The sequence below is a fragment of the Stenotrophomonas maltophilia group sp. Smal13 genome (assembly GCF_030236855.1).
Lineage (GTDB): Bacteria > Pseudomonadota > Gammaproteobacteria > Xanthomonadales > Xanthomonadaceae > Stenotrophomonas > Stenotrophomonas maltophilia_A.
On sequence record NZ_JASJSQ010000001.1, the window covers coordinates 54,757 to 97,500 of the forward strand.

Sequence of the window (42,744 nt, forward strand, 5' to 3'; positions counted from 1 at the left end):
AGGCATCGGGGCCGATCGCGTTTTCCACCGCCGGCACCAGCAGGGTCAGGCGCACCGGCAGGCCGCGCGCCATCACCAGGCCTGCCAGGGCCAGTGCATGCGCGGCACCGCCCATGTCCTTCTTCATGTTGCGCATGCCGTCGGCCGGTTTGATGTCCAGGCCGCCGGTATCGAAGCACACGCCCTTGCCGACCAGCACCAGTGCCGGATCGGTGTCCTTGCCCCAGCGCAGCACGACCAGGCGCGGTGCGCGGTGCGAGGCGCGGCCGACGGCATGGATGGCCGGGAAGTTCTGCTTCAGCAGTTCATCGCCGGTGATCGCCTCGACCTGCGCACCGTGCGCATCGGCCAGCGCGCGCGCGGCGTCTTCCAGCTGCTGCGGACCCATGTCTTCGGTCGGGGTGTTGACCCAGTCGCGCACGCGCAGGCTGGCGGCGATCAGGTCGGCCACTTCGCCGGTCGGCTCAGCCACCAGGCGTGCCGGTGCACGGTGGCGCTTGCGGTAGCGATCGAAGCGGTAGCTGCCCAGGCCCCAGCCCAGCTGCAGCAGCGCCTGTTCGGCGGCCGGCAGTTCGCTGGCCAGCTGCCACACGCTGCCTTCCGGCAGCGCGTGCGGGGCATGCGAATAGCTGTAGGCATCGGCGCGATCACCCACGCCGATCACCGCACCGGCCAGGCCATCGGCGCCGGGCAGCAATACCGTGGTGAAGGCACCGGCGGTGAAGCCCTGCGACGCCAGCCATGCCTGGGTGGCGGCCGGCTGGCCGTCCTTCCAGGACGCGAACTGCTCGCGGTCCAGCACGTACAGCGGCAGTGCTGCGGCGGTGTCGGCAGTGAAACCAGTGATCTCGCTCATGCGTCAGGTACTCCGGGGTGCGGCAGCGTCGAGGTTGGCATCCAACCAGTCGGCCAGGCCGGTGAGGGTGTCGAACTGCAGGTCCGGCTGCAGCTGCGGATGGGTCCAGGTGGCTGCTTCGCGGTTGATCCAGCAGCCGCGAAGGCCGGCGGCGATCGCCCCGGCCACGTCCATTTCGGCGTGGTCGCCGACGTGCAGTACCTGCGCCGGCGCAACACCCAGGCGGGCGCAGGCGGCGTGGAAGATGCTCGCCTCCGGCTTGGCCGCGCCGTGTTCGCGCGCGCCCAGCTGGAAGGCGAAATGATGGGCCAGGCCGATCCGCTCCAGATCGGCATTGCCGTTGCTCAGCGCCGCCACCGGCACCCTCGCGGCAATCCGCGCCAGTGCGTCGATCGCATCGGGGTAGCACTCGACTTGGTTGCGCGCGGCGAAGAACACGTCATACGCCGGCTCCAGCAGATCCAGGCTGGCACCACTGGTGTGCAGCGCTTCGTGCAGGGTCAGCCGGCGCAGTGCGCTCAGGTCGTGATGGAGGTGCGGATGGGCGTGGTACAGGCGCTCGCGCAGTTCGCGCATCGCCGCCACCGGATACATCTCGGCCGTGGCGGGGCTGTGCTCACGCATCCACTCGTGCAGGACCAGGTCGATGCGGGCGCCGATCGGAGCGAACGGCCACAGCGTGTCGTCAAGGTCGAGGGTGATGGCTTGGACGGGGAAATTCACCCCGCCATTCTACCCCTGCCCGCGCGGGCTTTCATTCCAGCAGACGCGCCCAGCCCTGCATGCCGTCCAGCCGTGCCAGCACCAGCTTGATGCAGACCAGCAGCGGCACCGCCAGCAGCAGCCCGATCATGCCCCAGGCCCAGCCGAACACCATCAGCGCAAGGATCAGCACCAGTGGCGACAGTTTCATGCGACGGCCCAGCACGATCGGGGTCACCATCTGCCCTTCCAGGGTGTGCAGGCCCAGGTAGGCGGCGGCTGGCAGCAGGGCCTGCAGCGGGTCGCGGAATTCCACGAAGCCCATCAGCAGCATCAATGCCACGCCGATCAGCGGGCCCACGTAGGGGGCGAAATTCAGCAGTGCAGCCACCGTGCCCCACAGCAACGCTTCCTGCAGGCCGATGCCGAGCAGCATCAGTACGCCGGCGAACACCAGCCCGACCAGGGTGTTGATCACGCTGATGGTCAGCACATAGCGCGACACCTCGCGCTCGATCGAACGCAGGATGTCACTGGTGAAGCGCTGCTGCTGACGGTTCGGGAACAGGGCGATCGCCGCGCGTTGCAGGCTCTGCCCGTAGATCATGAAGAACAGGGTCAGCAGCACCACCGCCAGCACCGAGGCGGCCAGCCGCGGCGCACGGGTCAACATGCGGTACGGGTCATCGAGCTGGGCGCGGATCACCTGCACCTTGCGGTTGCTGTCGCCACCGGCAACACGGGCGAAGTTCTCCGCAGCCTGGTTGGCCTGCTGCACCGGCTTGGTCAGGTCCTGCACCTGGCGGGCGATCTTGCGCAGCTGCTGCGGTGCTTCCTGTGCCCATTCCATTGCCGGGCCGATCAACTGCACCGCCAGCGAACCGGTCACGCCCAGGCCCGCGCCGAGGATCAGCAGAGCGCCCAGCGCACGCGGAATCCACAGCTTCTGCAGCAGGCGCAGGATCGGATTGCCGACCAGTGCGAAGAACATCGCCAGCAGCACCGGCAGGATGATGTCCTGTGCCGCCCACAGTGTGTAGCCCACCGCCAGGGTCGCCAGCACCACCAGCGACATCGGTCCGCGCGGACGCGACGGTGGCGGCAACGGGGCGTCGGGCTGTTCGGGGCCGGCCGGTGACGGGGACAGGAGGGACTCGCTCATCGACGCACCAACCGGGAAGGGGAGCGCATTATCCGCCGGCCGCGATCGGCGCGGCGGATTCCATGGATCAACGTTCGGACAGCTCGGTGGCCGCTTCGGCCGGACGCGGTCCGCGCGGGTCTGGTTCCGGCTCTGGCTCCGGCACGGAGCGTGGAGCCGGTGCCGGCCGTGGCTCGGCAGCGGAGGCCGCCGCCTGTGCCTGTTCGCTGGCTTCGTCGGCTTCCTCAGCCGCGTCGTCGGCAGTGGCTGCGGCCTGCGCCGCCATCGCCGTGGCGAACGCCGCCTGTGCACTGGCGAACAGGTTCGAGACCGAACCCACCATCTGCAGCCAGCGGGCACCGTTGACCTTGCCCGGCACTTCCAGCTTGCCGGCGATGAAGCCACCGGCCAGGCCGACCACCACGATGCGCAGCGGCGACCAGCCCTTTCGCCAGACGTCGCTGAGCGTGGACCAGTGGTCGTGGGTTTCGCCCAGGCGCACGGTCACCACTTGTTCGCAGCGTTTCACACGCCGTTGCAGCGCGCCGAACTTCATGGCTTGCCCTCGGGCAGCTGCACTTCGGCATCGGGATCGTCTTCGCTGGGTTCGTCGAACAGGCCCAGGCGTGACAGCTGGCGCCGGGTAGCGTGCATGCCGGTGTGGTGGAAGAAGTAGGACACCCGCCAGATCGCATAACCGGTGACGGCCAGGCTCAGCAGCGAGGTGATCAGCAGCGCCTGCAGCCAGCTCAGGCCCCAGCTCTGCAGCAGAGCGATGAGGGTGGCGGCCATCAGCAGCCAGGCCGAGGCACCGAACACGATCGCCACGCCGGCCCAGGCCAGCGCGCGACCGAATGCACTACGCGCCAGCGCGAAGTCGGCCGAGGCCAACCGGCGCAGCGAGCGCAGCGTGTGCTTGGCAGAATCGGCAGCGGCACGACCGGCCGCGCCGACCTGGCGGATGCTCTCATCCAGCGGCGGGGTAGCCGCCGGATCAGGCGCTTGCGCGTTGTCTTCGCTCACGCCGCGGCTTACTTGTCGCTGCTGCCGCGGGCCAGCTTGGCGATGATCCAGCCGGCAGCGAAGGCGACACCGAACGAGGCCAGCGGACGTTCACGGATCAGCTCAGCGGCGCTGTCGATCAGGTCCTTGCCCTTGTCCATCAGTGCGTCGACCTGTTCCTTGGCGGCTGCACCACCAAACTCGGCGGCGGCCAGGCCGGACAGCGCGCTGTCGGACAGTTCAGCCTTGACGTTGGCCTTGCCGATGCGCAGTTCGTCGCCGGCTGCGCCGGTTGCACCCTTGATCGCACCGCCGGCGGCCGACGCGGCCTGCTTCAGATGGGAACCGGCTTCACCCAGGTGTTCCTTCAGGTTCTCGGTATTGGTGGGGCTCATCGAATCACTCCTGTTGCGATGGGGGAACGGGAGTCGGCGGTGCCGACCTGGACTGACAGCAATAGCATTGCCGGGGTATAGGGGGTGTTACGGCAGGGCGATCAGCGCATCACGAGCTGGCCCTGCTGCTGGCCATTGTTGCGCAGCACGCGTATCACCAGGGTCGGCGGGCGCTGCTGGAAGTTGGCGCGCCAGCTGGCCAGGTCGGCGAATTCGCCCACGGTGGCATCGGTGATGATGTCGCCCTGCTGCAGGCCGTTGGTGGCCGCGCGGCTGCCGCGCTTGACCTCGCTGACCAGCACGCCACCGACACCGGACTGGCGCAGCGACTCGGGCAGGTCGACGAAGGTGGCCCCGGTCAGGCGCGGGTCCAGGCTCTCACCGCTGACCGCGCGCGCCTGTTCCTTCAAGGTTGCCTTGATCTGCAGCGGCTTGCCCTCGCGGCGCACGTCCAGCGTCAGCGCGCTGCCGACCGCCGCCAGGCCTTCCACGTTGTGCAGGGCTTCGGCGCTGTCCACGCGCTGGCCGTTGGCCGAGACCACCACGTCGCCCGGCTTCAGGCCGGCGGTCGCAGCGGCCGAACCGGCCAGCACGCGGGTGATCAGCGCACCACGGCTTTCGCCCAGGCCCAGCCCCTGCGCGATCTGCGCGGTCAGGTTCTGGCTCTCCACGCCCAGCGTGCCGCGCACCACTACGCCGTGCTTGACCAGCTGGTCGACCACGCTGCGCGCCAGGTTGGAGGGGATCGCCAGGCCCAGGCCGATGTTGCCGGCCATGCTGCCCTGCGGGTTGAAGCTGGCGGTATTGATGCCGACCAGCTGGCCCTGCAGGTCGACCAGTGCGCCACCGGAGTTGCCCGGGTTGATCGACGCATCGGTCTGGATGAAGTTCTGGTAGCCCAGCCCGCGGATGCCGCTGCGGCCCACCGCCGAGACGATCCCGGAGGTGACCGTCTGGCTGAAGCCGAACGGGTTGCCGATGGCCACCACGAAGTCACCGACCCGAAGCTGGTCGCTGTTGCCGAGCTTGATGTCGGTCAGGTTCTGCGCCGGGATGCGGATCAGCGCGATGTCGGTATCGCGGTCCGAACCGAGGAACTCGGCCTTGACCGTGCGCCCGTCGGCCAGTGTCACCTGCACGTCATCGGCGTTGTCGATGACGTGGTGGTTGGTCAGCACCAGGCCCTCCTTGGCGTCGATGATCACGCCCGAGCCCAGCGATTCGTTGATGCGTTCCTGCGGGATGTCCGGGAACAGGCGGCGGAAGAACGGGTCGTTGAAGAAGGGGTTGCGCACGCGCACCACCTGCTTGGTGTTGACGCTGACCACGGCCGGCATCGCCTTCTCCAGCATCGGTGCCAGCGACGGCACCGCCTGTCCGGCCACCGAGGCCGGCAATGCCGCCGTGGTCGGCAGTACCGCAGGCAGCGGCGCGGCGTCGGCACGGTTGTCCAGGTGGGCATTGATGCCGGTGGCAACGAAGCCACCGAAGGCGGCGGCGATTGCGAGCGTGAGCAGGGTGGGAAGCGGTCGCATGGGAGTCGGTTCGCTGGCGTGGGTGGGGGCCGTTCGGCTCTACGGTAAAACAAGCTGAATGAGTGTGTCGCGATCTGGATAAATGCGCCATGAAAACCGGGCGCCCGGAACGCGGGTCGGCGTCGCCATCTGTGGGGCGGTGGCGACAACGTCGGGCGTGCTTCGCAATGTGCCGACGTCTGCCGAAGCGCGTGTGGATACAGGCTGATACTTGCGCAGTTCTGCGCATCCTGGTGCCGCGATGCGCCATATCGCATGCCTTTCGCAGCACTCTGGCAGGTGCGCGCAGGCAGCACCTGCCGCTACCCGCACCGTGCGGCGCAGCACTGAAAAAAAGGGGTTTCCTGTCAACCCACTGTGCTCGAGAGGGTGCTGGGCTACACCATTACCGTCGCAGCAGATGCGATTGCGGGCGCACGCCCCGTTCCACGATCGTCAATGTCGGTATAGCATCGCCCCGTTTTGATACTTAAGGCCCGCAGGAGGGCAACATGAGCAACGGTAATGGTGTGTCGGTCGTGACCGACGCCGTCGAGAACGTCAAAGAAGCCGCCACCAACGTTGGCGAGACCATCGCCCACGCCGCCGAAGACGCCGTGAAGTCGGTCAAGAAGACCGTCAAGAGCGCCACCAAGGCTGCCGGCACCCGCGTTGCCAAGGCCAAGAAGGCCGTGGCCAAGGTCGAGAAGACCGTTGCCAAGAAGGCCGAGAAGGCTGCCAAGTCGGTCGGCAAGACTGTTGCCAACGCCAAGAAGAAGCTGGAAGCCGCCAAGAAGAACGCCAAGGCCGAAGCCGTTGCCCTGAAGAAGGAAGTGGCCAAGAAGAAGGCGGCTGCAGGCAAGGCCGTGACCAAGAAGGCCGCCGCTGCCAAGAAGACCACCAAGGCTGCCACCAAGGCTGCTGGCAAGAAGGTCGCTACCGTGAAGAAGGCTGCCACCAAGAAGGCCGCCGTCGCGAAGAAGACCGTTGCCAAGAAGACCGCGGCCGCCAAGAAGGTTGTCGGCAAGAAGGTCGCCACCGCCAAGAAGGCCGTGGCCAAGAAGACCGTCGCCGCCAAGAAGGTCGCTGGCAAGAAGGCCGTGGCTGCGAAGAAGGTTGTCGGCAAGAAGGTTGCCGCTACCAAGAAGGTCGCCACCAGGAAGACCGCGGCCGCCAAGAAGGTTGTCGGCAAGAAGAGCGCTGCTGCCAAGAAGGTTGTCGGCAAGAAGACCGCCGTTGCCAAGAAGGCGGTGGGCAAGAAGGTTGCCGCCACCCGCAAGACGGTCGCCAAGAAGGCTGCGCCGCTGAAGAAGGTCGCCGCCAAGAAGGCTCCGGCCAAGAAGGCCGTGCGCAAGGTCGCCAAGCGCAAGTAATCGCGCCGTGACCGAAGGCCCTGCCACCCAACGGGTGGTGGGGCCTTTCGCGTTTCTGGGGCACGGTCTGGGGCAAGATGCAGGTTCTTCCTGCAGGAGCCCCGGGCATGCGTGGTATCGACTTCAGTTCCTGGCAGGGCGTGCTGTCCACGTTGGCCGGCCTGGTCCTGATCACCCTGCTGGGCGTGGGCATCCGCCTGCTGGTGATGCAGACCCTGCAACAGCGCCGCGAGCGCGAGAACCGGCAGATCAACGAACGGCTGCGCACGCTGATGGCGGCCTACAAGACCCTGGGCGGGTCGTTCACTGGCGAACTGGGTGTGGATCCCAGCCATCGCCGCGACCTGCGCCAGCGCGAAAATGCCGAAGGCATCGCCGAACCCCGCTCGGATCGCGCGCGCCGCATCCGCGATGCGGTTGAAGCGGCACTGTCGGACATCCTGTTGCTGGGCACCGACGAGCAGGTGCGGCTGGCCGCGCGTGCGGCCAACGAACTGGCACAGGGGCGGCCGGTGCACCTCCACGAACTGGTGGTCTCGCTGCGCGACTTCGTGCGCGAAGCGCTGGATCTGGCCCCCATCCCGACCGACCTGCAGATACCGCCGCAGGGGCCGACCCGGCCCGCTGCCAGTGGCGGTGGCAAGGGCCGCAACGATGGCGATGCCAAGGGCGGTCGTGCGGGTGGTGGTGGTGGTGGCGGAATGGGGGCCGGCATGGGCGGTGTGGGCCTCGGCGCCGGCGCCGCACTGGGCGCCGGCCATGCGTCTGCCAGCGATGACACGGACGCGCGCTGAGCACGTCCGCCGGATTCAGCGCGTCAGCTCGTAGAGCGGCACGAACCCACCGTAGATCATCCGCGCGCCGTCGAACGGCATCGGATTCGTCGCCGGATCAAACCGCGGGTCTTCCATCATCTTCTTCATGCCGGCGTCGCGGGTCGGCTTGTCTGGCCATTCGATCCAGGAAAACACCACCGTCTCATCCGGCGTGGCTTTCACCGCGCCGAAGAAGTCGGTGGTCTTGCCGTGCGGTACGTCGTCACCCCAGCACTCGACCACGCGCAGCGCGCCGTATTCGATGAAAACGGGATCCCCTGTGCGTGCATGGGCGAGGAACTTCTCCTTGTTGGCGGTGGGCACCGCCAGGACGAAACCATCGATGTAGCTCATTGCCTGCCTCCGGATGGACCGTGCCGCATGCACGGCCTTCAAGTACCCGACGAACCAGGGCGCCGTGGATCGACATCCTGTGTGCGCCCGTTCAGCCCGGCCCACCGGGCAGCGGCGCCAGCACCGTCTCCGGTGGCTGCTGGCCGGCCAGGTGGCGCACGAAGTAGTCCCACATGCGGTGCGTGTAGGTGGCGTCGTTGCGGAACAGTTCGTGGTCCTGCCGGGCCAGGTACAGCAGGTCGTAGCTGCGCTGGGCCTTGTTCAGGGCGGCGGCCAGCTGCAGGGTCAGCGCCGGCGGCGCGTTCTCGTCCAGTTCGCCATAGACCAGCATCAGATGCCCACGCAGGTTGCCGGCCAACGCTGCATTGTCGAGTCCGGCAAAGGGCGCCGGCACGCCATCGGCCAGGGGTGTTGGCGGCAGCACGCCACCGAACAGCCGGTCCATGCCGTGCAATGCACCGCCGTACATGCCCTGGAAATTGTGGCTGCCGGCCGAGGCCACGCCCACCTTGTAGAACGCCGGATAGCGCAGCAGGGCGCGCGCTGCACTGTAACCACCGAACGAATGCCCGTAGATGCCGACCCGCTGCAGGTCGATGCCCCGGTAGCGTTCGCCCAGCTGGCGCAGCGCAGCCACATGGTCATCCAGCTGCACATCTGCCCCGTGCAGGAAGCTGCTGTCATGGAACGCCTTGTCGCGGCCACCGGTGCCGCGCGCGTCGATGCTGACCACCACGAAGCCCAGTTCGGTCAGGCTGGCGCGTGACACCGGATTCAAGGCGGACACCGCCTCGGCGTAGGTCACCGGCGCATTGCTGACGAAGGAGCCACCGTACATCGCGTCGATCACCGGAAAGCGGCCGTCATCGCGATAGTCGCGGGGCATGTAGACGGTGGCGAAGATCGGCGTTCGCCCATCGGCGGCCAGCAGCCGCTCGCGCCGTGGGGGGCGCCAGCCGGCAGCAACGATCGCGCTGTTATCGGCTGTTTCCAGCACCATCACTTCACGGCCGTCATCGCTGGCCCGCAGCACGGTGCGTGGTGGCTGGTCGAGACGGGAAACGGTATCCACCAGATAGCCACCGCCAGGCGACAGCGCCTGGGGGGCGCGCCCGCCGAACAACGCGCCGGTGCCGGCATCGGCCAGATGGTCGTTGCCATCGGCGGCCAGGCGCTGGACCGGTCCACCCTGCAGCGATACCCGGTACAGGCCGCGCACGTAGGGGTCGCCACCGTGGACGCCGCCGGCGCTGAAGTACGCCCAGCCACCTGCCGCATCTACGCCCAGCAGGTCACGCACCGCCCATTGGCCGCCGGTGAGCTGGCGCAGCACTTTGCCGTCGGACAGGCGCACCCGGTACAGATGGCCCCAGCCATCGCGCTGCGAGAACCATACAGCCGCGTCCTGGCCGGGCAGGATGGCCACCGCTGGCCGGTTGTAGGAATACACGTTGAGCTGCAGGCGGGTGTCGCTGGCTTCTTCCAGAACCGTGCGCAACGCACCGTTGTTGGCATCGATCTCCAGCAGACGCAGCCTGCGCGGTGCGCCGAAGTGCGCGATCACGGCATACAACCGGTCGCCGTCCCAGCCGAGTACGCCGGCTTCGCTGAGGGTGTTCCAGCCTTCCGGCAAGGCGATGTCATGCTGCTGGCCATTGCGGGTGTCGACCACATACACGCTGTCGCGCACCTGCCGGGTGTCACCCAGCACCCCCAGCTTCACCGTATGCACGCGCGGCCGCGCGCTGTTGGCCGGGCTGCTTTCCAGATAGGGGTAGTCCTGCAGCGCGCGTTCGTCGTAGCGGATGCCGGCCACGTAGCGGCCGTCCGGTGACCAGCCGACCGCGAACGGCCGCGTCGGCATCCGGCCCTGACGGCGGGGAATGCCGCGCAGGGTGAAGTCCGGCAGCACGCCATAGCCATGATTGGATTCACCGCCGCTGGTCAGCGCTCGTGCTGCCGTTCCGGGCGAGTGCAGCCACAGGTTGTGATCGCGTACCTGCAGCCAGGCATCACCGCCGGGCGATGGCAGTGCATCGGTCGCTGGCGCTGCATCCTGCGAACGCACGCACTGCAGGCGTGGCCATTGACAGCTGATCGCCGCCTCGCCGTTGAACTGCAGGCGCAGGCCTTCATCCAGTACCTGCACGCTGCTCAAGCGCAGGCGTGGTCCTCTGGCACCGAGAGGTACAACCGCAGCGTCCAGCGCATCGGGTTCGAACAGGATCTGGCGTGTGGCCTGGACTGGATCGACCAGTACCGCCTGGCGCCGGCCCTGCGTGGTTTCGCGTTCGTACCAGAAGCGCCCATCGGCCAGCCAGTGGGGCAGCACCGAAGCATTGCGCAGCGCACCGCGAAGGTGACTGTCATGCACGCGTTCGGCGCGCTGGTAGTCAGCGGCCTGCAGTGCGTGCGCAGCGTGGGTCGGAAACAGGGCCGCGCATGCCAGGAGCGCGGCGCGAACAGGCATCAGCGGCGGATCGGAAACGTACAAGGCAACCTCCTGTTGCAATCGACGACGAATCACAAATGCACGCGCGCCGCGCGCGTATGCCAGAGACAGCCTGAATCAAGGCAAAAAATTCAGCAATGCGAAGACCGCTGTTTTCAGGGAGCGTTGTGGCGAATAACGGAGAATTTACATTCCCGATGCGATGGCGCCCTGGCGCTGCTGCACACCATAAGAAAGTAAAGGTGTACCCCCATGAAGAATTCGCTGATTGCTCTGGCCCTGGCCGCTGCCCTGCCGTTCACCGCCTCGGCTGCTGAGAACCTGTCGTACAACTACGCCGAAGCCGACTACGCCAAGACCGACATCGACGCGTTCAAGGCCGACGGCTGGGGCGTGAAGGGTTCGTACGGCTTCCTGCCGAACTTCCACGCTTTCGGTGAGTACAGCCGCCAGGAAATCGACCACACCAACATCAAGCTGGACCAGTGGAAGATCGGCGCCGGCTACAACGTTGAAATCGCCCCGACCACCGACTTCGTTGCCCGCGTTGCTTACCAGAAGCGCGACCAGAAGCACGGCCTGGACTTCAATGGCTACAGCGCTGAAGCCGGTATCCGCACCGCCTTCGGTGCCCACGCCGAAGTCTACGGCATGGTCGGCTACGAAGATTTCTCGAAGAAGCACGGCATCAATCCGGAAGGCCAGTGGTACGGCCGCCTGGGTGGTCAGGTCAAGCTGAACCAGAACTGGGGCCTGAACGGCGAGCTGAAGATGAACCGCGACGGCGACAAGGAATACACCGTCGGCCCGCGCTTCAGCTGGTAATTGCTTCTTCGGCGCGCCTGCGCGCCGAAGATGCCTCGACAGGCCCGGCCCATGCCGGGCCTGTTGCGTTTCCGGCTGGGCAAACGCTACCTGACCGTGTCGCGGCGGAAGGGCGGCATTGCAACGAATTGGATTCCGCAGGCGTCGGCTGCGCCCTAGGGTGAGTGGCCTGTTCTGCAGGAATGCAACGATGCCCACGTTTCCGTCGCCCCGCGATTCTCCCTGCCGCCTGTTGCTGCTGGATCCACACCCGCTGTTGCGGCATGGCGTGCAGGAAGTCCTGGCCCGGCAGGCGGGCCTGCAGGTGGATGGAAGCTACGGCCGCAGCGGTGATCTGCTGCAGCGCCTGCAGCAGCAGGCGGCCGCGATCGATCTGCTGCTGGTCGACGCCTTGCCGATCGGTGACAGCGGCGAAGGCCTGGAACTGCTGCGGCACCTATCACGCCACTGGCCGGCAGTGCCAATCCTGGTGCTGTCCGCACACTGCAACGCGGGTGTCGTGTCCTTGGCCCTGCAGGCCGGTGCGCGCGGATTCCTGTCCAAGGCCTGCGCGCCGCAGATGCTGCTGCGGGCAGTGAGCGTGGTTGCCCGTGGCGGGCGCTTCGTGCCGCCGGAGCTGCGTGCACAGTTGAACCAGTCCCGTCGGCAGCGCCAGCAGTCCATGCGTTCACCACGGTTGAGTACCCGCGAGCGCACCGTCCTGCAGTGGGTGCTGCGCGGTTGCAGCACCGGCGAGATGGCACGCCGCAGTGGGCGTGCAGCCAGCACCATCAGCACGCAGAAGCGAGCGGCGTACCGCAAGCTGGGCATCCGCAACGATGGCGAGCTGTTCCGCTTCCGCCATCTGATCGACGCTGATTGAGGTGGCGTTACTCGCCCTGGTACTGCTTTTCTTCCACCAGGGCCGAACCGGCCACGCGGTTGATCTCGTTCTTCACCTGCACGCGCTCGCCATTGGTGCCATAGACACCACGCGCCAACTGGATGAAGGCATCGTCGAACACCTGGGCCGCTTCCTTGTCGCGCAGCTGGTCCTGGATGTCCCACATGCGCTCGTTGATCGCCTTCAGCTGCTGCTTCAGCACGGCCAGCGCCGGCTGAGCCTGCAGCTGCAGCTGCAGCAACGGCAGCAGGCCGTCCAGCTCGGTGCGCACGTTGCTCAGCTTGGCGGCATCGTCGATGCGCTCGGCCTTGATCTCGAGAATGGTGATCTTGTCGATCAGCTCGCCGATCGATACCGGAGTCAGGATGGCGTCCACGCGGTTGGTTCCTGGAAACAGGGCGCCATGATACCGCGCTGCTGGCATGTGGCCCCGGTCCGCGGTATTTACGCCGAATTTGCGCCACGGGCCCGGCAGCACCCTCGATCCGTTACGGCCACCGCCTCGACACTGCGGTCCCGGCGGCGTGACCGCCTTCGACGAGGAACACAGTGCAGTGAACAGCAAGGGGATGATGGCGGCAGTGGTGGCCGCCCTGGCAGGGCTGCTCGGCATCGGCACCGCCCAGGCGCAGGTGCAGGTGAGTGGCAGTGCCGCATTGACCAGCGATTACGTGTGGCGCGGCAGCTCGCAGAGCGACGGCGACCCGGCGGTGCAGGCCGGCGCGAAGGTCTCGATCCCATCGGGCTGGTACGCCAGCGTGTGGGGGTCCAACGTATCGTTCAAGCCGGACAACGGCGCGCGCAGCGAGTTTGACCTGGTGGCCGGTTGGAGTGGTGCACTGGCACCGGACTGGGCACTGGATGCCAACCTGACCCGCTACGTGTACCCGGGCACCGGCCGCGCGCTGGACTGGACCGAGCTCAATACCACCGTGACCTGGAAGCAGCGCGCCTGGCTGCAGCTGGCGCATTCCAACGACGCGCTGGCGGGCGGCCATCGCGGCACCTACGCCCAGCTGGGTGTGCGGGTGCCGTTGCACGAGCGGTTCCGCCTCGAAGCGGCGGTGGGCCAGTATTGGCTGGCCACCGCACAGGGGCCTGATTACCTGCATGGCCAGCTCAGTGCCATCGCCTCGCTGCCCCCGGCATGGGAACTGCGCGCCACCGTGCATGACACCGACAACGCAGCGAAGCGGCTGTTTCCGGGCAATGCCGGCGGACGCTGGGAGCTGGCGCTGCAGGGCAGCTTCTAGTCAGTCACCGAAGCCTGGCGCGCGCGCAGCGCGCCGGGCAGCCACAGCAGCAGGGCCAGCATGGCCACCGCAGCACCGGCCACGCAGACGCCGGTCCAGCCGAAGCGCTGGTAGACCTGCGCCGACAGCAGCGAACCCAGCGAACCGCCGATGAAGTAGCCGGTCATGTAGCCGGCATTGAGGCGGTTGCGCGCTGCCGGTTGCAGTGCGTAGATCAGGTTCTGGTTACTCACGTGCAGCAGCTGCGCGGCCAGGTCCAGCACCACCACGCCGGCCAGCAGCGCCAGCAGCGAGTGTGCCGACAGCCCCAACGGCAGCCACGACAGCAGCAACAGCATCAGTGCGATGGCAGTGGCACGCCCGGTCTGGCCGCGGTCGGACATGCGCCCGGCCAGGCCCGCAGCCAGCGTGCCGGCGGCACCGACCAGCCCGAACAGGCCGATGGTGGCATCGCTGTAGGCGTAGGGCGGTTGTGCCAGCAGGAACGCCAGCGGCGTCCAGAAGATCGCGAACATGGCGAAGCTGCAGGCGCCCAGCAGGGTGCGCTGGCGCAGCACCGGCTCCTGCACGAACAGCACGCCGATCGAGCGCAGCAATGCGAAATAGCCGAGGCCGGCGCTGTGGTGGAATCGCGGCAGGCCGCGCTGCAGCGCCAGCGCGGTCAGCACCAGGGTGCCGGCGGCGATCGCATACACCAGGCGCCAGTCGCCCAGGCTGGAAAGCAGGCCGGCCACGGTGCGCGCCAGCAGGATGCCCAGCAGCAGGCCACTCATCAATGTGCCGACCACGCGGCCACGATGTTCCGGCGCGGCCAGCGTGGCCGCAAACGGCACCAGTACCTGCGCCACCACCGAGAACAGGCCGGTGATCGCGGTGCCGACCAGCAACCAGGCCAGCGATGGTGCACAGGCACTGATCACCAGCCCGCCTGCCGACAACAGGCTCATCACCACGATCAGGCGGCGGCGTTCGAACAGGTCTCCCAGCGGCACCAGCAGGATCAGTCCGGCGGCATAGCTCAGCTGTGCGGCAGTGACCACCATGCCGACCTGGCCGAACGGCACACCGAAGGCATCGGCGATGGTGTGCAGCAGCGGCTGCGCATAGTAGTTGCTGGCCACGGCCACGCCGGTAGCCACCGACATCAGCAGCACCTGCCAGCGGTGCAGAGGGGGAAGGGACGGACTCACGCGGTGTTCCAGGAAGCGGGGGAGCACAGTGTCCGCCTGCTGCAGTCATGATGGAAATGAATCATCATCATCCCTGTCATCTGGAAATGAGATGGTTGCGTGAATCTCAAGCAGCTCGAGTTCGCCGTCGCCCTGGCCGAGGAGGGCAACTTCACCCGCGCCGCCGAGCGCTGCCACGTGGTGCAGTCCGCGCTCAGTCACCAGATCGCCCATCTTGAGCAGGAACTGGGCACAACGCTGTTCGAGCGCCTGCCGCGGCAGGTGCGGGCCACCGCCGCCGGCGAGGCGCTGCTGGTGCATGCACGCCAGGTGCTGGCCAGCCTGCGCCACCTGCGCGCCGACGTGGCCGCCGTCACTGGCGAGGTGCGTGGCCTGCTGGCGATCGGGCAGATCTCCTCGCTGACCGGCATCGATGTGGTGGCGATGCTGGCGGCCTTCCAGCAGGCGCACCCGCAGGTGGAGTTCCAGCTGCGGGTCGACAAGAGCGAGGACCTGATCGCGCAGGTGCAGTCGCGAGAGCTGGACGTGGCGCTGGTCGGATTGGCGCCGTCGGCAGGGCTGGACGGGGTCTGCCACCAGATGCTGCAGGAAGAAGACCTGGTGGCGGTGCTGGCGCCGTCACACCGCTTGGCCCGCCGCAAGCGGCTGCCATTGACCGAACTGCAGGACGAGGCGCTGGTCGACTTTCCGCGCGGCACCGGTGCGCGACGGCAGACCGACGATGCCTTCGCTGCCGCTGGCCTGCCGCACACGGTGCGCTTCGAGGTCAATCTGATGGAACTGATCGAGCGCTTCGTCCGCCATGGGCTGGCGGTTGGCATCGTGCCAGCGTTGATCGCCGACGGGTTCCAGGGGGTGGTACAGATTCCGCTGCAGCCGACCCCGACCCGCCGCGTGCACCTGGTCTGGCAGCGACTGCCGACACCGGCGGCGCGGGCGTTCGTCGAGGCCGTGCTCAGCCGCGCAGGCGCAGGCTCAGGCCCTTGAGGAAATTGCGCAGCATCTGGTCCAGGCAGCGCCGGTAGTTGGTGTGCCCGGGCTGGCGGAACAAGGCGCCCACTTCCGACTTGGAGACGTTGAAGCCGGCGCTGGCGAAGATCTCCATCAGATCGACGTCGCGCAGCTGGAAGGCGACGCGCAGCTTCTTCAGCACCAGGTTGTTGTCGATGCGGGTTTCCACCGCACGCTGCGGCTGGCTCTCATCGCGACCGCGCAGGTGCACGATCAGGCCGTCGAGGAAGTGCGCCAGCGCGCTGTCGCTCATCGCTTCGAAACCGGCTTCGTCCTCGCGGCGCAGCCAGGCTTTCACCTGTTCCGGATCCACGGCGAAGGCCGGGTTGGCCATCTGGCACAGGGTCACCACGTGGTGGTCGCCCAGGTCCAGGGAGTAGCGCACGCTGCGCAGGACATCGTTGTTGATCATGGGCCCAATTGTACCGGTCACCCCGACAGGTGGGGCCGGATCTGGCCGATCAGGCAACGCAACCCCCGGCCGACGGTGCCAGAATGGGGGTCTGGTTTTTCCCCCTGGAGTTGCCTGATGACCCGCACTGTCCTGATTACCGGCGCCACGTCCGGCTTCGGCGCCGCCGCCGTCCACCGCTTCGCCCAGGCGGGCTGGAAGGTGATCGCCACCGGCCGCCGCGCTGAACGCCTGCAGCCGCTGGTCGAGCGCTACGGCAAGGACGTGGTGCATGCCGCCGCCTTCGACATCCGCGATCCGGTGGCGATGGAAGCGGCGCTGCTGGCACTGCCGCCGGCGTTTGGCGAGATCGATCTGCTGGTCAACAACGCCGGCCTGGCGCAGGGCACCGCGCCGGCACAGAGCGCCAAGCTGTCGGACTGGACCACGATGATCGACACCAACATCACCGCGCTGGTGACGCTGACCCACCGCCTGCTGCCGCAGCTGGTGGAGCGCAAGGGCGCAATCATCAACATTTCGTCGGTGGCCGGTGTCTACCCGTACCCGGGCGGCAATGCCTACGGTGGCACCAAGGCTTTCGTCAGCCAGTTCTCGCTCGGCCTGCGTTCGGACCTGCACGGCACCGGCGTGCGCGTGACCACGATCGAGCCGGGCATGGCCGAAACCGAGTTCACCGTGGTGCGTACCCATGGCGACCAGGCAGCGTCGGACAAGCTCTACACCGGCGCCAACCCGATGACCGCCGAAGACATCGCCGAACAGATTTTCTGGGTGGCCACGCTGCCGCCGCACCTGAACATCAATCGCCTGGAACTGATGCCGGTCAGCCAGTCCTTCGCCGGTTTCCAGGTCGCCCGCGAAGGCTGACGGTCATTTGTAGAGTCGAGCCATGCTCGACTGCTTTGAACGGCAGTCGAGCAAGCTCGACTCTACACAGACAAAAAAAAGCCGGGCTGTGCCCGGCTTTTTCATTCACTTCGGCAGGCTCACTGCGCCTTGATCGCCATCGCCTGCAGGCCGGTGCCATCCAGCTTCTGCTTGGCTTCAGACAGTTCACCTGCACTGCCATACGGCCCCATGCGCACGCGGTACACGGTCTTGCCGTTGATCTGCGCCGATTCCACGCGTGCCGCCAGGCCCATCATCGCCAGCTTGGCCTTGGTCGCTTCGGCATCGCCGGAGGCACCGAACGCACCTGCCTGCAGGATGTAGCGGGCATTGTCGGCGGCAGCCGGTGCCGCAGCGGCCGGGGTAGTGGCCGCGGTCGGCGCGGTTTCCGCACGCGCTGCCGGAGTGGCGGCGGTGCTGGTCGACGCCGTCGGCGTGCTGGCCGGAGGCGTTGCCGCAGCCGGTCGTTCGCTCAGCGGTGCCGGCAGCGGACGGCTGGTGGCGGTCACCGGCGCGGTGCTGGCCACGCTGGCGGTTGCCGTCGGTGCGGGCGCGGTAGCCGCTGGCGGCGGAACCGGCTTGCCTTCCAGTGCCGCCTGCGCGCGCTGCGCTTCAGCCTTGGCCCGGCGCTGGTCTTCAGCACGCGCGCTGGCAGCCAGCTCGGCGTCGGACATTTCAACTTCCTTGCCCGGCAGCAGGGTGTAGAAGTCGTACTGGGTGGCGGCCGGCTTTTCCGGTTCGGCCGGCTTCGGCGTGGCCGGCTGCGCGGCCGGCTGGGTGCCGACATCGCTGTCGGCATCAGCGACCGGGGCAGGCTGCGCGTTCGGGTTCGGCTGCGGACCGGCGCGCAGGAAGCCATCGCCTTCGCCCTTGAACAGGTTCGGCGCCGCCAGGAACACCACGGCCGCAATCGCCACGCCAGCGACCAGCCACACCCATCCGGGTGTGCCCTGGCTGCTGCTGTTGCGTCGTGCCTGGTTTTTGCCGCGTCGTGCTGCCATGTGTACTGCGTCTCCTGATGCTTACATTTTTTCCGGGGCGCTGACGCCCAGGAGTTCGAGGCCGTTGGCCAGCACCTGGCGCGCGGCGCAGGCCAGGGTCAGCTTGGCGTTGCGATCCGCAGCGTCTTCCACCAGCACCGGCGTCCCGTGATACCACGTGTGGAACGCGTGCGCCAATTCACGCAGGTACTGCGCCACCAGATGCGGTTCCAGCGCCACGCCGGCCGCCTCCACCACTTCCGGGTACCGCGAGATCTCGTTCATCAGCAGCAGCGAGGCGTCGTCGGCCAGGCGTCCGAGGTTGGCCAGGCCATTGCCCTGTTCGTACACCAGGCCCTTCTCCTGTGCCTGGCGCAGCAGGCTGCAGACGCGGGCGTGCGCGTACTGCACGTAGAACACCGGGTTGTCGTTGCTCTGCTGGCGGGCCAGGTCGATGTCGAAGGTCAGCTGCGAATCGGGCTTGCGCGCGATCAGGAACCAGCGGGTGGCATCGCGGCCGGCCTCCTCGATCAGGTCGCGCAGGGTGAAGTAGCTGCCGGCACGCTTGGACAGCTTCACTTCCTCGCCGCCACGCATGACGGTGACCATCTGGTGCAGCACGTACTCCGGCCAGCCCTGCGGGATGCCCACTTCCATCGCCTGCAGGCCGGCGCGCACGCGTGCCAGCGAACCATGGTGATCGGCGCCGAGCTCGGTGATCGCGCGCTCGTAGCCGCGCTGCCACTTGGACAGGTGGTAGGCCACGTCCGGCACGAAGTAGGTGAAGGTGCCGTCGGACTTGCGCATCACGCGGTCCTTGTCGTCACCGAAGTCGGTGCTGCGCAGCCACAGCGCGCCACCTTCTTCATAGGTATGACCCGAGGCCTGCAGCTTGGCGACCGCTTCGGCGACTTTGCCGTCGGCGTACAGCGAGCTTTCCAGGAAATAGATGTCGAAGTCGACGCCGAACGCGGCCAGGTCCAGATTCTGCTCGTTGCGCAGGTAGGCCACAGCGAAGCGGCGGATCGCCTGCATGTCGTCCGGGTCCTTGGCACCGACCACGGTGCTGCCTTCCAGATCGACGCTGGCGCCGGCCATGTAGGCGCGGGCGACGTCGGCGATGTATTCACCGCGGTAGCCACCTTCCGGCCAGCCATCCTGGTCCGGCGCGATGCCCTTGATCCGCGCCTGGGTGGACAGCGCCAGGTTCTCGATCTGCACGCCGGCGTCGTTGTAGTAGAACTCACGCTTGGCGTTCCAGCCGTTGGCGTCGAGCACGCGCGCCACGCAGTCGCCGATCGCCGCCGCGCGGCCATGGCCGACATGCAGCGGGCCGGTCGGGTTGGCCGACACGTACTCCACGCCCACCGTGCGGCCATTGCCGGACAGGTTGCGGCCGTAGTCGTGGGCTTCCTTGATGACCGACGCGGCTTCACGCTGGTACGCGGCCGGCGCCAGGTGGAAATTGATGAAGCCGGGGCCGGCGATCTCGACCTTGCTGACGTCCTCGCTGCGCGGCAGTGCCTCGACCAGCGCCTGTGCCAGTGCACGCGGATTGCTGCGCGCGGCCTTGGCCAGCAGCATCGCGGCGTTGGTGGCGAAGTCGCCGTGGTCGCGGGTCTTCGGGCGCTCGACCACGAAGTCCGGCGGCAGGGAGTCGGCGGGCAGGGTGCCATTGGCGCGCAAGGCTTCGATGCCTTGGCTGATCAGGGCGCGGAGGAGATTTTTCACGAGGCCTGCTGTGAGAATGAGCGGCGGAATCGCCCATTTTAGCGCAGATACCAGCGGCCACGCTGACCGAAACCTGCCTGTGGGGGCGACCGATGGCGCCTGGAGGGCAGGCGCTCAGCCGAACAGGCGGGGCTGGGGCGGCGACAGCAGGCCTCGTTCAGCAAACGAAACGGGGCGGCCCTCACCGACCACGAAGTGGTCCAGCAGGCGCACGTCCACCATCGCCAGTGCCTGCTGCAGTTCGTCGGTGATGCGGGTATCGGCGCTGGAGGGTTCCGGGTCGCCGGAAGGGTGGTTGTGGCTGAGGATCACCGCTGCCGCGTTGTGCAGCAGGGCGCGCCGCACCACTTCGCGGGGGTAGACCGGTGCGGCGTTGATGGTGCCGTGGAACAGCTCCTCGCAGGCGATCAGCCGGTGCCGGTTGTCCAGGAACAGGGCCATGAAGATCTCCCGGGCCTGCCCCCGCAGGCGGTGCTGCAGATAGCGGCCGACCGCGGCCGGGTTGTTGCCGACCGCTTCGCCGTGTTCCAGCTCGGCAGCCAGGTAGCGGTGGGCCAGTTCCAGCCCGGCAGCCAGCGTACAGCTGCGCGCCGGGCCGAGCCCGGGCAGGCGGGCCAGGTCACGCGCGGGGCGGTCCAGCAGCACCCGCAACGGGCCGTGCGCCTGCAGCAGGTCGCGCGCGGTCTGCACGGCATCGCGGCCACCGAACCCGGAGCCGAGAAACAGGGCCAGCAGTTCGGCGTCGGAAAGTGCCGTGGGCCCGCGCGCGATCAGCTTCTCGCGGGGGCGTTCCTGTTCGGGCCAGTCATGGATGGGCATGCCTGCATCATCGCCAGCCTGCGTGACGGCTCCCATCGGTGCATACCGCAGCACCGGGTCGGACGATGCCTCACCCGCGTCGGGTCTGCAGATAGTCGAACAGTTCCTGGTTGTTCTGCAGGCCCAGCTTGCGCTTTGCTTCGGCCTTCTGCCGGCTGATGGTCTTCGGGCTGCGCCCGCAGCGTTCGGCGACGGCATTCACGCTGAGCCCGGTCGCCAGCAGATCCAGCACTTCCTGTTCCCGCGCCGACAGCGGCGACGGTTCGCGTGGAAACAGCAGGTCGCGCGCCTGCAGGTGGTGGCGCAGCTGCTGGGAGACGAAGACCTGCCCGGCCAGTGCGGCGTTCAGTGCCTGCGGCAGTTCGGCGAAATCGGCGCATTTGTCGACCAGCCCACTGATGCCCTCGCGCAGCAGTCCGTCCAGCAGCCCGGGATGGCGGGCGCCGGTCAGCACCACCACCGGCAGCCTGGGGTGACGCACGCGCAGCGCGTCGATCAGCTCTGGACCGTCCGGGCCGTCACCCGGCATCGACAGGTCGGTCAGCACCGCATCGCAGTCGTGGTGGTCCACCAGCTCCAGCAGCTGGGCGCCGTCACGTGCACTGCCGACGATGTCCATCAGGTGGGTCTGCAGCACGATACGGATGCCATGCAGGACCACGGGATGGTCGTCGGCAATGATGATGCGTGGATGCACGAGGCTCCTCGAAGGTCGAACAGGCCACGGCAGACGGCAGCCAATGCCTGATTCTGCAAAAGCGCAGACCCGTAGAGGTATAGGAAAGGTCCGAAACCGATGCCCGGCTAGCCCAGGGTCAGGCGCAGCGCGCTCCATCTACTGATAGCTGTCCGCTATGTGCACCCTGCACCGGGACATTACCGACCATCGGGTAAGCTAGCGCCCTCGTTTGCACAGGAATTCCAGGTGGCTGACTCCCCCAACGCTTCCCCCGCGCAGGCCCGCGCGCTGGAAGGTCAGAAACTGCTGTTGTGCGTCGGAGGCGGGATCGCGGCCTACAAGGCCCTGGAACTGGTGCGGCGCCTGCGCGACGCCGGTGCCCAGGTGCAGGTGGCGATGACCGCCGGTGCCCAGCAGTTCGTCACTCCGCTCAGTTTCCAGGCCCTGTCCGGGCAGCCCACCCGCACCACGCTGTGGGACAGCGCCGCCGAACAGGCCATGGGCCACATCGAGCTGGCGCGCTGGGCCGACCGCATCGTGGTTGCCCCGGGAACCGCCGATCTGCTGGCCCGGCTGGCCCAGGGCCATGCCGATGACCTGGTCAGCACGCTGTGCCTGGCCAGTACCGCGCCGTTGACGATCTGCCCGGCGATGAACCATCGCATGTGGCTGCACCCGGCCACCCAGGCCAACATCGCCCTGCTGCGCCAGCGCGGCGCGCAGGTGATCGGCCCGGTCGATGGCCCGCTGGCCGAAGGCGAGTCCGGTCCGGGGCGTCTGGCCGAACCGGGCGACATCGTGGCCGCGCTGGCCGCCAATGGCAGCAGCGCCGCGTCCGTTGCCGCGCCGGAAACCCGCGCGCTGCAGGGCCTGCGCCTGCTGATCAGCGCCGGCCCGACCTATGAAGACATCGATCCGGTGCGCTATGTCGGCAACCGCAGCAGCGGCAAGATGGGCTTTGCCCTGGCCGCGGCCGCAGCGACGATGGGCGCACAGGTGGTGCTGGTCAGCGGCCCGGTACAGCTGCCGACGCCGCTTGGCGTGCAGCGCGTCGACGTGCGCTCGGCTGCGCAGATGCGCGATGCCGTGCTGAAGTCGCTGCCGGCCGACATCTATATCGGTGCCGCTGCAGTGTCCGACTACACGCCGCGCCAGGTCGCGCCGCAGAAGCTGAAGAAGACCGCCGACAGCCAGTCGCTGGTGATCGAGCTGGTGCGCACGCCGGACATCCTTGCCGAGGTGGCTGCGCAGACGCAGTCGCTGAAGCTGGTGGTCGGCTTTGCCGCCGAAACCCACGACGTGGAGAAATACGCGCGTGGCAAGCTGGTCGACAAGCGCCTGGACCTGGTGATCGCCAACCAGGTCGGCATCAGCGGCGGCGGTTTCGAGAGCGACAACAATGCCGCCACGGCCTTCTGGCAGGACGGTGAACAGGTATTTCCGGCCACCTCCAAGCGCGAGCTGGCCGAACAACTGCTGGCGCTGATCGCGCGGAGACTCCAGGCATGACCCAGGCTTTCACTTCCCAACCGCTGCAGGTCAAGCTGCTCGATCCGCGCTTCGGCGACAGCTGGCCGCTGCCGGCCTACGCCACCGAAGCCAGCGCCGGCATGGACCTGCGCGCGGCGCTGGATACCGCGCTGACCCTGCAGCCGGGTGATACCGCGCTGGTGCCCAGCGGCCTGGCCATCCACATTGCCGACCCGAACCTGTGCGCGGTGATCCTGCCGCGCTCGGGGCTGGGCCATCGCCACGGCATCGTGCTCGGCAATGGCACCGGCCTGATCGACGCCGATTACCAGGGCCCGCTGCTGATCAGCGTCTGGAACCGTGGCCGCGAGGCCTTCACCATCGAGCCGGGCGATCGCGTCGCGCAGCTGGTGATCGTGCCGATTGCCCGCGTCAGCCTGCAGGTGGTGGATACTTTCACCGACAGCGTGCGGGGAACGGGTGGATTCGGCCACACCGGGGTGCGTTGACAGGGGACATCGATGAGCGGCATCGGGGAAGGACAGCGGGGACGGTCGTTGGGACGCAGTGCGCCACTACTGGGGGTGCTGCTGATCCTGCTGGCCGGCTGGTTCGGATGGAGCGCAGTGCAGCAATGGCGCCAGGAGGCCAACGGCCAGGCGCTGGAAGCTGCACGTGACCAGGCCGTGCAGGGCCTGCAGGAGGCCGCTGCCGGCCAGCTGAAGCAGCTGCAGCAGCAGCTGAAGAACGAGCGCGTGCAGCAGGCGCTGCAGGCCGGTGATGCCGCTGCGGCGGCACTCGCGGTCCGCGAGAGCTGGACCGGCGTCGAGCACGCCGAGGTACTGACCGCCGATCTGGCCAACGCCTACGCCGACCCGGCCGCCTTTGGCTATGCCCGATTGGCGCTGCTGGAAGCGGCATTGGCCGAAGGCAAGCCCAGCCTGCGCGTGGTCCGCGATGGCGGTGGCAATCGCCTGGGCCTGGCAGCGCCGGTTCAACTGGGCAGTCTCGGCCCGGCGGTGCTCTACGTGCGCCAGCCATTGCTGCGGCTGACCTCACCGCTGGACCAGGTGAGTGCGCCATCGGCCGGTTTCCTTGGCCTGCGCCAGGGCGCGCATGACCTCGTCGCCCAGGGCGATGCCGGCCTGGCCGAAAGCGCCGAAGCATTGGCGCGGCCGATTCCGGGGACGCCGTTGCGGCTGGTGGCCGCGGTACCCAATGTCGAACCTGGTCCGCTGGGCCTGGGTTCGCTGGCCAGCGCCATCGTTGCGCTGCTGCTGGCGTTCATCGCCGTGCTGCTGGTGGTGGGGCGCGGCCGCCTGCCGAAGTCGCTGCCGCTGCCGCGCCGGGCGACCGTGGCGGAAGCCGATCATGGCCCGACCCTGAGCGAGAGCCTGCAGATGGCGCCGCCGCCGGTGGCCGAGGCCAGCACAACTGAAAGTGCACCGCCGCCCCCGCCACCGGTTCCGGCCGAGGAACTGGCGGCCGGTATCTTCCGCGCCTACGACATCCGCGGCGTGGTTGGCAGTGAACTGACGCCGAAAACGGCGGCGCTGATCGGCCAGGCCATCGGCACCGTGGCCCTGGAGCAGGGCCTGCGCGAGGTGGTGATCGGCCGCGACGGCCGCCTGTCCGGCCCGGAACTGGCCGCAGGGTTGGCCGAGGGCCTGAGGCGCGCCGGTTGCGCGGTGATCGACATCGGCCTGGCACCGACCCCGGTCGTGTACTACGCCGCCTTCCATCTGCGTACCGGCACCTGCGTGGCGGTCACCGGCAGCCATAACCCGCCCGAGTACAACGGTTTCAAGGTGGTCATCGGCGGCGAGACGTTGTCCGGTGATGCCATCACCGATCTGTACCAGCGCATCGTCGAAGGCCGCCTGGTACAGGCCGCCGAGCCGGGCGATTACCAGCAGCGCGATGTCAGTGCCGACTACATCCAGCGCATCGCCGACGACGTGCAGCTGGACCGCCCGTTGAAGGTCGTGGCCGATGCCGGCAACGGCGTGGCCGGCGCGCTCGCGCCGCAGCTGCTGGAAGCGATCGGTGCGGAAGTCATCCCGCTGTACTGCGATGTCGACGGTACCTTCCCCAACCATCATCCCGACCCCAGCGAGCCGGCCAACCTGGAAGACCTGGTGCAGACGGTGAAGCGCTTCGGTGCCGATCTCGGCGTCGCCTTCGATGGCGACGGTGACCGCCTGGGCGTGGTCACCGGCGAAGGAAAGATCATCTATGCCGACCGCCTGCTGATGCTGTTCGCCGCCGACGTGCTGATGCGCAATCCGGGCGCGATGGTGATCTACGACGTGAAGTGCACCGGCAAGCTGTCCGACCACGTGCTGCGCAATGGTGGCAGCCCGCTGATGTGGAAGACCGGGCATTCGCTGATGAAGGCGAAGATGCGCGAGACCGATGCCGAGCTGGCTGGCGAGATGAGCGGCCACTTCTTCTTCAAGGAGCGCTGGTTCGGTTTCGATGACGGCCTGTATGCGGCCGCGCGCCTGCTGGAGATCCTGGCCCAGCGCGAGGAGACTCCGGACGAGGTACTGGCAGAGCTGCCGGAGATGGTGGCCACGCCGGAGCTGAAGGTGCCGGTGGCCGAAGGCACGCCGCATGCGCTGGTGGCGATGCTGGTGGCGGCGGCGCAGTCGCCGGACAACCCATATGTGGGCGGTCGCCTGTCGACCATCGACGGCCTGCGCGTGGACTTCTCCGATGGCTGGGGCCTGGTGCGCGCCTCCAACACCACACCAGTGCTGGTGCTGCGCTTCGAGGGCAATGACGAGGCGGCGCTGGAACGCATCCAGGCGCTGTTCCGCAGCCAGCTGCAACCGGTGCTGGGCGACACCCCGCTGGGGTTCTGAGGTGGGGCCGGGCTGCGCCCGGCACCCGCCGAAGCAACGGCAGCAGCAACATCAACATCAACATCAACATCAATAGCGAGCTATCCGCGAGATGGCGGGGCGGTGTCGGAGTGCGGGGACGCCGCAAGTCCCCCTCACCCATGTAAGCTCGGTCGCCGCTTGCTCGTGTGCGCTGTCCTGCGCACACGGCAAGACCGGGGTTGGGCGTCCTGCCCAACCCGCCCGAGGCATGCCTCGGGCCCATGCGGCTGACACCCCGCACTCCGACACCGCCCCACCCCTGACAATTTCCGCGATCTGTCGGAACGGAATGAACTGCTCTTGGTAGGTGTCGACCTTGGTCGACACAGTAGATCCACGCCATGCGTGGATGCTCTTCCGGATTCGCTTTGGTGGTTGCCGACCGTTGGTCGGCACGCCTTCACCCCTTGAACCGCAGCCCGACGCCCGGTTCGGTGAACAGGTAGCGCGAATCCAGCGCTGAATCGCCCAGCTTGTGCCGCAGCTTGCCGACCAGGATGCGCAGGTAATGGGTGTCGTGCTGGTGGGTCGGGCCCCAGATCTCCTGCAGGATCTGGGGCTGGGTCACCACCCGCCCGGCGTTGCGCAGCAGCAGCGACAGCAGCGCGTACTCCTTGCGAGTCAACGCTACCGGCTCGCCATCCAGCGCCACTTCACGGCGGACCAGGTCCACATGCAGGTGGCCATCGTCGAATACCGGCGGCGTGCCATCACTGGGCACGCTGCGCGTGCGCAGCAGCGCCCGCACCCGCGCCATCAGCTCCTGCGTGCCGAACGGCTTGGTCACGTAGTCGTTGGCGCCGGTGTCCAGCGCCCGTACCTTCTCCGCCTCGCCGGCACGCACGGTCAGCATGATCACCGGCACCTGGCTCCACTGCCGCAGTTGTTCCAGCACCTCGTGGCCTTCCATGTCCGGCAGGCCGATATCCAGGATCACCAGATCCATGTCCTCGCTGGCGGCCAGCTGCAGGCCTTCCTGGCCGGTGGCGGCCTGCCGCACCTGGTAGCCCTGCGCGCGCAGGCTGATGTCCAGGAACCGGCGGATCTGGGTTTCATCATCGATCACCAGCACGCGCGCGGCCGGCACGCTGGCATCAATCGGGGTCGGGCTCATCGTGGGAGGCTGGCTTGAGCAGGGGCAGGGTGATGCGGATCAGGGTACCGCGACCGTCGCGTCCGGGCAGCGCCTGCACGCTGCCGCCATGCGCGCCGATCATGCCCTGGCAGATGGTCAGGCCCAGGCCGGTGCCATGGCGGCCACGGTCGCCACGTTCAACGCTGTAGAACATGTCGAAGATGCGCGCACGCTCGTCGTCGGGAATGCCGGGGCCGGCATCGATCACGTCGATGCGCAGCTGGCCGTCCAGTTCACGCGCCTGCACCTGCACGGCAGCATCCGGCGGTGAGAACTTGGCCGCGTTTTCCATCACGTTGAACACCGCCTGTTCGACCAGCGCCGGGTGTACCCAGATCGGCGCCAGCGTGGCCGGAATGTCCAGCTCCAGCCGCACCTTCGGCTGGTAGCGCTGCAGGCGCCGTGCGGCCGAGCCGATCAGTTCGTCCACGCCGATCCAGTCGCGGTTGATCTTCAATCCCTCGTGGCCGAGGCGGGTCATGTCCAGCAGGTTCTGGATGTAGCGGTCCAGCCGTTCGCCCTCGACCAGGATGGTGTCGAGCAGGGCACGGCGATCGGCCGTATCCATTGCCGCACCATAGCTGGCCAGGCTGTCGGCCGAGCCGATCATCGCCGCCAGTGGCGAGCGCAGGTCGTGCGACACCGAAGAGAGCAGCGCCGAGCGCAACCGCTCGGTCTCGTTGCTGACGTGCGCCTGCTCCAGTTCGGCCACCAGCCGCGTGCGCAGCGCGGCCTGCGCGATGTCATCGACCATTGCTTCGGCCAGCTGCCGTTGTTCGGGCAGCAGGCGCGCCTGTGCGCCTGGCAGGTACAGGCCGGCCACGCCGATCGCGCGGTCCTCGCCATCCAGCAACGGCAGGAACCACCACTGCGCGCCGGCCAGGGTGTCGGTGAAGCGGCCACTGGGCTGGCCATGGCGCAGCGCCCAGTCGGCGGCGGCCAGGTCGGTGTCGCCGGGCTGGCTGCGGCCACCGGTTGCGGTATCGGCGCCGATCCGCAGCCACGCCGGCACGTCCATCGCCTGTTCCAGTGCATGCCGACCTGCCTGCGCCACCTCGCCGTTGCCGGCGGCACTGGCCAGTTGGCGGCCCAGCTGCTGGCGCGCACGCGCATGGCGATTGGCTGCACGCAGCGCGATCACCTGCATGCGCAGGCGCGAGGCCAGGCGCCCGGCCACCAGTGCCGCGGCCAGGAACAGGAACACGGTGATCACGCCCTGGCGTGCACCAATGGCGAAGGTGAAGCGCGGCGCGATGAACAGGAAGTTGTAGGCGAGGAAACACAGGATCGCCGCCATCACCGCCACGCTGGCGCGCGTGCGCGCGGCCACCACTACCACCGCCACGATGAACACCATCGACAGGTCGGCCATGCCCACCCAGCGTTCGGCCAGCCATGCCACCGCACAGGCCAACGCGGTGGCGATCAGTGCCTGCGCCGGTTCGTAGCTGATGCCGCGCACCGGCGGCAGCAGGCCCTCGCGGCGCGAGCGCGCACGTGCCTGCGGGGTGCTGATGATGGTGATCTCGTAATGCGCGCCGCGCTGGATCAGCTGCTGGGTCAACGTTCGGTTGAACATCCGCGCCAGCGGGCGCTCGCGGGTCCGCCCCAGCACCAGGGTGGACACGCCGTTGTGCGCGGCGTGGTCGAGCAGGGCGTCGGCGATGCTCGATCCGTGCAGCAGCTCGGCGTCGCCGCCCAGCCGCCGTGCCAGGGCGAAGGCCGCATCGATCTCGCGCTGGGTCGCCTCGTCCTGGCGTCGTCCCTGCACGGTCACCACGGTCCATGGTGCGTCGCGGCGTTCGGCGATGCGTCGCGCCACGCGCACCAGGTATTCACTCTGGCCGCGGCCATCAACGGCCACCAGCACGCCGCGGCGCAGCGGCAGGTTGCTCTCGCCACGGGCAGCGCGTGCCTCACGCAGGCTGCTGTCGACGCGATCGGCGGCCTCCTGCATTGCAAGTTCGCGCAGTGCGGTCAGGTTGGACGGCGAGAAGAACGCCTGCAGCGCCTGCGCGGCCTGTTCGGGCACATAGACCTTGCCCTGCTGCAGGCGTGCGATCAGTTCGCGTGGCGGCAGGTCGACCAGCACGATGTCATGCAGGCGGTCGAGCACGCCGTCCGGCACGGTCTCGCTCACGCGCACGCCGGTGATGCGCATCACCACATCGTTGAGGCTTTCCAGATGCTGGATGTTGACCGTGGTCCAGACGTCGATGCCGGCATCCAGCAGCTCCATCACGTCCTGCCAGCGCCGCTCATGGCGGCTGCCCGGCGCATTGCGGTGGGCCAGTTCGTCCACCAGCACCAGCGCAGGATGCCGTGCGAGCACGGCATCCAGATCCATCTCCTGCAGGATGTGGCCGTGATAGGCCACTGCCTTCAGCGGCAGCTGTGGCAGGCCCTCCAGCAGCGCCTGGGTATCGGCGCGGCCGTGGGTTTCCACCAGGCCCACCACCAGGTCGACACCGCGGCGCAGCTGTTCCTGTGCGCGGGTCAGCATGGTGTAGGTCTTGCCCACGCCCGGCGCCGCACCGAGGAACACGGTCAGCTTGCCGCCGGCTTCGCGTTGCAGGCCTTCGACCAGGGCATCGGCCTGGCGGGTACGCGCATCAGTCATGGGTGCCGCTGTCATGGCCGCCATTGTGCGCGCAGCCGGTGCAGGCCGGCATCACGGTGCCTTGGCCGCGTGGTCCAGCGCGAAGTTCAGCGTCACCACGTTCACCCGCGGCTGGCCGAACAGGCCCCACTGGCGCCCTTCGGTATGCGCCTGCACCAGTGCCTGCACGCGCTCCACCGGCAGGCCGCGGGCACGTGCCACGCGTGCCACCTGCAGGCGTGCCGCCGCCGGCGACAGCTGCGGATCCAGGCCGCCGGCGGACTGGGTGACCAGGTCCGCTGGCACCTGCGCCGGGGCGACACCTTCGCGCGCGGCCACTGTAGCCGTGCTGGCGGCAACACGCTCGGCCAGGGCCGGGTTGCTGCGCGCCATGTTGGAACCGGCCGCGGCCATGGGGTCGTAGTTGGCTGCCGACGGACGTGCCTGGAAGTAGCCGTCACCGGTGAACGGCTGCGACAGCCATGCCGAGCCGCGTACCTGGCCGTTGCCATCGCGCAGCAGGCTGCCCTCGGCCTGGGTCGGGTAGGCCAGGCCGGCAAAACCGGTGGCGATACCGGCGTAGACCGCACCGGCCAGCAGCAGGGTGGCCAGGCCCAGGCCGATCGCCGGGCGCCAGCTGGCGCCGTCCTGCAGGCTGGCCACGCGGGCCTCGGCTTTTGCTTCGCGGGACAGGGAGGTGGAGGTGGAAGCGGAACGGTTCATGCGCCGAATACCAGGACAAGAAGGAGGTCAATTACCTTGATCGCTGCGAACGGCAGCAGCACGCCGCCGAGGCCGTACACCAGCATGTTCCGGCGCAGCAGTGCGGTTGCAGTGGCCGGGCGGAAGCGCACGCCACGCAGGGCGAGCGGGATCAGGGCGGGAATCACCAGGGCGTTGAAGATCAGCGCTGCCAGCACCGCATTGCGCGGGCTCGACAGCTGCATCACGTTCAAGGCGGCCATGGTCGGAACGGCCGCGGCGAACAGCGCCGGCAGGATCGCGAAGTACTTGGAGACGTCGTTGGCCAGCGAGAAGGTGGTCAGCGCGCCGCGGGTGATCAGCTGCTGCTTGCCTACTTCCACCACCGCCAGCAGCTTGGCCGGGTCCGAATCGAGGTCGACCATGTTGCCGGCCTCCTTCGCCGCCTGCGTACCGGAGTTCATCGCCAGACCGATGTCGGCCTGGGCCAGCGCCGGCGCGTCATTGGTGCCATCGCCGACCATCGCCACCAGGCGGCCACCGGCCTGCTCCTGGCGGATGCGTGCCAGCTTGTCTTCCGGGCGGGCCTCGGCGATGTAGTCGTCGACACCGGCTTCGGCAGCGATCGCGGCGGCGGTCAGCGGGTTGTCGCCGGTGATCATCACCGTGCGGATACCCATCGCCCGCAGCTGCGCGAACTTCTCGCGCATGCCGTGCTTGACCACGTCCGACAGCTCGATCACGCCCAGCACATGGCGGCCCTCGGCCACCACCAGCGGGGTGGCTCCATTGCGCGCGACCTGCTCGACGCGCCCGGCCAGTTCCGCCGGCACGTTGCCGCCCAGCGCCTGCACGTGGGCACGGATCGCATCGGCGGCACCCTTGCGGATCTGCCGCCCATGTTCCAGGTCCACGCCGGACATGCGGGTCTGCGCACTGAACGCCAGGTACTCGGCGTGGTCCGGTTCGGCGGTAGCGCAGCCCTGTTCGCGCGCCAGGCGCACGATCGACTTGCCTTCCGGGGTCGGGTCGGCCAGCGAAGACAGCAGTGCGGCCTCGCGCAGCTGGCTGGCATCGATGCCGGCCAGCGGATGGAAGTGGCTGGCCTGGCGGTCGCCGTAGGTGATGGTGCCGGTCTTGTCCAGCAGCAGCACGTCGACGTCGCCGGCCACCTCCACCGCCTTGCCCGACTTGGCCAGCACGTTGGCGGCCAGCGCACGGTTCATGCCGGCGATGCCGATGGCCGGCAGCAGGCCGCCGATGGTGGTCGGGATCAGGCACACCAGCAGCGCGATCAGCAGCAGCGGATCGACCTGCACGCCCACGGCCGCGCCGATCGCCGGCAGCGTTGCCACCACCACCAGGAAGGTCAGCGTCATCGCCGCCAGCAGCAGGGTCAGCGCGATCTCGTTCGGGGTCTTCTGGCGGTTGGCGCCTTCCACCAGCGCGATCATCCGGTCCAGGAAGCTGTGGCCCGGTTCGGCGGTCACCCGCACGATGATCTGGTCGGACAGCACCTTGGTGCCGCCGATCACGCCGGAGCGGTCGGTACCGGCCTCGCGCAGCACCGGCGCCGATTCGCCGGTCACCGCCGCTTCGTTGATGGTGGCCAGGCCCTGCACGATCTCGCCATCGGCCGGCACCAGCTCACCGGCGCTGACGATCACGTGGTCGCCGGGGCGCAGTTCGGCGGCCGGTACCTGGGTTTCGGCGGCACCCGGCTGCGGTGCCGCCAGCCGGCGCGCCACCAGGTCCTGGCGGGCACGCCGCAGCGACGCGGCCTGGCCACGGCCACGCGCTTCCGCTACGGCTTCGGCGAAGTTGCCGAACAGCACGGTCACCAGCAGGATCGCGGTCACCGCCAGGCCGAAGCCCAGCGGCGCGTTGCCGGTCAGGGTGACGATCGCGGCGACGATCGTGCCGGCCATCACCACCGCCATCACCGGGCTGCGCACCAGATGCATCGGCGACAGCTTGAGAACCGCTTCGACCAGCGCACGGCGCAGGCCGGCGCCATCCAGCAGGGCAGGGCGCGCTGCGTGGGTATTACGGGTTGAGCTTGCTTGGGTACTCATCAGGGTGTCCTTAGTGCAGTCCCAGGCTCAGGTGGTCGGCGATCGGGCCGAGTACCAGCGCCGGCATGAACTGCAGCACGGTCAGGATGACGATCACCGAGACCAGGGTCAGGGCGAAGGTCGGGGTTTCGATCTGCAGGCTGCCGGCAGACTCCGGGGCCTGGCGCTTGGCAGCCAGCTGTGCGGCCACCACCAGCGGAATGATCAGCAGCGGGAAGCGGCCCAGCAGCAGTACCAGCGAGCAGCTCAGGTTCCACCACAGCGTGGCGTCGCCCAGCCCTTCGAAGCCCGAGCCGTTGTTGGCGTAGGCCGAGACGTACTCGTAGAAGACCTGGCTGATGCCATGGAAGCCGGGGTTGGAGGTGCCCGCCAGGCCGGGTACGGCCAGGGTGATCGCAGTGAACACCAGCAGGGTGATCGGCTGCAGCAGCACCAGCAGGGCCAGCAGGCGCACCTGTGGCGTCTCCAGCTTGCGGCCGAACAGTTCCGGCGTGCGCCCGGTCATCAACCCGGCCAGGAACACACCCAGCAGCAGATAGACGATGAACTGCTGCAGGCCACAGCCGATGCCGCCCCAGATCGCGCTGACCAGCATGTTGACCATCGCGATGCCACCGCTCAGCGGCGCCAGCGAATCGTGCATGCCGTTGACCGAGCCATTGGATACCTGGGTGGTCACCGCCGCCCACAGCGCGGTGCCATCGGCGCCGAAGCGCACTTCCTTGCCTTCCATCAGCAGCGGCGTGGTGGCGCTGGCGCTATGTCCTTCGCTCCACATCATCGCGCCGGTGGAAAGCAGCGACATGCCCAGCATGCAGCTGAACACCAGGGCGCCGAAGCGACGTCGGCCGGTGAACGCACCGATCATGAAGATCACTGCCATCGGCACCAACAGGATGCCGACGATTTCCAGCGCGTTCGACAGCGGGGTCGGGTTCTCCAGCGGGAAGCTGCTGTTCGGGCCGTACCAGCCGCCGCCGTTGGCGCCCAGCTGCTTGGCTGCGACCATCGCCGCGACCGGGCCCAGCGGCAGCTTCTGTTCGGCCATGCCGGCGCTGGCGTCGATCGGCGTGGCCTGCGGCCCACCGGTCATCGTCGACGGCACGCCCTGGCTGGTCAGCAGCAGGGTCCACACCAGGCATAGCGGCAGCAGGAAGCGCACGCACAGGCGCACCACGTCCACGTAGTAGTTGCCCACCGCCACCTGGCGGTCATCACCGGTACCCGTCGCCGCCGCAGCCTGCGGCGCACGCGAGAACAACGCCCGCAGCGTCGCCACTGCCAGCGCCAGGCCCATCATCGGCGTGACCACCTGCAGGCCGGTGATGCCCGTCATCTGCGAGAGGTAGGACAGCTGCGCCTGACCCGAATAGTGCTGCTGGTTGGTGTTGGTCAGGAACGAGATCATCGTGTGCAGCGCGGTGTCCCAGCGCATGTTCGGGATCTGGTCCGGATTCAGCGGCAACCAGGCCTGCGTCATGAACACCGCCTGGGTCAGTACCGCGACCACCACGTTGCTCAGCACGAAGGCCAGCACGTAGCCGCGCCAGGACATCGAGCGCGACGGATCGACCCCGAACACCCTGTACAGCGGTTTCTCGATCCAGTGGAACAGCACGTCGACCTTCATCGGCGTGCCACGCATCACGCGGGCCAGGTACAGGCCCAGCGGCCACGCCAGCAGCAGGCTGGCGGCAATAATCACAAGCATCTCAGTCATGGCCGGCTCCGCTCAGAACGACTCGGGCCGCAGCACGACATAAAGGAGATAGGCGGCGGCGACCAGCACCAGCACGCCACACAACAACGACAGCCAGGGGGACATTGCAATAGCGTCCTGGTGGAACCCCTCCACCTCAGGCCGTCATCGTCGTCCTGCCGCCCATAAACGCACTACGCGCCGGACCGGGCCGACGCGTAAAGAGTGCATAAATTCCGTGGTCCGATCCGTAACCAGGCCCTGGGTAGCGCCGGGCCATGCCCGGCGACGGGAGCGTGGTCAGCCCGCCGGCACCAGCCCCTTCAGCTCGCGATAGCGTTGCAGGGTGCTGTCGATCTCGGCCTTCAACGCCTGCTGCTGCTGCAGGAATCCGGCTTGCAGCCGTTGCTGCGACTGCAGTTGCACGTGCCGCTGGCGGATCGCCTCGGCCTGCTTGTCGGCCACCTTGCCACCGGCCAGTTCGCGGTCACCTGCGGCCGCCAGCAGCGCCACCAGCGACTCACGCAGGCTGGTGACGTTGTACTCGGCGGTCTTCAGGTTGTTGTCCAGCACTTCCTGGCGCTCGGCGAACACCCGGCGCAGGTCGTCCTCGCTGCCATAGGTGGTCAGCATCGCCTGCTCGGTGCGCTGGCGGGTCTGCGCGGCCATCAGGTCCAGCTGCTGCTGCGCCGCCTCCGTGCTGGCGGCGGCGCGCTCTTCGTCGGTCAACGCGCGCTGGACCTGCGCATTGCGCAGGCCGCTCTTCGCGTTGAACTCCTCGCGGGCATGGTTGACCGCGTCGGCCGGCAGCGAATCACTGCAGATCCGCTCCTTGCCCTCGTTCCAGCAGTACAGCTTCTTTTCCGTCTTGCCGCTGTCGCGCGACTGCGCCGGTACGGTGAACGGCACGGCCAGCAGCAGGCCGGCAAAGAGCACAGCAGGAACTCGGGACATGACCTTTCCCCTGGGTCGGTCAGCGGATCGAACGGACGCCGTACTGGGCCCGGTAGGCTTCCAGCGGCTGCCGGTAACCCACAAGTTCCGGGTTGCCGGAGGCGAAATCAAGCAGGTCGGCCAGCGACGCCACGGCGATCACCGGAATGCCGGCTTCCTCGGCCACCGACTGCGCCGCCGAACGGCGATCGGTTTCCGAAGCGATCTCCTGGCGGTCCAGTGCCACCACGATGCCGGCCGGGGTGCCACCGGCGGCGCGGATGATGCCCAGCGCTTCGCGGATCGCGGTACCCGCAGTGATCACGTCATCGACGATCAGTACGCGCTTGCCGTTCATGTCGGCGCCGATCAGCTGGCCGCCTTCACCGTGGTCCTTGGCTTCCTTGCGGTTGAACGACAGCGGCAGGTCACGGCCACGCTGGGCCAGCTCGCAGGCCATCGCGGTGGCCAGCGGAATGCCCTTGTAGGCGGGGCCGAACACCACGTCGTACTTGATCCCGGTGGCATCGATGGCATCGGCGTAGCAGGCGCCGAGCTGCGACAGCAGCGAACCGGAGTCGAAACGACCGGCGTTGAAGAAATAGGGGCTCAGCCGGCCGGACTTGAGGGTGAACTGGCCGAAGCGCAGGGCGTCGGCGGTCAGGGCCAGCTGCAGGAAACGGTGGCGGTGGTCGCTCATCAAAACTCGATTCATCTTCATTTGGAGCACAAATCCTAATCCAGCTGGGCGTTTCGCGCTCGTCCGGGGCCCTGTGAAGGGTGTCGCGGCCCGGCCTGGCGGACTGCGCAGCCCCGCAGGCAACCGGTATGCTTGCCCGGTTTCCCGCCGCAGGTCCCCCGCATGCGCATCATCAGTTTCAACGCCAATGGCATCCGCTCCGCCGCAACCAAGGGCTTCCTCGACTGGTTCCGGTCCCAGGACGCCGACGTCCTGTGCATCCAGGAGACCAAGGCCCAGGAAGACCAGCTGACCGACCCGATGTTCCGCCCGGACGGCCACCACTGCTTCTACCGCGACGCCATCACCAAGAAGGGCTACAGCGGCGTGGCGATCTACAGCAAGCGCGAGCCGGACCAGGTGATCACCTCGCTCGGCTGGGCCCCGTTCGACGACGAAGGCCGCTACATCGAGGCGCGCTACGGCAACCTCAGCGTGGTCTCCTTCTATATCCCGTCGGGCAGCTCGGGCGACCTGCGCCAGGGCTTCAAGTTCGAAGTGATGGAATGGCTGCGGCCGATCCTCGAGGAATGGGCGCGCAGCGGCCGCGACTACGTGCTGTGCGGCGACTGGAACATCGTGCGTTCGGCGCTGGACATCAAGAACTGGAAGTCCAACCAGAAGAACTCCGGCTGCCTGCCGGAAGAGCGCGACTGGCTCAATGCCCTGTGCGCCGACCATGGCCAGGCCACCGATGTCGCCGCCGGCCGTGGCTGGGCTGACGCCTACCGCCTGCTCAACCCCACCGGCGAGGACTACACCTGGTGGAGCAACCGCGGCGCTGCCCGCGCCAACAACGTCGGTTGGCGCATCGACTACCAGTTCATCACCCCGGGCCTGCGTGACCGCCTGCGCAGCTGCTCGATCTACCGCGACGAGCGCTTCTCCGACCACGCGCCGTTCATCGTGGACTACGACCTGTGACCGAGGCTGCCAAGCCGCGTCGGCCGTGGCAGCAGGTGGTGTCCAACCTGAGCCAGCGCAAGGTGCTGGCGATGCTGCTGCTCGGCTTCAGTTCCGGCCTGCCGATCTATCTGGTGGGCAACACGCTCGGCTTCTGGATGCGCAAGGAAGGCATCGAGCTGAGCACGATCGGTTTCCTGTCATGGGTCGGGCTGGCCTACACCATGAAGTTCCTGTGGGCGCCGATCGTCGATAAGACCGACGTGCCTCTGTTCGGTCGCTTTGGCCGCCGCCGTGGCTGGATGCTGCTGTCGCAGCTGGTCGTGGTGGTGGGCCTGGTCGGCATGGCGCTGGTCCAGCCCAAGGGGGGCCAGATCCAGTTCCTGGGTATCGCCTGGCAGCACATCGTCGTGTTCGGCGTGATGGCCGTGATCGTGGCGTTTGCTTCGGCCACCCAGGACATCGTCATCGATGCCTGGCGCATTGAAAGTGCTGACAACAGCGAGCAGCTGGGCCTGCTGACCTCATCCTCGGCGCTTGGCTATCGCACCGCATTGCTGGTCACCGATGCGCTGATCCTGATCATCGCGGCCCGTGTCGGCTGGCAGGTCTCGTACGAGATCATGGCCGTCCTCATGGCGCTTGGCGTGGTGGCCGTGGTCATGGCCCGTGAGCCCGCGCGGGAAGTGGCTGCCGTGCAGGCTCAGGCGACCTCGCTGTGGACGCCGCGGGGCCTGTTCGACGCCGTGGCGGGGCCGTTCATCGCCTTCGTCCGCGAGCATCGTAGTGGTGCGATCCTGATCCTGGTGGCCATCAGCGTCTATCGCATGGCCGACTTCGTCATGGGGCCGATGGCCAACCCGTTCTACGTCGATCTCGGCCTGGACGAGGACACCGTTGGCGCTGTACGTGGCTCGGTGGGCCTGGTCGCGACCTTCGTCGGCATTGCTGCGGCGGGCCTGGTCTCGGTGCGCTGGGGCGTGCTGGCGGCGCTGATGGTGGGTGCCGTGCTGGGTCCGGCCTCCAACCTGGCGTTTGCCTGGCTGGCCTATTCGGGCCCGGACACCACCCATTTCGCGGTGGCCATGGCAATCGACAACTTCGCCAGCGGTTTCGCCGGTACGGCGCTGATCGCCTACATGTCGAGCCTGACCAGCATCGGATACACCGCAACCCAGTACGCGCTGCTGAGTTCGTTCTACGCGATGCCCGGCAAGGCGCTCAAGGGGCTCTCGGGGTGGTCGGTACAGACGCTCGCACAGGGCCGGACGCTGCTGGAAGGCTACGCGCTGTTCTTCGTCGGTACCGCGCTGGTGGCGATCCCGGTGGTGATCCTCTGCGCCCTGCTGATCCTGCAGCAGCGTCGTCGCCAGGCCGCAAGCGCCACCTGATTGCCTGCCCGCCCGGTCTGCGGGATCATCGCCCCCGACGCGCCGAGGGGGCGGTGCCTTGCGAACGGGGAAGTGAGCATGGCCGACGTTGTGCTGCGGGACCTGGACCCGCTGCTGCTGGAACGTATCCGACGTGTCGTGGTTGCCCGCGGCTGGACCCACGAACAGACCTGCGCCGCCTTGCTGGAGCAGGGCCTGTTCAGCAGTGAACTGGAGGTCCGCTCCGGCTTCGGCGATCCCGAAGTGGACGCGCTCTCCGACGCCATCGCCGCCCTGCAGGCCCTGCCCGCAGGGCAGGGCTTCGATTAGTGCCCATGTAGCGTCGAGCCACGCTCGACCGCCGTTCCCGGTAGATCCACGCCATGCGTGGATGACCACCTCACGCCAGATGTATCGCCCCCAGGATCCGCGGCCCCGTCGCCCCGGTCACGCTCGGCAGGTTGCCGGCCAGCCCGTCCATCGTCCGCTGCGCCAGCCAGGCGAAGCCCATCGCTTCCACGTACTCCGGGTCCAGCCCATGCACCGCGCTGGACTCCACCTGCACCCCCGGCAGCCGTGCAGCCAGCCGCTTCATCAGCTGCCGGTTGCGCACCCCGCCGCCGCACACCAGCAGGCGCCGGGTCTGCGGCTGCTGCGCCAGCAGCGCATCGGCCACCGTTGCCACGGTCAGCTCCAGCAGGGTGGCCTGCACATCGGCGGCAGCGTACTGGCCTTCGCCCATGTGGGCCTCGGCCCAGGCTAGGTGGAACTGCTCACGGCCTGTGCTCTTCGGCGGCGGCAGCGCGAACCACGGCTCCGAACGCCAACCCGCCAGCAGGCTCTCGTCCACCGCGCCACTGGCGGCATACGCGCCGTCGGCATCAAAGGTGCGGCCGGTGTGGCGCTGGCACCAGGCATCCATCAGCGCGTTGGCCGGGCCGGTATCGAAGCCACGCACCGCGCCTTCGCGCGGGATCAGGGTCAGGTTGGCGATGCCGCCCAGGTTCAGCACCGCGCGGTCTTCGTCGGCGGTGCCGAGCATGCCGAGGTGGAAGGCTGGCATCAGCGGCGCCCCATGGCCCCCGGCCGCCACGTCGCGGCGGCGGAAGTCAGAGACCGTGGTGATCCCGGTCAGCTCGGCGATGCGGTTGCCGTCGCCCAGCTGCACGGTGAAGGCGGGGTTGGCCAGCGGACGATGGCGCACGGTCTGGCCGTGCGAGCCGATCGCGCGCACCTGGCTGCGGTCCACCCCGGCCTCGGCCAGCAGTTGATTGGCGGCTTCAGCGAAGCTGATCGCGATCCGCGCGTCCAGTTCGCCCAGCTCCTCCAGCGAGTCCAGCGGGCCCCCTTCGCCCAGTGCCACCAGCCGCGCCCGCAGCACCGGCTCCCAGCGGGCGGTCAGGCCATGCACGAAGCGGCAGCCAGCGCCGCTGGGGAACTGCACCAGCGCGGCATCGATGCCATCGGCGCTGGTGCCCGACATCAGGCCAAGGTACAGGGGGGCGTCAGCGTCGACAGTTGTGTTCATGGCAGGCATAAAAAAAGGACGCGGCAAGCTTGGGCTGCCGCGTCCTTCTTCGTCAACGCAGGGGCTCAGCCGCGCTTGCGGCCGGTTGCCTGTTTGTCCTTGGCGCTGGCAACCTCGGGGGCGGCCTCGTCGCGGCTGGTCGGTGCCGGGCTGGCGTCGGCGTAGATCAGCTTCTCCATGCCCTGGATGCGCGCCATCGCCGGTGCGGTCTGCGCGCGGAAGGCGACCAGCTCGGCGCCCTTCAGCGGCTCCGGCGGCGGCATGGTCACGGTCAGCGGGTTGCGGTGCTCGCCGTTGACGCGGAATTCGTAGTGCAGGTGCGGGCCGGTCGCCAGGCCGGTCGAGCCGACATAGCCGATCACCGTGCCCTGGGCCACGCGCTGGCCGGTCTTGATGTTCGCAAAGCGCGACATGTGGCCGTACAGGGTGGTGTGGCCGCGGCCGTGGTCGAGGATCACCACGTTGCCGTAGCCGCGCTGCACCCCGGCGAACTGCACGCGGGCGTCGCCGGCGGCCATGATCGGGGTGCCGGTGCGCGCGGCGTAGTCCACGCCCTTGTGCATGCGCATCTTGCCCAGCACCGGGTGCTTGCGCGCGCCAAAGGTCGAGCTCAGCCGTGCGAACGGGATCGGCATGCGGATGAAGCTCTTCTTCAGCGAACGGCCGTTGATGTCGTAGTACTCGGACTTGCCGTTGCGGTCGAAGCGGAAGCCGGAATAGGTCTTGCCACCGGTGGTGAAGGTCGCCGCCAGGATCTTGCTGGTGTCCACCTTCTCGCCTTCGCGCCAGGTTTCATCCATCACCACGCTGAAGCGGTCGCCCGGCTGCAGGTCCTTCGAGAAGTCGATGTCGTACTTGAAGATGTCGTCGGTCATCGTCGCGATCGCCGACGGCGACAGCCCGGCGCGCCTGGCCGCGGCATACAGCGAGCTGGTGATCTCGCCGCTGGTGACCACCGTGCGCGTGGAGGTCTCGCGTTTGGTCACCTTCTCCTTGATGTCATCGCCGGCCAGGCTCAGTTCCACCCGGTTGTCGGCATCACGGTCGAAGCGGATGCTGCGCAGGTCACCGGACAGCGGCATGTCGAAGGCGATCTCGGCACCCGGGCGCAGCTTGGTCAGCGCCTCACGCGCACCTGGGTGGTCCAGTACCCGGTGCAGGGTGGTGGCCGGAATGCCGGCCTTGTCGAACAGGTCGCTCAGGGTCTGGCCGCGCTGCACCCGCAGCACCTGCCAGCTGTCTCCGGGCACCTGCTGCTGGCGGGCCATGGTCAGCGGCGGCAACGGCAGCGCCAGGCTGGTGTGGCTGTCGGCGAAGGGCGCGTCGATGGTGTGCGAGAAGCCGGGGACGATGGTCGCCACCAGGGCGCCGATGGTCGCGAACAGGCTGGCATGCATCCAATGACGGCGGGTCCAGCGCTCATTGAAGGCGGCGGGAAGATGTTGCCTGAGCTTCCGATGCAGGGCGTTGTCGTGCAGGACGTGGAGGCGTTCCTGGAAGCGCTGCTTGCGTGCGCGCCCTTGTTCGGAATTGTGCATCGGCGGTTTTTTCCTGGCAGCCCGGGAGCGCGGGCCTGATCGCCGGTTACCATAGACACCTGAGAAAACCGCGTCAAACCCTTGTGCCCATTGGCTTTTGTGAAGCCAATCGGGTTAACTTTGCTTTAACACCCCACACAAGAATCGGCGTTGCCGGGAGTAGTCACGTGTCCTCGATTGAAGAAGCCCTTGCCCTGATCGGCCGTGGTGCCGACGAGATCCTCAAGCTCGAGGATCTGCGTGCGCGCCTGCAGGAAGGCCGCCCGCTGCGGATCAAGGCCGGCTTCGACCCCACCGCGCCCGACCTGCACCTGGGCCATACGGTGCTGCTGAACAAGATGCGCCAGTTCCAGGACCTCGGCCACCAGGTCATTTTCCTGATCGGCGACTTCACCGGCATGATCGGCGACCCGTCCGGCAAGAGCCTGACCCGCAAGCCGCTCAGCAAGGACGACGTGCTGGCCAATGCCCGTACCTATGAAGAGCAGGTATTCAAGGTGCTGGACCGCAACCGCACCGAAGTCCGCTTCAACTCGGAGTGGTTCGGCAAGATGGGCGCCGCCGACATGATCCGCCTGGCCGGCCAGCACACCGTGGCGCGCATGCTCGAGCGCGACGACTTCGCCAAGCGCTATGCCGCCCAGCAGTCCATCGCCATCCACGAGTTCCTGTACCCGCTGGTGCAGGGCTACGACTCGGTGGCCCTGGAAGCGGACGTCGAGCTCGGCGGTACCGACCAGAAGTTCAACCTGCTGATGGGCCGTGGCCTGCAGGAACACCACGGCCAGAAACCGCAGGTGGTGCTGACCATGCCGCTGCTGGAAGGCCTGGACGGCGTCAACAAGATGTCCAAGTCGCTGGGCAACTACATTGGTATCAGCGAACCGGCCATCGACATCGTCACCAAGACCATGAAGGTGGACGACACCCTGATGTGGCGCTGGATCGAGCTGCTGTCCTTCGACATCAGCCAGGCCGAAGCCGTACAGCTGCGCGAGCAGGTGGCCAATGGCGGCCTGAACCCGCGCGTGGTCAAGCTGCGCCTGGCGCGTGAACTGGCCACCCGCTTCCACGACGCCGCGGCGGCCGAGCAGGCCATTGCCGGCTGGGAAGCGGCGGTGACCGGGCAGGGCGACATCACCCAGCTGCCGCTGCAGGACGTGGCGATCCCGGCCGAAGGCCTGCGTATCGCCGCACTGCTGACCGCGGCCGGCCTGACCCCGAGCAACTCCGAAGCCAACCGCAAGCTCAAGGAGCGCGCGGTGAAGGTGGACGGTGAAGTGGTCGAAGACGGCCAGCAGGTGCTGCAGCCGGGCTTCGAAGGCCTGCTGCAGGTCGGCAAGCGCACCTTCGCCCGCGTGCGCCTGGTCGCTGCCTGAGACAAAGGAAGGGCCGGCGCAGCCGGCCCTTCCTTTTGTAGAGTCGAGCGCTGCTCGACTGCTCTTGCTCTTCGCGGGGTCCTCCCGCAGCGGGATGGATGAACGGATGCAACATCCGTTGAAAAAAATCGCCACACCCCCTTCACAAATGATGCGAATGGGGACATACTTCTCCTCCCCCGTCGCAGGGGTCGCCACCAAGGGGCTTCAGCGACAACAGGGCGCCCACCACCGCCGAACGAGATGATCGAACGAAGGTGTTGACGGACTGAAAAAGTCTGGCATAATGGGCGGCTCGCTACGAAGGAAACTTCGCGGCACACGGGAACGGCGCTGAGGCCACTTCCCCGGATCTTTGAAAGTATGCGCAGGTATCTTGTGAAGGCGCCTGCAGGAAGGATGATTGTCCATCTTGCAGACGTTTGATCAAGCAACTATTAATTGTTTTAAAGCAAGCGATACGTTGCCAGAATCAATCATCTGCAGCTTTAAATTTTGATCTTCGGAT

Annotated in this window: 40 protein-coding genes (1 of these 40 only partly in view); 14 read left to right on the forward strand and 26 right to left on the reverse strand. The window is 67.8% G+C overall.

What is annotated here, in order from left to right; translation table 11 throughout:
- From QRO95_RS00290 to QRO95_RS00320, 7 genes are all read right to left on the reverse strand, one after another.
- Nucleotides 1-856 carry the 5' portion of a M17 family metallopeptidase gene (locus QRO95_RS00290; RefSeq protein WP_032128163.1) on the reverse strand. The gene continues 512 nt to the left of window position 1, outside the view, so only the first 856 of its 1,368 coding nucleotides appear in the window; its start codon is at nt 854-856; the stop codon falls past the left edge of the window.
- A gap of 3 nt (nt 857-859) precedes the next feature.
- Nucleotides 860-1,579, reverse strand: a complete 720-nt coding sequence (locus tag QRO95_RS00295) for an HAD family hydrolase (protein ID WP_032128162.1) — start codon at nt 1,577-1,579, stop codon at nt 860-862.
- Between the two features lie 31 nt (nt 1,580-1,610).
- Nucleotides 1,611-2,720 carry an AI-2E family transporter gene (locus QRO95_RS00300; protein WP_032128161.1) on the reverse strand — a complete coding sequence of 370 codons (1,110 nt, stop codon included), beginning with the start codon at nt 2,718-2,720 and terminating at the stop codon, nt 1,611-1,613.
- Between the two features lie 67 nt (nt 2,721-2,787).
- The gene (locus QRO95_RS00305; protein WP_164080585.1) at nt 2,788-3,255 is read right to left on the reverse strand and encodes a protein sip-5; all 468 of its coding nucleotides are present in this window, start codon (nt 3,253-3,255) and stop codon (nt 2,788-2,790) included.
- Nucleotides 3,252-3,722: a phage holin family protein gene (locus QRO95_RS00310; RefSeq protein WP_049398102.1), complete on the reverse strand. Its 471-nt coding sequence runs from the start codon at nt 3,720-3,722 to the stop codon at nt 3,252-3,254. The genes QRO95_RS00305 and QRO95_RS00310 overlap by 4 nt, the downstream gene beginning before the upstream one ends.
- 8 nt (nt 3,723-3,730) lie before the next feature.
- The gene (locus QRO95_RS00315; RefSeq protein WP_032128158.1) at nt 3,731-4,096 is read right to left on the reverse strand and encodes a hypothetical protein; all 366 of its coding nucleotides are present in this window, start codon (nt 4,094-4,096) and stop codon (nt 3,731-3,733) included.
- Nucleotides 4,097-4,197: 101 nt separating this feature from the next.
- Nucleotides 4,198-5,631 carry a Do family serine endopeptidase gene (locus tag QRO95_RS00320; protein WP_285301454.1) on the reverse strand — a complete coding sequence of 478 codons (1,434 nt, stop codon included), beginning with the start codon at nt 5,629-5,631 and terminating at the stop codon, nt 4,198-4,200.
- 491 nt (nt 5,632-6,122) lie between these two features.
- Between QRO95_RS00320 and QRO95_RS00325 the strand changes: the two genes are divergently transcribed.
- Nucleotides 6,123-6,983 (forward strand): histone, encoded by an 861-nt coding sequence (locus QRO95_RS00325; protein ID WP_285301456.1) that lies wholly within the window; start codon nt 6,123-6,125, stop codon nt 6,981-6,983.
- Between the two features lie 107 nt (nt 6,984-7,090).
- A complete protein-coding gene (locus tag QRO95_RS00330) occupies nt 7,091-7,777 on the forward strand; it encodes a hypothetical protein (protein ID WP_285301457.1) in 687 nt (228 codons plus the stop codon).
- 15 nt (nt 7,778-7,792) lie between these two features.
- Here QRO95_RS00330 and QRO95_RS00335 read toward each other — a convergent pair whose 3' ends face one another.
- Nucleotides 7,793-8,152, reverse strand: coding sequence for a DUF1428 domain-containing protein (locus QRO95_RS00335; protein WP_032130337.1), 360 nt, complete (start codon nt 8,150-8,152; stop codon nt 7,793-7,795).
- A 91-nt stretch (nt 8,153-8,243) separates the two neighbouring features.
- Nucleotides 8,244-10,646, reverse strand: coding sequence for a DPP IV N-terminal domain-containing protein (locus QRO95_RS00340; RefSeq protein ID WP_285301460.1), 2,403 nt, complete (start codon nt 10,644-10,646; stop codon nt 8,244-8,246).
- A 210-nt stretch (nt 10,647-10,856) separates the two neighbouring features.
- Here QRO95_RS00340 and QRO95_RS00345 point away from each other — a divergent pair, with 210 nt between their 5' ends.
- Both QRO95_RS00345 and QRO95_RS00350 read left to right on the forward strand, forming a co-directional pair.
- On the forward strand, nt 10,857-11,429 hold the full coding sequence (locus QRO95_RS00345; RefSeq protein WP_032130335.1) for an Ax21 family protein: 573 nt from the start codon (nt 10,857-10,859) through the stop codon (nt 11,427-11,429).
- A 190-nt stretch (nt 11,430-11,619) separates the two neighbouring features.
- Nucleotides 11,620-12,291 carry a response regulator transcription factor gene (locus QRO95_RS00350; RefSeq protein ID WP_049398097.1) on the forward strand — a complete coding sequence of 224 codons (672 nt, stop codon included), beginning with the start codon at nt 11,620-11,622 and terminating at the stop codon, nt 12,289-12,291.
- Nucleotides 12,292-12,298: 7 nt separating this feature from the next.
- Here the strand turns inward: QRO95_RS00350 and QRO95_RS00355 are convergent, their stop codons facing one another.
- Nucleotides 12,299-12,688 (reverse strand): DUF6165 family protein, encoded by a 390-nt coding sequence (locus QRO95_RS00355; RefSeq protein ID WP_032130333.1) that lies wholly within the window; start codon nt 12,686-12,688, stop codon nt 12,299-12,301.
- Nucleotides 12,689-12,866: 178 nt separating this feature from the next.
- On the opposite strand from QRO95_RS00355, the gene QRO95_RS00360 reads away from it, so the two are divergent.
- Nucleotides 12,867-13,565, forward strand: a complete 699-nt coding sequence (locus QRO95_RS00360) for a TorF family putative porin (RefSeq protein ID WP_285301521.1) — start codon at nt 12,867-12,869, stop codon at nt 13,563-13,565.
- Here QRO95_RS00360 and QRO95_RS00365 read toward each other — a convergent pair.
- Nucleotides 13,562-14,710, reverse strand: a complete 1,149-nt coding sequence (locus QRO95_RS00365; RefSeq protein WP_343237319.1) for an MFS transporter — start codon at nt 14,708-14,710, stop codon at nt 13,562-13,564. The two genes, QRO95_RS00360 and QRO95_RS00365, sit on opposite strands and share 4 nt — an antisense overlap.
- A gap of 144 nt (nt 14,711-14,854) precedes the next feature.
- Between QRO95_RS00365 and QRO95_RS00370 the strand changes: the two genes are divergently transcribed.
- On the forward strand, nt 14,855-15,742 hold the full coding sequence (locus tag QRO95_RS00370) for a LysR family transcriptional regulator (protein WP_285301463.1): 888 nt from the start codon (nt 14,855-14,857) through the stop codon (nt 15,740-15,742).
- On the opposite strand, the gene QRO95_RS00375 is transcribed toward QRO95_RS00370, so the two are convergent.
- Nucleotides 15,711-16,178 (reverse strand): DUF1456 family protein, encoded by a 468-nt coding sequence (locus QRO95_RS00375; protein WP_285301464.1) that lies wholly within the window; start codon nt 16,176-16,178, stop codon nt 15,711-15,713. The genes QRO95_RS00370 and QRO95_RS00375 overlap by 32 nt on opposite strands.
- Nucleotides 16,179-16,295: 117 nt before the next feature.
- On the opposite strand from QRO95_RS00375, the gene QRO95_RS00380 reads away from it, so the two are divergent.
- On the forward strand, nt 16,296-17,048 hold the full coding sequence (locus QRO95_RS00380; RefSeq protein ID WP_285301465.1) for an SDR family NAD(P)-dependent oxidoreductase: 753 nt from the start codon (nt 16,296-16,298) through the stop codon (nt 17,046-17,048).
- A gap of 119 nt (nt 17,049-17,167) precedes the next feature.
- On the opposite strand, the gene QRO95_RS00385 is transcribed toward QRO95_RS00380, so the two are convergent.
- The 4 genes from QRO95_RS00385 to QRO95_RS00400 form a co-directional block, all read right to left on the reverse strand.
- Entirely contained in the window at nt 17,168-18,070 is a 903-nt protein-coding gene (locus QRO95_RS00385) for an SPOR domain-containing protein (RefSeq protein ID WP_285301466.1), read from the reverse strand.
- 21 nt (nt 18,071-18,091) lie between these two features.
- Complete coding sequence (gene argS, locus QRO95_RS00390; RefSeq protein WP_012478915.1) at nt 18,092-19,780, reverse strand: arginine--tRNA ligase; 1,689 nt, start codon at nt 19,778-19,780, stop codon at nt 18,092-18,094.
- Nucleotides 19,781-19,894: 114 nt separating this feature from the next.
- On the reverse strand, nt 19,895-20,599 hold the full coding sequence (gene radC / locus QRO95_RS00395; protein ID WP_032130338.1) for a DNA repair protein RadC: 705 nt from the start codon (nt 20,597-20,599) through the stop codon (nt 19,895-19,897).
- A gap of 70 nt (nt 20,600-20,669) precedes the next feature.
- On the reverse strand, nt 20,670-21,296 hold the full coding sequence (locus QRO95_RS00400) for a response regulator transcription factor (RefSeq protein WP_049399051.1): 627 nt from the start codon (nt 21,294-21,296) through the stop codon (nt 20,670-20,672).
- A 228-nt stretch (nt 21,297-21,524) separates the two neighbouring features.
- Here QRO95_RS00400 and coaBC point away from each other — a divergent pair, with 228 nt between their 5' ends.
- Genes coaBC through QRO95_RS00415 form a run of 3 tightly spaced genes read left to right on the forward strand, consistent with a single transcriptional unit; the run spans nt 21,525 to nt 25,615 of the window.
- Nucleotides 21,525-22,787 (forward strand): bifunctional phosphopantothenoylcysteine decarboxylase/phosphopantothenate--cysteine ligase CoaBC, encoded by a 1,263-nt coding sequence (gene coaBC / locus QRO95_RS00405; RefSeq protein ID WP_164080581.1) that lies wholly within the window; start codon nt 21,525-21,527, stop codon nt 22,785-22,787.
- Nucleotides 22,784-23,257 carry a dUTP diphosphatase gene (dut, locus tag QRO95_RS00410; protein ID WP_285301467.1) on the forward strand — a complete coding sequence of 158 codons (474 nt, stop codon included), beginning with the start codon at nt 22,784-22,786 and terminating at the stop codon, nt 23,255-23,257. Before coaBC ends, dut begins: the two co-directional genes overlap by 4 nt.
- Nucleotides 23,258-23,269: 12 nt before the next feature.
- Complete coding sequence (locus QRO95_RS00415) at nt 23,270-25,615, forward strand: phosphomannomutase/phosphoglucomutase (protein WP_285301468.1); 2,346 nt, start codon at nt 23,270-23,272, stop codon at nt 25,613-25,615.
- Between the two features lie 421 nt (nt 25,616-26,036).
- Here QRO95_RS00415 and QRO95_RS00420 read toward each other — a convergent pair whose 3' ends face one another.
- From QRO95_RS00420 to pyrE, 8 genes are all read right to left on the reverse strand, one after another.
- A complete protein-coding gene (locus QRO95_RS00420; RefSeq protein WP_004153862.1) occupies nt 26,037-26,750 on the reverse strand; it encodes a response regulator transcription factor in 714 nt (237 codons plus the stop codon).
- The gene (locus QRO95_RS00425) at nt 26,731-29,391 is read right to left on the reverse strand and encodes a sensor histidine kinase KdpD (protein ID WP_285301469.1); all 2,661 of its coding nucleotides are present in this window, start codon (nt 29,389-29,391) and stop codon (nt 26,731-26,733) included. The genes QRO95_RS00420 and QRO95_RS00425 overlap by 20 nt, the downstream gene beginning before the upstream one ends.
- Nucleotides 29,392-29,442: 51 nt before the next feature.
- Nucleotides 29,443-30,093, reverse strand: a complete 651-nt coding sequence (gene kdpC / locus QRO95_RS00430; RefSeq protein ID WP_121505155.1) for a potassium-transporting ATPase subunit KdpC — start codon at nt 30,091-30,093, stop codon at nt 29,443-29,445.
- Nucleotides 30,090-32,147: a potassium-transporting ATPase subunit KdpB gene (kdpB, locus tag QRO95_RS00435; protein ID WP_197616047.1), complete on the reverse strand. Its 2,058-nt coding sequence runs from the start codon at nt 32,145-32,147 to the stop codon at nt 30,090-30,092. The genes kdpC and kdpB overlap by 4 nt, the downstream gene beginning before the upstream one ends.
- Nucleotides 32,148-32,157: 10 nt before the next feature.
- Nucleotides 32,158-33,867, reverse strand: coding sequence for a potassium-transporting ATPase subunit KdpA (gene kdpA / locus QRO95_RS00440; RefSeq protein WP_197616048.1), 1,710 nt, complete (start codon nt 33,865-33,867; stop codon nt 32,158-32,160).
- 12 nt (nt 33,868-33,879) lie between these two features.
- Entirely contained in the window at nt 33,880-33,972 is a 93-nt protein-coding gene (locus tag QRO95_RS00445) for a potassium-transporting ATPase subunit F (protein ID WP_005407770.1), read from the reverse strand.
- 174 nt (nt 33,973-34,146) lie between these two features.
- Nucleotides 34,147-34,800 carry a hypothetical protein gene (locus QRO95_RS00450; RefSeq protein WP_032128443.1) on the reverse strand — a complete coding sequence of 218 codons (654 nt, stop codon included), beginning with the start codon at nt 34,798-34,800 and terminating at the stop codon, nt 34,147-34,149.
- 19 nt (nt 34,801-34,819) lie between these two features.
- Entirely contained in the window at nt 34,820-35,479 is a 660-nt protein-coding gene (pyrE, locus tag QRO95_RS00455) for an orotate phosphoribosyltransferase (RefSeq protein WP_010486876.1), read from the reverse strand.
- Nucleotides 35,480-35,641: 162 nt separating this feature from the next.
- Here pyrE and QRO95_RS00460 point away from each other — a divergent pair, with 162 nt between their 5' ends.
- The 3 genes from QRO95_RS00460 (at nt 35,642) to QRO95_RS00470 (ending at nt 38,121) form a co-directional block, all read left to right on the forward strand.
- Nucleotides 35,642-36,442, forward strand: a complete 801-nt coding sequence (locus QRO95_RS00460; protein ID WP_032128444.1) for an exodeoxyribonuclease III — start codon at nt 35,642-35,644, stop codon at nt 36,440-36,442.
- A complete protein-coding gene (locus QRO95_RS00465) occupies nt 36,439-37,812 on the forward strand; it encodes an AmpG family muropeptide MFS transporter (protein WP_032128445.1) in 1,374 nt (457 codons plus the stop codon). The genes QRO95_RS00460 and QRO95_RS00465 overlap by 4 nt, the downstream gene beginning before the upstream one ends.
- Nucleotides 37,813-37,890: 78 nt before the next feature.
- Complete coding sequence (locus QRO95_RS00470; RefSeq protein ID WP_285301470.1) at nt 37,891-38,121, forward strand: hypothetical protein; 231 nt, start codon at nt 37,891-37,893, stop codon at nt 38,119-38,121.
- 70 nt (nt 38,122-38,191) lie between these two features.
- Here QRO95_RS00470 and QRO95_RS00475 read toward each other — a convergent pair whose 3' ends face one another.
- Complete coding sequence (locus tag QRO95_RS00475; protein ID WP_197616049.1) at nt 38,192-39,319, reverse strand: anhydro-N-acetylmuramic acid kinase; 1,128 nt, start codon at nt 39,317-39,319, stop codon at nt 38,192-38,194.
- A gap of 65 nt (nt 39,320-39,384) precedes the next feature.
- A complete protein-coding gene (locus tag QRO95_RS00480; RefSeq protein WP_032128447.1) occupies nt 39,385-40,857 on the reverse strand; it encodes a peptidoglycan DD-metalloendopeptidase family protein in 1,473 nt (490 codons plus the stop codon).
- Between the two features lie 167 nt (nt 40,858-41,024).
- Here QRO95_RS00480 and tyrS point away from each other — a divergent pair, with 167 nt between their 5' ends.
- The gene (gene tyrS / locus QRO95_RS00485; protein WP_134951770.1) at nt 41,025-42,236 is read left to right on the forward strand and encodes a tyrosine--tRNA ligase; all 1,212 of its coding nucleotides are present in this window, start codon (nt 41,025-41,027) and stop codon (nt 42,234-42,236) included.
- Nucleotides 42,237-42,744: the final 508 nt, after the last annotated feature.

Excerpts from the sequence above, each read along its gene's own strand:
- QRO95_RS00300 (WP_032128161.1), bottom strand. The coding sequence starts at position 2,720 with ATGAGCGAGTCCCTCCTGTCCCCGTCACCGGCCGGCCCCGAACAGCCC.
- QRO95_RS00305 (WP_164080585.1), bottom strand. The coding sequence starts at position 3,255 with ATGAAGTTCGGCGCGCTGCAACGGCGTGTGAAACGCTGCGAACAAGTG.
- QRO95_RS00315 (WP_032128158.1), bottom strand. The coding sequence starts at position 4,096 with ATGAGCCCCACCAATACCGAGAACCTGAAGGAACACCTGGGTGAAGCC.
- QRO95_RS00320 (WP_285301454.1), bottom strand. The coding sequence starts at position 5,631 with ATGCGACCGCTTCCCACCCTGCTCACGCTCGCAATCGCCGCCGCCTTC.
- QRO95_RS00325 (WP_285301456.1), top strand. The coding sequence starts at position 6,123 with ATGAGCAACGGTAATGGTGTGTCGGTCGTGACCGACGCCGTCGAGAAC.
- QRO95_RS00330 (WP_285301457.1), top strand. The coding sequence starts at position 7,091 with ATGCGTGGTATCGACTTCAGTTCCTGGCAGGGCGTGCTGTCCACGTTG.
- QRO95_RS00335 (WP_032130337.1), bottom strand. The coding sequence starts at position 8,152 with ATGAGCTACATCGATGGTTTCGTCCTGGCGGTGCCCACCGCCAACAAG.
- QRO95_RS00345 (WP_032130335.1), top strand. The coding sequence starts at position 10,857 with ATGAAGAATTCGCTGATTGCTCTGGCCCTGGCCGCTGCCCTGCCGTTC.
- QRO95_RS00350 (WP_049398097.1), top strand. The coding sequence starts at position 11,620 with ATGCCCACGTTTCCGTCGCCCCGCGATTCTCCCTGCCGCCTGTTGCTG.
- QRO95_RS00365 (WP_343237319.1), bottom strand. The coding sequence starts at position 14,710 with ATGTCGGTGGCTACCGGCGTGGCCGTGGCCAGCAACTACTATGCGCAG.
- QRO95_RS00375 (WP_285301464.1), bottom strand. The coding sequence starts at position 16,178 with ATGATCAACAACGATGTCCTGCGCAGCGTGCGCTACTCCCTGGACCTG.
- QRO95_RS00380 (WP_285301465.1), top strand. The coding sequence starts at position 16,296 with ATGACCCGCACTGTCCTGATTACCGGCGCCACGTCCGGCTTCGGCGCC.
- QRO95_RS00385 (WP_285301466.1), bottom strand. The coding sequence starts at position 18,070 with ATGGCAGCACGACGCGGCAAAAACCAGGCACGACGCAACAGCAGCAGC.
- radC (WP_032130338.1), bottom strand. The coding sequence starts at position 20,599 with ATGCCCATCCATGACTGGCCCGAACAGGAACGCCCCCGCGAGAAGCTG.
- dut (WP_285301467.1), top strand. The coding sequence starts at position 22,784 with ATGACCCAGGCTTTCACTTCCCAACCGCTGCAGGTCAAGCTGCTCGAT.
- QRO95_RS00415 (WP_285301468.1), top strand. The coding sequence starts at position 23,270 with ATGAGCGGCATCGGGGAAGGACAGCGGGGACGGTCGTTGGGACGCAGT.
- QRO95_RS00420 (WP_004153862.1), bottom strand. The coding sequence starts at position 26,750 with ATGAGCCCGACCCCGATTGATGCCAGCGTGCCGGCCGCGCGCGTGCTG.
- QRO95_RS00425 (WP_285301469.1), bottom strand. The coding sequence starts at position 29,391 with ATGACTGATGCGCGTACCCGCCAGGCCGATGCCCTGGTCGAAGGCCTG.
- kdpC (WP_121505155.1), bottom strand. The coding sequence starts at position 30,093 with ATGAACCGTTCCGCTTCCACCTCCACCTCCCTGTCCCGCGAAGCAAAA.
- kdpB (WP_197616047.1), bottom strand. The coding sequence starts at position 32,147 with ATGAGTACCCAAGCAAGCTCAACCCGTAATACCCACGCAGCGCGCCCT.
- kdpA (WP_197616048.1), bottom strand. The coding sequence starts at position 33,867 with ATGACTGAGATGCTTGTGATTATTGCCGCCAGCCTGCTGCTGGCGTGG.
- QRO95_RS00445 (WP_005407770.1), bottom strand. The coding sequence starts at position 33,972 with ATGTCCCCCTGGCTGTCGTTGTTGTGTGGCGTGCTGGTGCTGGTCGCC.
- QRO95_RS00450 (WP_032128443.1), bottom strand. The coding sequence starts at position 34,800 with ATGTCCCGAGTTCCTGCTGTGCTCTTTGCCGGCCTGCTGCTGGCCGTG.
- pyrE (WP_010486876.1), bottom strand. The coding sequence starts at position 35,479 with ATGAGCGACCACCGCCACCGTTTCCTGCAGCTGGCCCTGACCGCCGAC.
- QRO95_RS00460 (WP_032128444.1), top strand. The coding sequence starts at position 35,642 with ATGCGCATCATCAGTTTCAACGCCAATGGCATCCGCTCCGCCGCAACC.
- QRO95_RS00470 (WP_285301470.1), top strand. The coding sequence starts at position 37,891 with ATGGCCGACGTTGTGCTGCGGGACCTGGACCCGCTGCTGCTGGAACGT.
- QRO95_RS00475 (WP_197616049.1), bottom strand. The coding sequence starts at position 39,319 with ATGAACACAACTGTCGACGCTGACGCCCCCCTGTACCTTGGCCTGATG.
- QRO95_RS00480 (WP_032128447.1), bottom strand. The coding sequence starts at position 40,857 with ATGCACAATTCCGAACAAGGGCGCGCACGCAAGCAGCGCTTCCAGGAA.